This is a genomic window from Nannocystis bainbridge (assembly GCF_028368995.1).
GTDB lineage: Bacteria > Myxococcota_A > Polyangia > Nannocystales > Nannocystaceae > Nannocystis > Nannocystis bainbridge.
On sequence record NZ_JAQNDL010000003.1, the window covers coordinates 2,590,656 to 2,648,326 of the forward strand.

Below are 57,671 nucleotides of genomic sequence, written 5' to 3' on the forward strand. Positions count from 1 at the left end.
GGCCTTGCCGCCCTCGTCGTCGCGGAGGAACGGCACGTGCGCGCGGCGGACCAGCCGGTCGTTCGACAGCGCCAGCAGGTACGTCCCCGGCGGCGCCCCGTGCGGCTGGTCCGCCGGGAACACCAGCGGATTGGGCTCGCGGTGGAACACCTCGGCCACCACCTGCACCTCCCCCCGATCGCCGCGCAGCGTCCCGAGCCCGAACGCCTGGCCGATCTTGTCGCGCGCCACCGTCACCAGCTTGCCTGTCCCCGGGGACAGCCGCAGCACGCGCACGTCGTAGGCTCGCCAGCCGCCGAACGCCGCCACCAGCTCCTGGCGCCCGTCGCCGTCGAGGTCGGTCGCCAGCAGCGAAGTCACGACCGACTCGACGCTGTCGCCGACGTCGTAGACCATGCGCGTGGTGAAGCCGCCGGCCCCGTCGGGCTCGACCGCGGTGATCTGGCACGAAGAACCTGTCCCGACGTACAGCTCGCGCTCGCCGTCGCCGTCGAGGTCGGCCGCGGCCGTGGCGAGCACCTGGCTCTCGGGCCAGGTGAAGATCTTCTCGATCCCGCCGCCGCTGCGCCGCCCGTACAGCGTCAGGCCGTCCTCCTGCGCGATCACCTGCCCGCGCAGCGGATCGACCACGTCGACGCGGCCGGTCCCCGGCGGGAACGCGTGCTTCCACTTCGGCGCCAGCGCGCCGTCGGCCGTCGCCGCGTGCAGCACCGGCGGCCCCTGCCCCTGCTCGAGCAGCCACACCTCGTCGCCGACGCGGCCGTAGACGTGGTGCACGTCGGTGAACGCGGTCCGGTGCGCCAGCGCCAGCGCCTCCGCCAGCGCCCGCTTCGGCCCGGTCAGCCGGGTCGCCGCCGCCGCGAAATCGCGGCGGGCCAGCGCCACGTCGCCGCGCACCGCCGTCAACGTCAGGTCGGCCGCCGCCTCGGGGTGGCGCTGGTCGAGCAGCGCCAGCACCTGCCCCAGGCCGTCCCACGCCATCTCGGCGCGCAGCAGCCCGACCAGGCCGAGCAGCGCTTCACGGCTGTCCTTTGGGTCATGTGCCAGCGTGAACGCCCGCGCCTGGGCCGAGATCGCCGCCTTGCGCTGGCCATCGGCCTCGCGCCGGCTCGCCTCGCCAAGCCACGCGCGGGCGATCGCGCGGGTGTCCTTGTAGACAGGCTCGCCCAGGAACCCGGCCAGCAGCCGCTCCCCCGCCGCCGCGTCGCCCGCCGCCCGCGCCTCGGCGATGCGCGCCTCGAGCTCGACCACCGCCGCGGCCGCGTCCTCTTCTCGCTGCGCCCGCCGCAGGCGCTGCTGCAGCGCCTGCACCAGCAGCCCGACCGCGATCACGATCGCCGCCGTCACCAGCGCGACCCCGGCGACCCGCCGCCGCCTCCGCCGCGCCTTGCGGGGGTCGTGGTCGAGCGCGGCCAGCAGCGCGCCCATGTCGGGGAACCGCGCTTCTGGCCGAAAGGACAGGCCGCGCCGCAGCGCCGCCGCGATCGGGGCCGGGACCGCCAGCCGGCCCGGGCTCGACTCGAGCGTCGCGTGCGAGATGGCCGCCAGCATCTCGGTCGCCTGCCCGCCGGAGAACGGCCGCACCCCGTGCAGCGCCTCGTAGACCGCGACGCAGAAGCTGTACTGATCGGAGCGCGCGTCGGCCGAGCGGCCCAGCCACTGCTCGGGCGACATGTACGCCGGCGTGCCGAGGATCGCCCCCGTGCGCGTCAGCAATTGCTCCGTGCTGTCGAGCGGCGTGCCCGGCCGCCGCGGCTCCGGCTGGTCGCGCGCGGCCACCAGCCCGAAGTCGAGCACGCGCGCGCGCCCGTCGGCGCCGACCAGCACGTTGTCGGGCTTGAAGTCGCGGTGCACCAGCCCGGCCGCGTGGGCCGCCTGCAGCCCGCGCCCGGCCTGGCTCATCACCGCCATCAGCTCGGCCCAGCCCGCCCCCGCCTCGCGCCGCGCCTCGACCCACCCGCGCAGCGTCGGCCCGTCGACGTACTCCATGGCGATGAAGACCTGCCCGTCGCTCTCGCTGACATCGTGGATCTGCACGACGTTGGGGTGCGACAGCTTGGCCAGCGCCTTGGCCTCGCGCAGCACTCGCGCCAGCAGGTGGACATCGTCGCGGTCGCTGCGGACCATCTTGATGGCGACGATGCGGTCGAGCAGCTCGTCGTAGGCCGTGTAGACCACGCCCATCCCGCCGCGCCCGAGCACCCGCAGCAGCGTGAAGCGGCCGAGGCGGATGTCGGCGGGCAGCTCGTCGTGGGTCGCGTGCTCGGGCTTCGGCGCGTTCGTGCTGGTGAGCGTGTCGGCGTGGCTGATCCGCGCCGGATCTTCCGACGCCGGCCCGCTCTCCGCGGTGTCGCTCACCCGCTCGCTCACCCGGCGAGTATGCCAACCCCGCGCCACCCGCAGAAGTCGAAGCGACCGACCGGGCTCCGTGCAGGCGCCCACAACATGTCTTTCGAGACATGTTTTTAGAGACATTTGTCCGACGACCGTCCGCACGGCCTCTCTGGCGCGTTCCCGCGGACCGCGCGCAAGCAGGCGACCCGTGTTACACTGGCGCGCACATGCGGGTCTGCATCCTCGGCGCCACCGGTCTCGTCGGCCGCGAGCTGCTCCACCTCATCCCGCGCGCCTGGCCGGGCGCGCAGCTCGCCCTCCACGCCAGCCGCGACCAGGAGCTCGACCTCGACGGTCGCCGCTTCGAGGTCAAGGCGGCGCACCACCTCGACGACGTCGACGCCACCGGCGGCCAGCTCGCGTTCGTCGCGCTCGACGACGAGCACAGCGCCCGCTACGTCCCGCGGCTCCTGGCCCTCGGTTACCGCGTCATCGACAAGAGCAACGCCTACCGCGGCGACCCTGCCGTCCCGCTGGTGTCTGCGGGCGTCAACGACGGCCTCGTCGGCGAGGAGGTCCGCCTCGTCGCCAACCCCAACTGCACCACCATCCCGCTGACACTCGCGCTCGCCCCGTTGCGGCGCAGCTTCGGCGTCCGCGCGGTGGCCGTCTCCACGTACCAGGCGATCAGCGGGGCCGGCATCGCCGCGCTCGACCAGTTCTTGCTCGACGCCCAGGTCGGCTACGCCGCGCACAACCGCCTGGGCGCAGCCTTTTCGCCCTCGGGGTACGCCGGCAACACGGTCCCGCACAACGGCAAGACCGACGACACCGGCTTCTCGGCCGAGGAGCGCAAGCTCATGACCGAGAGCAGCAAGATCCTCGCCTTCCCCGACCTGCCGATCTCCGCCCAGGCCTGCCGCGTCCCCGTCGCCGTCGGCCACTACGAGCAGGTCTGGCTGACCTGCGAGCAGCCCGTCACCCTCGACGCCGTGGCCGCCGCGTGGCAGAGCGGCGCCTTCCTCCGCATCGTCCCCACCGTCGACGGCGCTGGCCTGTCGGCGCTCGCCTGCGTGCACGAACGCGACCTCGCGCTGGTCGGCCGCGTCCGCCTCGTCCCGCACGATCCGACCACCGTCTGCTTCACCGTCGCCGCCGACAACCTGCGCCTCGGCGCCGCCACCAACGCGGTGCGGATCGCCGCGCGCTGGTTCCCCGCCGTCGACCCGACCTTGCAGGCCCCTGCCAACCTGCCCTGAAAGCCAGATGACGACACCACCACGCAAGTTGGCGATCGCGACCGGCGGCGGCGACTGCCCCGGCCTCAACGCGGTCATCCGCGCCGTCGTCCTGCGGGCCCACGCCGCCGGCCTCGAGGTCCTCGGCGTCGAGGACGGCCTCAACGGCCTGCTCGAAGGGACAGGTGCCACCGTGCGCGCCTTGACCCCGCTCGAGGTCACCCCGATCCTCGGCCGCGGCGGCACCATCCTCGGCACCACCAACCGCTGCAGCCCGTTCGCCTGGCGCGACCCTGACGGCACCACCCGCGACCGCGGCGACGAGCTGCTGGGGCGGGCCCGGGCGCTCGGCATCGACGTCCTGATCAACGTCGGCGGCGACGGCTCGCAGGCCCTCTCGCTCGAGCTGACGCGCCGCGGCATGACCGTCATCGGCGTGCCGAAGACCATCGACAACGACCTCGACGCCACCGTCGAGACCTTCGGCTTCGGCACTGCTGTCCAGGTCGTCACCGACGCGCTCGACCGCCTGCGCACCACCGCCGAGTCGCATGACCGCACCATGATCCTCGAGGTCATGGGTCGTCACGCCGGGTGGATCGCCCTCCACAGCGGCATCGCCGGCGGCGCCGACGTCATCCTCATCCCCGAGCTGCCTTACGCCCCGGCCCACGTCGCCCGCGACCTCATGCGCACGCTCGGCGGCGGCCGTCACTTCGCCCTCGTCGTCGTCGCCGAGGGATGCACCTGCGTCGGCGGCGAGGTCACGCAGCGGCCGGTCTCCGGTGGCCTCGGCCCTTCGAAGATCCTCGGCGGCGCCGGTCAGCGCGTGGCCGAGGAGATCGCCGCCGTCGTGCCCGAGCTCGAGCTTCGCGTCACCGCGCTGGGTCACATCCAGCGCGGCGGCACGCCCACCGCCTACGATCGCCTGCTCGCCAGCCGGCTCGGCGTCGAGGCCGTCGAGGCCGCCCTGCGCGGCGAACGGAGCGTGCTCGTCTCGTCGCAGCCGCCCGACATCAAGACCGTCCCGCTCGAGCTCGCCGTCAAGAAGATGCGGGCCGTCGACCCGAGCGGCCAGCTCGTCGCCCACGCCCGCGGCCTTGGCATCAGTTTCGGCGACCTCTGATCGCTTGCGCGGCGATGCGCGATCTTGGTTGCGGCCCGACGCAACCCGCGCCATCCTCCCGCCTCCCATGGACGGAATCAGTCAGGCGATCCTCGAGCACGCGGACGGTGCCGGCACCCGCGGCGTGGCCATGGGGCAGCTTGTCGACGCGCTGGTCGGCCGCGGTTACACGCCCGAGGCCGTCGAGCAGGCGATCTGGTCGCTGCTCGGCGCCCGTCGCCTGACCCCGAGCGGCTTCCTCTGCCGTCAGCTGCGCCGCCGCGACACCTTCGGCGAGATGGTGCAGACCCGCTGCTACGAGCTCCTGCTGGCCCCCTGGTCGAGCGAGCTCGATCACCAGCTCGACCTCGACCTCGCCGCCGAAGCCGAGGTCGAGGCCGAGCGAGACGACCCCGCGCCATGACCCTCGGGGCCTGCGAGCGCTTCGTCGCCGACCCCGGCCAGCGCGTCGCCGAAGCTGTCCTCGAGGACATGCGCCGCGCCGGCCTCGCGACCTGGGCCGTCACCTGGTCCGAGCGTCACCGCGTCGCCGCGCGCCCTGGCGACCCCGGCCTCTACCTCGCCCTCGCGCCGATGGACGGCATCACCGACGCCGTCTATCGCCGCCTCTTGACCGACCAGTTCGGCGGGCGCAGCGGCATCAGCCTGTGCGTCTCCGAGTTCGTGCGGGTCACGCGAGACCCGGTGCCCGCCGCCGTGCTCTTGCGCGACGTCCCCGAGCTCGCCCACGGCGGCCACACCCGCGCCGGCGTCCCGGTGTACGTGCAACTGCTGGGCGGCGACCCCGAGCCGCTGGCCGAGACGGCTCGCCGCGCCGCCGAGCTCGGCGCTCCCGGCATCGACCTCAACTTCGGCTGCCCGGCCAAGACCGTCAACAACCACGACGGCGGCGCCAGCTTGCTGCGCGCCCCGCAGCGGATCCACTCCATCGTCGCCCGCGTCCGCGACCTCGTCCCCGCGCACATCCCCGTCACAGCCAAGGTCCGCGTCGGCTGGGACTCGAGCGACGGCCTCGAAGAGATCGCCGTCGCCGCGGCCAGCGGGGGCGCCGCCTGGCTCACCGTGCACGCCCGCACCCGCGCCCAGCTCTACCAGCCGCCTGTGCGCTGGCCCGACCTCGCCCGCGCCCGCGCGGCCGTCGCGATCCCCGTGGTCGCCAACGGCGACCTGCGGGCCCCGGGCGACCTGTCCCATTGTGCAGCCCAGAGCTGCTGCCACGCCTTCATGATCGGTCGGGCGGCGATGGCTCGCCCTGACCTGTTCGCCGTCATCCGCGGCGCGCGCCAGGACCGACCGCTGCCGCTCGCCGAGCTGGCCGGCATCGTCCGCGACTACCACGCCGCCATGCGCGACGACGGGCTGGAGCCGGGCCGCGCTGTCGCACGGGTCAAGCAGTGGCTGCGGCTCGCTGCCCAGCTCGACCCGCGCGTCGAGCCGCACTTCGCCGCCACCAAGACCGCCGTCGCCTGGCCGCCGATCGACGCCCACCTCGCCGGCATCGTCGACGACGATTCGTAAGATCGTCCGCGCAAAAAACCCCGCACAGGCTGATTGTCGAGTTCTGCCTGCGCGGGGGTGCTGCGTCTGCTTGATTTTGTATGGAAGCCAGCGGCGTCACCAGCCGCGCACGAACCCGAGGCCCAGCGACACGAGGGCCGCGAACAGGAACACCAGGAACAGCGCGCGCGCCATCCCGGTCGCCGTGGTCGCCGCGACCTTCGGGGCCGTGCTCACATAGCCCGAGAACCCCAGCGCTCCGGCCAGGAGCGCGAGCGTCAAGAAGCTGACCGTCCAAATGAGCATCGCTCGCCTCGCATCTGCGCAAGTTTCATGAAACGGCCCGCCGGACCTGTCAAGCGCGCTACCGACCTCGAGCAACCCACGTCGCACCTGGCGCGCCCCGCGAAACCCCTGACACGATCTTGATGCCTCGCGGCACCACGCCCGCCTCGCGACCTGGCTTCAAGCGCACGCGATCGAAACGCGCCGAGCGTCGCGCACCGCCGATCGATGCACCGCCATCGATCGCGGCCGCTGTCCGAATGGAAGACGCGGTCTCGAGCTTCACCCGCCCGATGCGCAGTCGCCTCGCAGCACCAGGTCCTCGCCGCTCGCCTCGAGCTTCGTCCCCTGCGCCTCGCTCAGCGTCGACATCCGCGCCCGGACCGTCTTGCCCATGCCCTTCGTCGCCGGCACCGGGTGCTTGCTCGGCGTCCGCTTGATGTACGCCGGATGGAACGTCAGCGTCTCGAGGCACGAATTCCCGCTGAAGCGCGCCCGCAGCACCCCCGTCAGGCGCGGGACCTCGTGCGTGTTCTCGAACAAGAAGTTGCCCAGCGAGTACGCGATCGCCTTTTTTCCGTATTGCTCGATCGCCTGCAGCACGTGCGGATGGTGCCCCACCACCAGGTCCGCCCCGCGGTCGAGCAGCGCCCGCGCCTGCCGCTGCTGATGGGCCCCCGGCGCATCCGCGTACTCCTCGCCCCAGTGCACGAACACGATGATCAAATCGTGGGACGCCCGCGCCGCGTCGATCACAGGACCCAGCGTCGCTTCAAAGTCATTCGTCGACAGGAACGGCAGCTCCGGCGTATCCGGGAACTGCGGCGCGTTGCGGCGTGAAGTCACCGCCAGCAGCCCGATCTTCCACCCGCGGCGCTCGAACGCCTCGACGCGGAAGATCGGCGGCTCGCTGCGCGACGCCCCCAGCGGCACGATGCCCAGCTCCTCGAGGATCTTGGGCGATTGCAGCAGCCCGTCCGTCCGTTGATCGAACGAGTGATTGTTGGCCAGGCTGAGCGCCGCGAACCCGCCGTCGACCAGGTGCTGCGCCATCGCCTTCGACGCCCCGAACGCGAACCTGGCCCCGATCGGGCTCTTCACCGGCAGCTCGTACACCAGCGGCGTCTCGAGGTTGCCGACCAGCAGGTCGCTCTTCATCGTCTCAAAAATGTCATCGAACGGCCGCTCACCCTCACCGACGATCGGGTCGAACGCCGACGCGCGGTAGCGGCCGAAGATGATGTCACCGACGAACGTGATCTCGAGCGGCTCGCGCGTCACCGCCGGCTCGACCTTCGCCGGCTCGGCCTCTTCCGCACTTCTGTCCTCCGGGACAGGTTCTTCGAACCGCCGCCCCGCCGCTTCGTTGCTGTCCTCCGGGACAGGCGCGGGCGCCACCGCCGGCGCCGTCGGCTGGGCCACCGTCGCGCTCTCGCGCCCTGCCCCCGAGCACCCCGGCAGTCCCGGGACGGAGACCAGAGCAGCGAGAGCGGCGATCCGAACCAGTCCTGGCAAGGCGCGCGGGAGATACGCCCAAACCCTCGCCGCGCGCAAGAGTTCGGCGCTTGCGCCGTCCTCGTGCGCGTCGCCGTGGCCCGTCCCCTGGGTCCATGCGCGCGAACTCCCCGCGCCTCGCCTCGTTCGCTACACTGCGTCCCGTGCCCCTCGACGCCACCCGACGCCGCGCCGCCGTCCTGCTCGGCCTCGTCGGCCTCGTCGCCGCCGTCGAGTGGATCGCCGCCGCTCGCGCTTATCGCTCGATCCTCGGCCCCGCCGACTGGGACGCTGCCGCTGCCGCTCTCGCTGCCCTCCCGCCCGACGAGCCCGTCCTGCTCGCCGACGACTGGCTCGGCCCCACCGCCCGCCGCCACCTCCTCCCGCTCCAGCGCTCTCTCGGCCGCCCCGACCTCCACGGCGCCCCCCGCTTCCACGTCCTCGCCCTCGGCGAAGCGCTGCCGGCCGACCTGCGCGCCGACCTCGGCGACCTCGCCCCCGAGCCGCTCGGCGTCGACCCGCTCGGTCCGCTTACCCTCCATCACTTCGCCACGCCTTCGGGACATGTCCTGTGGGACATCCTCGATCAGCCCGCCCTGCTCGCCGCCGACCGCGCCGGCCCCTGCCGCAAGGCTCAGCGGACCTGGGTCTGCAAGCACGGCCGCGCCACCGTCCGCCACGCCGAGATCGCCTACCGCCCACGCCGCTGCCTCGCCATCGACATGAGCGACGGCGCCGCCCTCGAACTGCGCGGCCGCGTCGACCTCGGCGCGCGCCTGCGCGGCCACCTCGGCTTCACCGACTTCAACGGCCGCCTCCGCAACGACGCCCCCGCCATCGTCGAGCTCGAGCTCGACGGCGTCCCGAAGGCCCGCTGGCTCGTCAGCGACAACCAGGGCTGGGCCGCCTTCGAGCTCGCCACCACCCCCGGCCCCGCCGAGCTCACCATCCGCGTCACCAACCTGCTCGCCGGCACCTTTAATCCGGGCGGCTACGACCCCGAAACGCGCCGGATCCCCTGCCTCGACCTGCGCGCCATCACGGAGCCCACGTGACGCCCAGAACGCACCCGCGCCGCACGCACGCTCAGGAGCTCCCGTGGCGCCCCGAACGCACCCGTCGCAGCCGCACGCGCGCCCAGGAGCCCACGTGACGCCCGAAAACCACTCGCGCCGCCGCACGCACGCTCAGGAGCTCCCGTGACGCCGCGCGCCACTCGACGCCTCACGATCGCCGCCGCCCTCGCGCTCGGCCTCGCCGTCGTCCTCCTGCTCGCCCGCGGCCACCGCGATGTCGGCTACGTCCGTGACGAGGGCATCTACTTCCACGCCAGCCGCGCCTACGCCGACTGGGCCGTGCGCGGCCTGCAGTCGCCCTCCGTCCTGTTCGACCGCCCCGCCCGCGACCGCGCTTTTGCCGTCAACCACGAGCACCCGGCCCTGATGAAGCTCGCCGGCGGCCTGTCCGCCCGCCTGTTCTCCGCGCCAGGTCCTGGCGGCCAGCCCCCCGAGACCCGCGCCCAGCCCGGCCTCGCGCCGATCATGCCCGAAGGCGCCGCCATGCGCCTGCCCGCCCAGCTCCTCGCCGGCCTCGGCGTCGTCCTCCTGTTCCTCGCCGGCGCCGGCCTCACCCGCAAACGGCCTGTCCTCGGGGACAGCCCGCTATCCGCCCCTCCCGCATCGCCCCGCCCCGCGACGCCCGTCACTGACCTGTCCCCCGGGACATCCTCGCCCCGCGAACCCAACCTGTCCCCCGAGACATCCTCGCCTCGCGCGACCGACCTGTCCCCCGAGACATCCTCAACGCTCGGCTCAAGCAGGGTGTTCGCGACCGGCACAGCTCCCGCCGCCGACCCGTCCCCCGGGACATCCTCGCCCCGCGAGCCCAACCTGTCCCCCGGGACATCCTCGCCCTCCGACCTGTCCCCCGAGACATCCGCCCTCTCCCCGCTGATCCCCGCCGTCCTCGCCGCCCTGTGGTTCATCGGCTTGCCGCACGTGTGGTTCCACGCCGGCCTCCACTGCTTCGACGTCCCCGTCGCCGTCCTCACTCTCGCCGTCGTCCTCTGCTATCGCCGCGCCCTCGCCTCCTGGCGCTGGTCCCTCTTGCTCGGCCCGCTCCTCGGCGTTGCCATCTCCGTCAAGCACAACGCCCTCTTCATCCCCGTCCTGCTCGGCGTCCACTACCTCGCCTGCCTCGCCCTCGCCCGCCGTCGCCCCAGCCGCGGCCAACTGCTCCCGCTGCCTTTCCTCAGCATGGCTCTGCTCGCCCCGCCGACCGTGCTCGCCCTGTGGCCGTGGTTATGGAGCGACCCGCTCGCGCGCCTCGGCGAATATCTCGAGTTTCACCGCCTCCACGCCTATTACAACACCGAATATTTCTCCATCAATTACAACCAGCCGCCGCTGCCGTGGAGCTACCCGTTCGTCCTCACCTGGGCCACCGTACCCACCGCCCTGCTCCTGCTGGCCGCGATCGGCCTCGTGCTCGCTGTCCGCAGCGACCTGTCCTCCAGGCCATCCGCCGATCTCTGTCCCGCCCGCTTCACCGCCCCTCTGCGCGGCCACCCCGCCCGCGACGGCCTATTGTGGGCCCTGTTCGGCCTGTTCCCGCTGCTCCTCATCAGCCTGCCGACCATCCCGATCTTCGGCGGCACCAAGCACTGGATCACCGCCTACCCCTTCCTCGCCCTCGCCGCCGCCTTCGCCTACGTCACCCTGTGGCGCAGCCTCGCCCTCACCGGCCGCGCCCGCCACCTGCCCGCCGCCCTGCTGCCGCTGCTGCTCGTGCCCGCGCTGTGGAGCACGCTCCACGGCCACCCCTACAACCTCTCGCAGTACGCCCCGCTGGCCGGCGGCGCCCGCGGGGCCGCCGACCTCGGCCTCATGCGCGGCTTCTGGGGCAGCGCCGTCCTCCCGCTGCTGGATGACCTGTCCGAACGACCAGGTCCGCTCCACCTCCACGACCTCCACGAGCTGGCCCGCCTGCAGTACGAACGCGAGGGCCGCTGGCCCCCCGGCACCACCTCCGCCCCGCTGACGCGCGCCCGCGCCGCCCTGCTGTTCCACGAGCGCCACATGCTCTCCAACGAGGTCGACGCCTGGAACCATTTTCAAAACTCGGCCCCGCTCGACGTCATCACCCTCGACGACGTGCCGCTGACCAGCCTCTACGCCGGCAGCAAGTGAACCGCCGCCTTTACTCGCTCCACCCCGCTCACTGTCACTCGCGCTGCACCCCGCTCCACGCCGGCAGCGAGTGAGCCGTCGCCTCTGCTCGCTCCGCCCCATTACTCGCGCTGCTCTCCGCTCCATGCAACGAGTGAGCCGTCGCCTCTGCTCGCTCCGCCCCATTACTAGCGCTGCACCTCAGTCCACGTGGCAGCAAGTGAGCCACCGCTACTCGCTCCGCCGCACGTACTCGCGCTGCAAGCCGGTCCACGGCGTCACCATCCCCGCCGCCGACATATACCCCGTCATCGGCACCACCCGCGCCTCGCCTGCGAGCTGGCGCCCCGCCGCGTAACTGCGCCGCAGCGGCCCCCGCAGCCAGCCTGGCACGTCGCCGTCGATCCACACCGCCGCAAACTCCCCACGACCCACCGCCTCTGCCAGCGTCGCCTCGATCTGCTCCCGCCTGTCCTTCGGGACATCGTGGATCCCCATCGACCCCACGTGCCCCGGCCCGCCCGCCAGCACGCTCCACCACGGCCGGTGCAGCGCCAGGATCGCCCGCGGCTCGCCCGCGAGCTCGGCCCGCAGCGCCGCGGCCCGCTCCCACAGGTCGGCCGGTGGGATCGTCCGCCATGGGTCTTGCCGCGCGTAGCTGTCCCGAAGGCCAGCCAGCCCGCGGTCCTGGATCGGCTGATACATCGGCTCGATCACCAGCGCGAACACCAGCTGCGCCGCCACCAGCCCCAGCGCCGCCGCCTCGCCGCGCCCCACCGGCAGCACCACCGCCAGCCACGCCGCCGCGAAGCACACCCCCGGCATGAACGCGTTCGGCTCGGCCCACTGCGTCGAGTACCCCAGCGCCGACACCAGCAAGCCCGCCGCCGCCATCACCCCCCAGTATACCGGCCCGCGCCAGCTGTCTTTTTCGCCCTGTCCCGAGCGCCATGTCCTCAGCGCCAGCATGCGCCCGGCGACCAACCCCGCCAGCGCCACCAGGAACGGCGCCGCGTGTAAAAACATCCCCCACGTCTTGCGCCAGAACCTCACCGCGTTGAACGCGTGCGCTTGATGCAATTCATAAATGTACGTCCAGAGTCGCCCCTCGGTCAGCCACTGCCCGAGCAGCACCCCGCCGCCGTCGATCGCCGCGATCGTCGCCGCGTACATCCACACCAGCCGCGGCGCCACGATCAGCCCGCCCACCCCGCTCGCCAGCACGAACACCGCCGCCGTCTGCTTGGCCCAGAACGCCGCGCCCACCAGCACCCCCGCCGCCACGATCTTTCGCCGACGCCCCGCGCTCTCGCGCAGCAAGATCAGCCCCCACAGCAGCAGCGCCAGGAAAAAACTGTCCGCGCGGGCCACGTCGTACCAGCGGAACGTGAACACGTACCCCGATAAAAACAGCCCGACCGCTGCCGCCGCGTGCGCGCGCGGCTTGCCCTCGAATCGCACCAGCCGCCACAGCCCCGCGCACACCGCCCCGATCGCCGCGACGCTCACCGCCCGCCCGAGCACGTACCCGAGCGGCAGCACCCACCCCAGCGCCGCCAGCACCGCCGGATACAGCGGCGTGTACAAAAACGGCACGAACTCCGCCGACGGCTCGGGATACGCGCTCAGCCCCTGCTGAATTCGCAGCGCCGTGTGCAGGCTCCCGCCCTCCATCCATTCGAGCTCGAGCGGGAAGCCGATCCGGCACGCGAACACCACGATCATCACGACCGCCCACGCGATCGCCAGCCCGCCCACCAGCGCCCGCAGGCGGGTCACCCACACGCTCACGGCGCGCCCTCGTCGACGAACGGCCCGACCGCGTGCCCGCGCCGGCGCAGGCAGCAGTAAAAACCGACCTCGAGCAGCCCGCCGGGCGCCGATGGATCACTCACCGTCCCGGGCTCGGCGCACGCCCACACCATGTCGCGCCCGAACCCGCGCTTTCGCGCCGCCGACGGCGTCGGCCGCTGCGGCCCGACGTGGCCGACGTGACACAGCAGATCGGGCTCGCGCGCCAAAATCACCGCTTGCGGCGCCATCAACTGATGCCCCGGCCGCGCCTTGACCTGCGGCTCCACCTCGACCTCGCGGGGCCAGCGATCGACCAGCCCGTAGACATCGACCGCCCGCAACCTCGAAGCATACGGCAACGCCCCCGCTGCCCCGACCGAGATCGAAGTGTCCTCCGGGACATGCTCTTTGAGCCATGTCCCTGCGGCCACCCGCTCGCGGGCGAACCGGTCCATCGCCGTCACCCCTTCCCAGCGACCGTCGAGCCACCCGCTCGCCGTCTCGCGATCTTTCACCACCCGGCCCCGCGCCAGCAGCCCCAGCGCGATCGCCAGCACCAGCCCGGCGCCGACCGCGACTGCCGGCCCGCGGCGCCTGAAGAACTTCTCGCCCGCCTCGATCAGCAGCCACCCGACCAGCCCGGCCGTCAGCGCCGTCGCCACCACCAGGAACCGCCCGTAGGCCATGAAGTCGCCGCCGACCGACCACGCGTAGCCCACCACCGCCGCGATCGGCAGCACCAGCGGCATGTGCCTCGCCCGCAGCAGCAGCGCCAGCGGCGTCAACCACACCAGCCGCAACGCGCTCGCCCACGCGGCCACGTAGGCCACCCCGAACGTGTCGCGCAGCAGCCGGCCGTGCTGCTTGATCGCCCACGTGTTCGGCAGCCACTCCCCATAATAGGCGTGTCGCCACAGCAGGTGCACCACCAGCGGCCCGCCCGCGATCACCGTCGCGATCGCCGCCTCGCGCAGCGGAGGCAACCGCTCACGCCTGCCCCCGAGGACATGACCGATCGACCAGACTATTAAAAACACCCCGATCGGCAGCACCGCGTCGGGTCGCGTCAATCCTGCCAGCGCCGTGAGCGTCCCTGCCCACCGCCAGCGCCCCTGCGCCGTCGCTGCCATCGCCGCGATCGTCAGCGCCGCGGCCCACGACGTCTCGAGCCCGCCGTGGGCCCACACCACGTACTCCGGCGCCGCCGCCAGCAGCAGCCCCGGGATCAGGTCCACCGCCGTCCACGGCCCGCTCGCCCCCCGCAGCCCCCGGATCAGCACGATCGTCGCCGCCGCTCCGGCCAGCGCCCCCAGCTGCGTCAGCCACGGCGCCAGCGCCTCGGGCAGCGCTCCGAGACATGTCCCGAGGGCCAGCACGATCACCCACAGGAAATTCGTATAGCCCTCGACCCGCTCGCCGAGGTTGTACTCGAGCGCCCCGTGCTCGGCCAGGTTCCACGCGTAGCGGAACGAGATATACGCGTCGTCGCAGATGAACTGCCAGGCGCGCGCGTGCACCAGCAGCAGCGCCGCGGTCGCGGCCGCCAGCGCCATCGCGGCCCTGCTCTGCCCGGCCGGCATCACAGCGAGCGGCGCAGCGCCTCGGGGTCCTGCGCCGCGCCCATCGCCGCCTCGAGCGACACCTTGCGCGCCCGCACCAGCGCCGCCAGCGACTGCTCGAGCGACACCATCCCGTCGGCTCGACCGGTCTGGATCGCCGTGGCGATCTGGTGCCCGCGGCCCTCGCGGATCTGGGCCGCCACCGCCGAGGTCACCAGCATCTTCTCAAAAGCCACCGCCCGCTCGTTGCGCGACACCGGCACCAGCACCTGCGTCACGATCGCCCGCAGCGTGCCTGCCAGCTGCAGCCGCACCTGCGTCTGCTGGTGGCCCGAGAACCCGTCGATGATGCGGTCGACCGCCATCGCCGCCCCGGCCGCGTGCAGCGTCGAGAGCACCAGGTGGCCCGTCTCTGCCGCCGTGAGCGCCGCCGAGATCGTCTCCGGGTCGCGCATCTCGCCGACCAAAATGATGTCGGGCGCCTCGCGCAGCGACGCCCGCAGCCCCTCGGCGAAGCTCGACACGTCCTTGCCGACCTCGCGCTGGTGGATCAGCGCCTTCTTGCTCGTGAACACGTGCTCGACCGGGTCCTCGAGCGTCACCACGTGCCGGGCCGCCGTGCGGTTGACGTGCTCGACCAGCGCCGCCAGCGTCGTCGACTTGCCCGAGCCCGTCGGCCCCGTGAACAGCACCAGCCCCGCCGGATAGCCGACCAGCGCCGTGAAGTCCTCCGGCAATCCGAGCTCCGCCAGCGTCGGCGCCTTGTCGCGCACCGGCCGGAGCGCCGCCGACAGCCCGCGCTGCTGGCGGAACACGTTGGCGCGGAAGCGCAGCCCGCCGAGGTCGAGCGCCGTGTCGACGCTGCCTGCCGCGCGCAGCCGGGCCCGCTGCTCCGGGCTCAGCACCTCGGCGAACAGCGCCGCGATCGCGGCCTCCGACGCCTGTGTCCCGATCTCGCGCAGGTCGCCGGCCGTGCGCACCCGCGGCGCCAGCCCGGCCGAGAAGATCACGTCCGCCGCCCCCTCCCAGTGGGCCCGCTGCAGCACCCCACGCAGCTCGTCGGCCGCCCGCTGCGCCTCCTCGTCGGGCTCTTCGGACATGTCCTCCGGGACATATTCGTGGACCACCGGCGCCGGCGCCGGCTGCACCGGCGCCTCGGTCCGGCGCCCAGGCGTCGGCGGTCGCACCGGCGGCGGCGGCGCGGGCGTGCGCACCGGCGGCAGGTCGGGCACCGGGTGGCTGTCCTGAGGGACAGGTCTCGAAGCACCTGTCCCTGCGGTCACCCGCGCCTTGGCCAGGCTCAGGTGGTAGCGCCCGCCGTCGATCTTGAGCTCGCCGGAGAACCGCTGGCCCTCGAACGTGTGCTCGACCTTGACCGACTTGCGCAGGTCGAGCTCCTGGCGCTGCTCCGGCGTCACCAGGTCTTCGAAGAACATCGCCACCATCTCGTGGCTGACCTTCGGCATCGACAGCGGCACGTCGGCGCCGGCGCGTTTGAGCGAGGGGACGCGTTCGGAGGCGAGGACCAGGCCGTCGGCCTTCTGGGCGTCGAGGATCTTGAGCAGCGAGTCGATCGCGGCCATGGCGCCCGGTATAGCGCGAGGGCCGGCGTCCTCGCCAGTGCTCGCCGTCCGATGCGCGCCCAGCCGGCCCGTGGCATCGTCGGGGCGCGTGCACGTGTTTTATTCCGACCAATTCGTGCTGCCGCTCCCGCCCGGCCACCGGTTCCCGATGGCCAAATACGCGGCCCTGCGCGCGCGCGTGGCCGCCAGCGGCCTGGTCGATCCCGCCGACATGCACGTGCCCGAGCGCGCCACCCCGGACCAGCTCGCCCTGGCCCACGACCCCGGCTACGTCGACCGCGTCTGCCGCGGCGAGCTCAGCGCCCGCGAGCAGCGCGAGATCGGCTTCCCCTGGTCCGAGGCCATGGTCGAGCGCTCGCTGCGGTCGACCGGCGCCACCATCGGCGCCTGCCGGGCCGCGCTGATCCACGGCGGCTTCGCGGTCAACCTCGCCGGCGGCACCCACCACGCCTTCCGCGATCGCGGCGACGGCTACTGCGTGTTCAACGACAGCGCCGTGGCGGCCCGCGTGATGCAGGCCGAACGCCGCGCCGCCCGCGTGCTCGTCGTCGACTGCGACGTCCACCAGGGCGACGGCACCGCCAGCATCCTCGCCGGCGACGACACGATCTTCACGTTCTCGATCCACGCCGCCAAGAACTACCCGTTCAAAAAACAGGAAAGCGACCTCGACATCCACCTGCCCGACCGCACCGGCGACGACGACTACCTCGCGGCGCTGGGGCGCGGCCTCACCGAGGCCCTCGGCCGCGCCAGCCCCGACCTCGCCATCTACCTGGCCGGCGCCGACCCCTACGAAGGCGACCGCCTCGGCCGCCTCGCCCTCACGAAGGAGGGCCTGGCCCAGCGCGATCACCTGGTCCTCGGGACATTGCGAAAAGCACATGTCCCGACGGCCATCTCGATGGCCGGCGGCTACGCGAAGGAGCTCGACGACGTGGTCGAGATCCATTTTAAAACGGTGAGCATCGCCGCCGAGCTCGCGCCCTGAGCTCGCGGATCTCTCCGGGCTTCACACGTTCTGGAAGATCGAGCCGTCTCGCGTTGGCCGTCAGACCCGCCGGATCTTCGCCCCGAGCTCCTGCAGCCGCTGCATCGCGCGCTCCGGCTCGAGCAGGCTCTCCGGGTGATACAACCCGGGTTCCGGCGCCTCGTGCCCCGCGAGGCCGAGCAGCCTCTCGGTGGCCAGCGCCGCCCCGTACGCGCTGAGGTTCGCGTACACGTCGTCGTCGGTGATCTCGATCCGGACTTGCTTCGCGGCGCCCTCGTGATCCTCGCCGGCGATCTCGACGATCAACTCCGTCGCAGGCCCCCGGCCGCTCACCGCCTCGCGCGTCGCGAAATCGACGCGGATCGACCTCGCCTCGGTCGCGGCCGCGAGGCTGACCACGTCGAGCAGCGCCAGCACCCCGCCCTGGCGCTTCACCCCCGTGACATCGACGATCTCGCGCGCCGCCTCCTCGCCGGCGACCCACCGCCAAAGCCCGTCCTCGCGGATCAGCGCGCTGGGGAACGCGCTCCCGAGCCGCTCGAAGTCGGCCTGCGACGCCGGCCCGCCCTGATCCTCCGGATCGACGACCCCCGCCAGCGCGATCGACTCCACTTTCTTAAACTCGCGCGCGAGGTGCAGCGCCGCGAGCGTACCGACACCGCCGAACACGTGGCCGAGGAGCAAGATCGGCGCCCTCCCGGGGTTTTGAATGAAGTGCGCCACCTCGGGGCCGATCTCGAAGGCGAAGCTGGCGAACGACAGGTACGCGAGCCCCCGTGCCTGCGCGAACTTCAATGAATTCAGCCAGGGGTCCGTCAGCAGCGTGACGACCGCGCCGAAGCTCGCTCCCTCGAGACCCAGGTCCTCGCGCGCCAGGTCGACGCGCGTCGCCGTCGTCGGCCCGCCGATCTGCGCCGCCACGGCCGTGGCCTTCGCCACGTCACGAGCGGCCAGCACGATCGGCAATTCGGGGTGCAGGCGGCGCAGCGCCCTGGCGACGCGACGGCCGACCACCCCCGAGCCCCCGAGCAACAACACCGGATTCTTCATCGATGCAGACATACGCATGAACTCCCTTCATCTCTCAAGGACAGCAACAGTCGGCCTCAAGCCCGACGGGTCTGCGTGCCGAACTCCGCCAGCCGGCGCAGCAGGTACTCCGGCTCGACGATCACGTGCGGCAGATAGAGCCCCGGCGGCACCGCCGGGCCGCCTGCGAGGCCGAGCAGCCGCTCGACGCCGACCGCGACGCCGACCGCGGTGACCGGCGCCTGCCCCTCTGGATGGACCAGCTCGATGCGCACGCGGCCGCTCGTACCATCGCTGCGCGTGCCGGCGATCTCGACCACGATCTCGGTGGAGAACGGCTCGCCGCGGCGACGGCTGGCAGACTCGCCGACGGCGACGTCGGTGCGGATCGATCTCGCCCCGGTCGCGGTGCCGAGGCTCAGGACATCGAGCATCGAGTAGGCCTGCCCGGTCATCGCGCGCCCGTCGACGGCCGTGAACACGCGCTCGGCCGCGGGCCCGCCGATCCACTGCCACTTGCCGCCCGCGAGCACCAGCGCGCTCGTCTGCGCCTTCGTCTGCCGCTCGAGGTCGGCGTAGGCCGCCGGCCCGCCGACGTCCTGCTCGTCGAGCACCGCGGCGATCTCGATCGACTCGACGCTGCGGAACTCGCGGACGCCTCGCAGCGCCGCCGCCGTGGCCGCGCCCGCCAGCCAGCTGCCGGCCATGAGGATCGGCGCGCTCCTGGGTCTCGCCACGTGCAGCCCGACCACGGGCCCGAGCTCGAACGCCACCGTCGAGATCTCGAGGTAGGGGATCTCGCGCGCCTGGGCGAACCCGACCGAGTGCAGCGTGTCGTCCTTCACGAACATCACCACCGCGCCGAACCTGCGCTCGGCCGGCTGCCCGAGGTCGGCGCGCGCGAGGTCGACGGCGACGGCATCGGCGTTGCCGAGCTCGCGGGCCACGGCGCGCGCCTTTTCGAGGTCGCGTCCGCCGATCGTGATCGGCAATTCGGGGTGGAGTCGGCGCAGGATCTGGGCGGCGCGCGAACCGACGACGCCGGAGCCGCCGATGATGAGGACGGGTGCTTGGGTGCTCGTGGACATGACAAAACCTCGCTCTCGCGCGGCGGACTGAACCGCCGCGAGTGGCCATGACGCCGGGCTGGCGCCGCAACTTACTCTTAGTAAGTTACGGATGGTAATATGGCCCGACGGTGCTACTGTCAAGGACGGCCCGCGAAGAAATCTCGAGGCGACACGACGACGATGACGGGGACCACGACCAGCCGACTGCCGAAGGCCGAGCGACGCACGCAGCTGCTCGAGACCGCCCAGCAGATCGTGCGCGAGGAAGGGACCGACGCGCTGACGCTCGGCCGCCTCGCCGAGCGCGCCGGCGTCAGCAAGCCGATCACCTACAACCACTTCGAGACGCGCTCGGGCCTGCTCGTCGCCCTCGCGCGCGAGGTCGACGACCGCAGCATCGCCACCTTGCACGAGGCCCTGAAGCGCACGCGCCCGCGCCTGCCCGACGTCGCCCGCGTGCTCGGCACCGCGTACATGCGCTGCTACTCGCAGAACGGCCCCGAGTGGCTGGCCATCCTCGCCGCGCTCAAGGGCGACAGCGCGATGGAGTCGGTGCAAGAGGAGCTGCTCGACCGCTACGTCACGATCTACCGCACCGCCCTGGCCCCGCTCACCGAGCTGACGCCGCGCGAGCTCCAGCGCCGCTGCGTCGCCATCATCGGCGCCGCCGAAGCCCTCGGCCGCGACCTGTCCCGCGGCCGCCTCGACGAACCCGCCGCCGCCGCGACCCTGACCTCGCTGATCGTCGCCTGGCTCGGCAAGCAAGGTTGAAACGACGCGCCCGCGATCGACCTCGCGATCATGAAGCGCAGCGCCCTGCTCGGCCGCTGATCCTCACCGCAGGCGATCGAGCTCGCCGGTGCAGTCGAGCTTCGCGCCGTTCTTGAGCGGCACCGAAGTCAGCCCGACCGCGTCGCGCTCGACCCCCATCGCCCGGGCGATCGACACCAGCAGGCGGTTGTGCGGCGGGCCTTGCAGCTCGTCGCCGAGCAGGCCGGGCACCACGTTCGTCTGCCGCCAGTGGATGTACCGCCCCGGCTTGTCGAAGTATCCCGTCCCGCCGGCCAGCACCACCGGCAGGCGATGGAGCTGATGCTCGGGCGTCCCCAGCTCGCTCGACCACACCACCAGCGTATCGTCGAGCAGCGTCCCGCCGGCGCTCGGGATGTCCTCGAGCACATCCAGCAGCTTCGCCACGTCGTTCGCGTGGTAGCGGCCGAAGTTGGCCATCACCTGCGCCGCGACCGGGTCGCTCGACACCGCGTGGGCGAAGTCGTTGTGGATGTCGCCGGGCGGCGCCCCGACCTGCTCGTTGCGCAGGCCCCACAGCGCCAGCAAACCGACGCGGGTCAGGTCGCACGACAGCGCCAGCGCCGTCAGCGTCGTGAACAGCTGCGTGCGCTGGTCGTACCACGCCGGGTCTTCCCACGGCGCCGCCGCCCCCGGCGGGTCCGGCACCTCACATGGCTTTTGGGACAGCGCCTCCAGCTGCAGCTCGAGCGCGCGCAGCAGGTCGCGGTGTTGCTCGACCTTGAGGCGGTCATCCGCGCCGAGCCGGGGCGCCACCGCCGAGAACTGCGCCCGCGCCAGCTCGACCACCGCGCTCTGGCGGGCCCGGATCGCCGCCGCGTCGCTCGACAGCGGCGCCTCGCCGTCGGGGAACAGCCGCGTGTAGAGCTCGGCCGGCTCGTAGATGTACGGCAGCGTCTTGCCGCCCGGATCGTACGAGTAGGGCCAGCTGCCGTGCGACACCTGCAGCGAACCGATCTGGCCCGGCTCGGCGATCGCCGCCGCCACGATCTGGTCGATCGAAGGCCCTTGCGCGTGCGCCGGCCCGTTCTCGAGCTCGACCGCCTGCGTGCCCGTCAGCGCCGTCGCGTGCCCCTCCTTGTGCTCGTTGAGCGCGGTCGTCATCCCGACCGCGTTGCCGAGCCCGTCGAGGATCGAAAGCCGCGCGCGGTGGCGGTGCAGGGGTCGCAAGATCTCGCTGAACTCCGCTTCGGCGAGCGGCGAGAGCGGCGCCTCCCAGTCCGCGTCCTCCGACGGATCGCCGGGGCGCATGCGCCAGCGCGGGTACACCGCGCCGTGCTCCGTCATCACCACCAGCAGGCGTCGCACCGGCGCCTCGGCCTGTGCTCTCGCGCCGCGCGGCAGCAGCGACGGCAGGCACAGCGCCCCCAACCCGAGTCCCAGCCCGCCGCGCAGCCACGTGCGGCGCGAGGTCGTCATCGACGCGTCTCCGTCGCGCGGGTCGACTCCGCGCCTGCGCCTGGGCGCACGATCGCGCCCGCATGTGGGCTCTCGACGGCGAGCGTGTCGCTGTTGCGGACATGCACATGCATCGCTCGCGCGGCCATCGCTGTCACCCTACGAGGCCCGTCGCGGTGGGTCAAGGCGCTCTCGCGGCGAGAGCGCGTTGACACGTTCGCGCGAGCTTCTTTAAAGTGACAGGCAGTGTCGGTCACGATCGAGGGCGAGCGCGTCGACCAGCTGCTGCGCATCATCGTGGCCGCCGCCACCGGCGACTACGAGCTGCGGGTCCCGCTGCTCGAAGAGGACGACGACGAGTTCCTCGAGGTCGAGCTCGGCGTCAACTACTTGCTCGAGGAGCTGGCGCTCGGCAAGGCCAAGAGCGACAGCCAGCGCCAGCAGCTCGAGGTGCGCGCCGAGGAGCTGGCCCACCAGCAGAGCGAGCTCGTGCAGGCGCTGTCGACCCCGGTGATCGCCGTGTGGCCGGGCGTGCTGGCGCTGCCGCTGGTCGGTCGCGTCGACGACGAGCGGGCCGCCACGATCACCGCCGTCTTGCTCGAGCGCGTCGCCGCCGAGCGTGCCACCCACGTCATCCTCGATCTCACCGGCGTCGGTGCGATCGCCGGCAACACCATGCCGGCGCTGCTCCGCATGGTCCGCGCGATCGGCCTGCTCGGCGCCAGCTGCCTGCTCACCGGCATCAGCGCGCCCGTCGCCCAGCAGATCGTCGCGCTCGGGGCCGCCGAGGGCGGCGCGCCGGTGCGTGCGCTGGCCCAGCTGAGCGACGCGCTCGCGCTCGTGCTGGCCCAGAAAGGCGCGCTGGGGCGCTGACATGCCGTTCCGCTACGAGGAGCTGGTGACGCCCATGGGCCGGCCTTACGTGCGCGTGCACGTGTCGGGCGACATCGACCTGCGCGATGCCGAGGAGTACGTGGCCAGGTTCGAGGGCGCGTACCAGCGACGGCGCGTGCTGTCGGTGGTCGCCAGCGGCACCGAGTACTCGGCCAAGGCGCGCAAGCACCTGCTGGCGATGCGCGAGAGCAGCCCGCACGCGACCGTGACGACCAGCGCGCTGGTGCGGGCGGCGATCCACCTGATGACGCGGTCCGCCGCCGGCGGCACATATCGCGTGTTCACCGACGAACCCGAGGCGCTGGCCTGGCTCGACGACCAGGAGGCATGAATGTCGCTGACGATCACCGAGGCGCGCATCAACGGGCTCCTGAACACGCTCGTCACCGCCGCCAGCGGCGACTACGACGTCCGCGTCGCGCTCGAGGAGCACGAGGATCCGTTGCTCGACGTCGAGCTCGGCATCAACTACCTGCTCGACGAGCTGATCGAGCGCCGGACCCAGAACGAGGCCCAGGAGGAGGAGTTGCTGACGCGCGCGCGCCAGCTCGCGCGCCAGCAGGACGAGCTGGTGCAGGCGCTCTCGACCCCGGTGATCGCCGTGTGGCCCGGCGTGCTGGCGCTGCCGCTGGTCGGTCGCATCGACGACGCGCGGGCCGCCGTCATCACCGCCACCCTGCTGGAGCGCATCGCCGCCGAGCGGGCAAGCCACGTCATCCTCGATCTCACCGGCGTCGCCGCGATCGCCGACGCCACCATGCCGGCGCTGCTCCGCATGATCCGCGCGATCGGCCTGCTCGGCGCCCGCTGCTTGCTCACTGGCATCCGCGCCGAAGTCGCCCCGCAGATCGTCGCGCTCGGCGGCAACGACCTCCACGTCCGCGCCCTCGCGCGACTGTCCGACGCGCTCGCCCTGGTGCTCGCCGACAAGGGCGCGCTCGACCAGCCCCACCGATAGGACCTGACCGCCCATGCCGTTCGTTTTCGCAGAGGCCACGACCCCGCAGGGCAAACCACTGCTGCGGATCCACGTCCGCGACGAGGTCACGATCACCGACGCCGAGGCGCTCGGCGCCCGCATCGAGGACGACGGGCCCAACCATCGCTGGCGGATCCTCAGCGTCGTCGAGAAGGGCACCGAATACTCGCCCGCGGCCCGCAGGTACTTCCCCAACCTGCAGCCCAAGTACGGCGCGATCGCCGTCGCCGTCACCAGCCCGATCGTGCGCGCCGCGATCAACATGATGATGCGGCTGACGGGCCAGGCGCCGAACTTGCGCCTGTTCTCCAGCGAGGCCGAGGCCCTGGCCTGGCTGGACCAGCTCGAGATCTGACGCCGGCCTCGGCCCGCGCGCCGATTCGCCCAGCGGCGCGCGGATCCGCCGCGCCGTGGTATAAGGTGCGCCGCCCGGGCCCGTGAAGCTCATCATCCAGATCCCCTGCCTCAACGAGCGGGAGCACCTGCCGGCGACCTTCGCCGACCTGCCGCGCGCGCTGCCGGGGATCGACAGCATCGAGGTGCTCGTCATCGACGACGGCAGCACCGACGGCACCGCCGCCGTGGCCGAGCAGATCGGCGTCCATCATGTGCTGCGGTTCCCCGGCCACCGCGGGCTCGCGGTCGCGTTCCAGGCCGGCGTCGACGCCTGCCTCGCGCTCGGGGCCGACATCATCGTCAACACCGACGCCGACAATCAGTACCCGGGCGCCGACATCGTCCGCCTGTGCGCGCCGATCCTCGAGGGCCGCGCGGACCTGGTGGTGGGCGACCGGCAGACCGACCAGATCCCGCACTTCGGCCCGCTCAAGCGGCTGCTGCAGCGCTGGGGCTCGCGCGTGGTCCGGCGCGCCTCGGGCACGACGGTGCGCGACTCGACCAGCGGCTTTCGGGCCATGAACCGGCGGGCCGCCGCCGCGCTGTTCGTGCACAACCGCTTCACCTACACCCTCGAGTCGATCATCCAGGCCGGCGCCGCCGGCCTCACGATCGCCGACGTCACGATCACCACCAACCCGGAGCTCCGGCGCTCGCGCCTGTTCCGCTCGATGGGCAGCTACGTCCGCCGCAACGGCGCCGTCATCGTCCGCTCGTACGGCATGTACTGGCCGGTCCAGACCTTCGGCCTGATAAGCCTGCTGCTGCTCGCGTTCGGCCTCGCGCTCGGCGGCCGCTTCACCTACTACTACCTGTCCCGTTGGCCAGACGAGAGCGGCCACACCGAGTCGCTGCTGGTCGGCGTCGGCGCGGTCGTGCTGGCCTTTTTGGTCGCGCTGATGGCGTTCCTCGGCGACCTCAGCGCCGCCAACCGACGGCTGACCGAGCAGGTGCTGACGCAGGTCCGCGGCCTGTCGGCGGCGCTCGCGGCCCAGCAGGCCGCGCCGGCCATCGCCGGCCACCGCCGCACCGCCGCCGCCCCGTGGCAGCCGGAGGCGCGCGCGTGAGGGTCGACGCCGGCAACGTCGTCGGCAACGCCGAGGCCAAGTACGACCACCCCAACCCGATCGCCCGCCGCCTGGTCGCCGGCTTCAAGCGGGCCGTCGGCGACCTGTACCTTCGGACATGTCCCGAGAGCGTGCTCGAGGTCGGCTGCGGCGAGGGCCTGCTGGCCGACAGCCTGATCCGCCTGCGCCGGCCGGCCTCGTTCGCGGCCTGCGACGTCGACCTCTCGCGGCTCGCCCCCGACCTCGATCCGCACCTGAACTTTCAGACAGCCTCGATCTATCAGCTGCCGCAGGCCGACCGCAGCGTCGACCTGGTGATCGCCTGCGAGGTGCTGGAGCACCTCGAGGACCCGGCCGCCGGCCTGCGCGAGCTGGCCCGCGTCGCTCGCCGGGCCGTGCTGATCAGCACCCCGTGGGAGCCGGTGTGGCGCCTGCTCAACCTCGCCCGCGGCCGCTACGTGCGCGCGCTCGGCAACACCCCCGGGCACATCCAGCACTTCTCGCGGCGGGGCCTGCTGCGGCTGGCCGACACGCGCCTGCGCGTGGTCGAGGTGCGACGGCCCTTGCCGTGGACGGTGATCCTCGGTGAGCCGCGATGAGCGGCGCGGGCTCTCGCGGCCGGCTGCTTCGACTGGCCGTTCGGACATGGCCCTTCGCGCTGGTCACCGCGCTCGGCCTGTGGCTGCTGTGGCCGGTGCCCGCCGGCGTGATGCCGCTGTCGGCCGATCACACGGTGCACCTCACGCGCGCCTGGCTCTACGGCCAGCAGCTCGCCGGCGGCCACCTGGTCGGCTGGAGCCCGTTCTGGTTCTTCGGCTTCCCGCTCGGCGAGCTCTACCCGCCGCTCGGTGACCTGCTGGTCCTCGCCGTCCGCGGGCTCAGCCTCGGCCTGCTCGACTGGGCCCAGGCGTACGCGCTCGCGTTCACCCTCGTGTTCCTGCTGCAGGGCTGGGCCCTGCTCCGCTGCGGCCGCGCCCTCGGCCTCGGCCCGCTCGCCGGGCTCGTCGCCGCCGCCCTGGCCCTGCTCGACGCGGGGGCCTACCGCGAGGGCGGGTGGGTCTACACCGTCACTTACGGGGTCTGGCCGCAGGCCCTGGCCACCAGCCTGGCCTACTGGGCCCTCGCCGAGCTGGCCCTCGCCGCACGTGTCCGCGAGGGCATGTCCCCGGGGACACATCACCGCCACCTCGCCCTCGCCGCCTTCGCCACCGCCGGCGCCGTGCTGGCCCACCCGATGAGCCTGCCGATGCTCGCCATGGCCGCCCCGCTGTGGCTGCTCACCGTCGGCTTGCGCGGCCCCGGGGGGCCGCAGGGCCGGAACGATTCGAGCGCGCCGGGGGTCGCAGGGAGGCCTGTCCCTGCGGCTATCTCGTCCAGCGCAGCCTCGCCTGTCCCTTCGGCCATCTCGGCCTGCGCGAACTCGCCTGTCCCTGCGGCCATCTCGGCCAGTGCAGCCTCGCCTGTCCTTTCGGCCATCTCCACCGGCTCGCGCTCACCTGTCCCTTCGGCCATCTCGGCCTGCGCGAACTCGCCTGTCCCTGCGGCCATCTCGGCCAGTGCAGGCTCGCCTGTCCTTTCGGCCATCTCCACCGGCTCGCGCTCACCTGTCCCTTCGGTCAGCCCCATCACCCGCCGCGAGCGGCTCGCCGGCGCCGCCCTCGACCTCGCGCTGGCGCTCGGCCTCGGCCTCGCGCTGGCCGCCTGGTGGCTGTGGCCGATGAGCGCCCACCGCGGCTACATGGCCAGCTACGGCTGGCTCTACGCCCCGCTCGACGCCATGGTGCGCATGCTGCGGGCGGGCCAGTGGACCCAGCTCATGGCGCCCGCGGCCGGCTTCACGGCGCTGCTCGGGCTCGGGATCGCCGCCGTGCGCGGCTCCGGCTTCCTCCGCTTCCTCGCCCTGCTCGCCCTGCTCCACTGGCTGCTCGCCAGCACCGACGTGTTCTGGACCCTGCGCCTCGATCGCCTCAGCAGCGGCTTCTCGCACATCCAGTACCAGCGGTTCCTGACGGCCGCCAAGCCGGCCCTGTTCCTGCTCGCCGGCGCCGTCGTCGGCGGTCTCGCGGTCCTGGCCCGCAGGACATGGTCCAAACGCCCTGCCCTACGAGCCATGTCTATCGGGACAGCCGTCGTCGCCGCCGCGCTCGTCGCCTGGCTCGCGCGCGACGCCTGGAACCTGGCCCGGCGCCACGGCGTCGGCGTGGTCCAGGTCGAGCGAGTGCCCGGAGATCCCGCCTTCGAGGCCGCGTACCAGCAGTTCCTCGCGTGGGCCGCGAGCGCCCGCCAGGGCCAGCCCGCGGGCGGGCGGATCGCCGTCCGCACCGACCGCAACGCCCACTGGTTCATGGACAGCCCGGTCTACACCGGCGCGCCGATCTACAAGCTCGGCTTCACCCCCGGCGACAACTTCGTCCACAAGCCCGAGGCCGGCTCTTCGCGCATCCTCGACCTCGCCCAGGCCCGCTATCTGCTCACCACCGGCGGCAGCGGGGCCTCGCAGATCGCCAGCTTCGGCCCCCTCCGCGTGTTCGAGCGCCCCGGCGCCGCCGGCATCGCCCGCGTCGACGGCCCCGGCGAGCTCCGCGTCGAGGCGGCCGACCTGCAGGCCGGCCGCGTGCGCGTGCGCCTGACCGGCACCGCGCCTGACTCGCGCCTGGTGTTCCACGTCGCCGGCTACCCGCGCTGGGACCTGTCCTTTCAGCCAGGCGACGACGCGCCCGCCGAGTCGGTCCCGTGGATCGAGGTCCCCGTGGTCGGCGACGGCCCGACCGCCACGCCGGAGCAGCGGCTGCGCGGCGAGCTGCGCGGCGGCAAGGCCCTCGGCGACGACGGCAGCGAGCCGACGCTGATCGCCGCGCCCGCGCGCGACGGCGTGTTCGAGCTCCACTACGCCCGCTGGCGCTGGTTCGACGCCGCCGGCCTGCTGGCCAGCCTCGCGGCCCTGATCGCATGTGTCTCTTTGCTCAGGTCGCCGCGCCTGGTCGATCGCCTGGGCCCGCTCGCCCGCCGCCTCGCCCACCCCGCCGTGCTCGCCGCCCTCGTCGCCGCCGCGCTGCTCGTCGCCGGCCTGCGCTGGCGCGCCGCTGCCGGGCGCGAGCGCCCGCAGGCCAGCGCCCGCCTCGCCGACGGCCGCGCGACCGCCACGCACGCGCGCAGCGGCCCGCTGAAGACCGACATGTTGATCTTCCCGGCCGTGCTCGCCGACCCGCGCCGCCCCACCGAGGTCGTCTTCGAGGGCGTCGCCCCCGGGCCCACGCTCGACGCCTGGTTCGCGCTCGACGACGACGACGCCAAGCAGCGCCGCCGCGGCTCCTACCGCGTCCAGGTCGACGCCCGCGCGCCCGGCAGCCCCGCGTGGACCCCCCTCGCCGACTTCACCGCGGCCCACCGCCCCGATCGCCAGCGCCCACGCATACCTGTCCCCGAGGACATGCAACGCGCCGCCGACCTCACCGTCCGCATCACCCCCTCGGGCGAAGCACCGCCGAGGTTCGGCTTCGACGTCGTGCTGGCAGATCCGTGATTTTTTGTCCGTTGCAGGCTGTCCTCGAGGACATGTGAAGCTTGCTCCCAGCCCCTCCGACGCAACGACGTAGCTCGCCCCGTTGCGGCCAGCCTGCAAACGAGTAGCCCTGCCCCGCGCGCCCGCGTGGGCTCCCTCAGCACCTCGACCTCCGCCTGCTCTCGCTCGCTCATGCAATCGCGTGGCGCCCACGCAATCCGGTAGACCTCGACTTCGACCTTGCCCGCTCGCGCTCGACCCACGCAATCACGAAGTGACTCGCAAGCCCCTCGACCTCGCCTGCTCTCGCTCCCGTTCACCGCAGACATCACGTAGCGCCCGCACAATCCGGCAGTTCCCTCGACCTCGACTGCTCGCGCTTGCCCCCAAGCGATCACGTAGTGCCCACACAATCCGGTAGCCCTCGACCTCGACTGCCCTCGCTCGCCGACACAATCACGTAGCGCCACTCGATCCGGAGGCCTCACCTGCTCGCGCTCGCACCACGCAATCACATAGTGCCCGCGCAATCCGGAAGACGCTCGACCTCTTGCACCGCTCGCGCTCGCCCACGCAACCGCGTAGGCGGACTCGGGCCCGCTCACGAGCCTCCCGCAAAGCGGCCCAGGAACCGGGCAGCGTCGCTCGGCCTCGCGCACCCTGCCGACTTCCGCTAAGCTGAGAACATGCAGCCCGCCGCCCACGGCGCCACGCTCGCCGACCTGCTCGCCGTCTCTGACGAGAAGCCCTACTTCGAGTTGCTCGAGGGCGAGTTGAGTCAGAAGGCCGCGCCGCTCTTCAGCCACGGGGACACACAGTTCTCGATCGGCGAACAAGTCCGTCGCCACTTCCGCGGCCCACCGGGCGGAGACAAGCTCGGTGGCTGGTGGATCGGCGGCGAAGTGCACGTCGAGCTCGCGCCGAACGAGGTCGTCGTCCCGGACGTGGTCGGCTGGCGCATCGATCGCCTCCCCGAGCCGCCCGCGGGCTTCCCGGTCAAGAGTCGCCCTGACTGGATCTGTGAGGTCGCCTCGCCCTCCAGCCCCTCGCGCGACACCGTCCGCAAGCTCCGCATGTACCACCGCGCTGGCGTCCCTCACTACTGGATCGCCGACCCCGATCAGCAGACGCTCACCGTGTTCCGCTGGCAGCCCGAGGGTTACCTCGTGGTGCTCACCACCCAGCCGCCCGAGCAGGTCCGCCCCGAGCCGTTCGAGGCTGTCGAGTACAGCGTCGCCGCGCTGCTCGGCGTCGGCGAGTAGGCCGCGCTCTTCAGCGTCGGCAAGGACGCCACGCTGCTCGCCGTCCGCAAGTAGACCGCGCTGCTTGCTGTCGGCAAGGGCGATGCGCCTCGCGGTCGACCCTCAGCTCCGTCGTCCGGGCGGGCGCCCTGTCGCGCACAGCCGAGCCCGCTGCGAATCCATGGCAGCCGCGGTGAGCTGGAGACTCTCGAGCGCCCCTCGATATCCTGTCTGAAGGGACAGGTTATTTTTAAAGAATCCCGCTTCCTCCTCCCGGCTCGCCGCCCGCGAACTCGAGCGCTGCTGTCGGGCCGCCTGGATGCTCACCGCTCGCCGGCTCGCCTCAAGGCGCGAGTGCGCCCGTGCCGGGCGACGGGCTGGCCGGCGCCTTCGCGCGAGCCGGGCTGGCCGCTGCCTTCGCGCGGACTGGGCTGGCCCCGCCCGCTGCGGGTGATAGCCTTCTCGGACCGCGATGTCGGCCTTTGCGTCGCGCCGCGGTTTGCGCGAACCTCTCGAGGCGTCCTCGCCGGAGTCCCGTGCGCCGAACCGTCGCTCTCACTGTCCTCGTCGCTCTCGCCTTGCCGGTCCACGCCGCGCGGGCCGACGACGATCATCGCCCCTTCCGCCGCGGCACCATCTTGCCCAGCCTCTCCCTCGGCGGCTCCTTCTCGCGCAACTACGGCGGCTCCTTGCTCGTCGGCGCCGGCGCCAGCTACTTCGTCGTCGGCGGTCTCGCCGTCGGCCTGCACCTGCGCAACGTCACCACCTTTTACTCGCAGTACTTCAAGGACCAGGTCGGCTCCGACATCTTCGCCAAGATCCCCACCAACGAGCTGAGCCTCACCCCCAGCCTCCTGTGGGTCGTCTATCGCGGCGAGCGATTCGCCCCCTACGTCTCCTTCGGCGTCGGCCCCGTGTTCCTCAACAAGCAGCGCGGCGTCCTCGGTCAGTGGACCGTCGGCCCTGGCGTCATGATCCGCGCTGGCGGCTCGCTTTGGCTCGACCTCGGCTTCGGCCTCGGCATGCGCTTCACCAAGGACCGCTGCCAGGACGCCTACGGTTACCTCGAACCCGTCACCGAGTACGCCTGCAGCCTCACCTGGGGCTTCCGCGGCGGCCTCGTGTTCGGCCTCGGCGGGCGCAAGCCGGCCCAGCCCTCCGCCCAGCCCTCTCCGCCGGCCAACTACCAGCCGCCGCCCGCCTCCTCCTACCCGCCGCCCCAGCCGCAACCTGTCCCGAACGCCAGCCCGCCGAGCCCTGCCCCGCCGGTCGAGGCCCCGCTCGAGGGTCCGCCGCCGCCCGCCACGCCCGCGCCGATGCCGGTCGAGACCCCCACGCCCGCGAACCCGCCCGCCCCGGCCACGCCGCCGCCCGCGATCGCCCCGACCGACACGACCCCCATCCCGCCGGGCGAGAACCTGCCGATCCCGCCTCCCGCTTGAGGCCGCGCAGCCGCTCGAGCGAGCCCTGGTGCCTCGCGCCCGTGATTCGTCGATCCTGGCCGCCTTGATCCGCCCCCTCGCGCCCCGCGTAACCTCGCCCGTGCCCGCTCGCCTCGCCGTCGCGCTCGCCGCTTCGCTCCTGTCCTTCGGGACATCTTGCAACAAGCAGCCGGCCGCCCCGCCGCCCGTCGCCCCGACCGCGCACGTCGAGCCGGCCTGGCGCGCCTGGGAGCCCGCGGCGTTCGAGGCCGCCAGGACCGGGCGCAAGATCATCCTCGTCGACGTGATCGCCAGCTGGTGTCACTGGTGCCACGTCATGGACGAGGAGACCTACGCCGACCCCGAGGTCGCCGCCCTGCTCGCCGAGCACTTCGTCGCCATCCGCGTCGACAGCGACGCCCGCCCCGACGTCGCCGAGCGCTACGCCGACTGGGGCTGGCCTGCCACCGCGATCCTCACCAGCGACGCTCGCCCCGTGCTCGAGCTGCGCGGCTACCAGGACCCGCGCGAGTTCGCCGCTCTCCTGCGCAAGCTCGTCGCCGACCAGCAGGCCGGCAACCTCACCGGCCGCGTCTCCCTGCCCGCTCCGCCGCCGCGCGGCGGTGACCTCGTCGACCTGCGCAAGCTCGCCAGCGACCAGCTCGACCGCACCTGGGATCCCGACCAGGCCGGCTGGGGCCGCAAGCAGAAGTACCCGCTGGCCGCCAACAACGAGTACAGCCTGTTGCGCGCCTACCTGTACCAAGAGACAGCCTGGCAAGAGCGCGGCCTGCTCGTCCTCGACCGCCAGCGCAACCTCATCGACCCGGTGTGGGGCGGCATGTACCAGTACAGCGTCCACGGCGTGTGGACCGACCCGCACTTCGAGAAGATCGCCCCCATCCAGGCCGGCGCGCTCGAGAGCTACGCCCTCGCCTGGCGCCGCACCCACGACCCGAAGTGGCGCGCCGCCGCCGGCGACATCGCCCGCTACCTCCTGCAGTTCTGGCGCGACCCCGACGGCGGCTTCTACACCAGCCAGGACGCCGACCTGCGCCTTCCGACAGGTCGCAAAGGACCTGTCCTTGGGGACGAATACTACGCCAAGGACGACGCCGCCCGCCGCGCTCTCGGCGTCCCCGTCATCGACACCCACGTCTACGCCGACCGCAACGGGGCCATCCTGCGCGGCCTCCTGCTGCTCGACGCCGTCGCCCCGGACGAGGCCGTGCGGGCCGCCGCGCTGCAGGCCGGCGAGCGGCTGGTCCGCACCCACCGCGACGACCGCGGCGGCTTTCGCCACGCCGCCGCCGACCGCGGGCTGTTGCATCTGAGCGACCAGGTCGAGGTCGGCCGCGGCCTGCTCGCGCTGTGGCGCACGACCGGCGACCCGAAGTGGCAGCAGCTCGCGCGCGACGTCGCCGATTTCGCCCTGCGCGAGCTCGCCGACCCCGCCGGAGGGTTTTACGCCCACACCGTCGATCCCGCGGCGACCGGCGCCTTCGCCGAGCGGCGCAAGCCGTTCGACGACAACGCTCGCATGGCTCGCTTCCTGCTCGAGCTGCACCGCGGCCTCGACCACGACGCCGACGACCTGCCCTACGCCAGAGCGGCCGAGCTGGCGATTCGCGCCATCGCCCAGCCCGAGGCCGTCAAGGCGCAGATGCGCCAGGTCGGCGACTACTTGCTCGCGCTCGCCGAGCTGACCGCCACCCCGATCGACATCACCGTGGTCGGCCGCCCCGACCAGCCGGCCGCGCAGGCGCTCCTGCGCGCCGCCCTCGCCTACGACGAGCCGCGCGCCAACATCAGCCTCAGCCCGCCCGGCGCCCGCTACCCCGACCTGAAGCAGCCGGCCGCCTACCTCTGCACCGACTCCGCCTGCTCGACCCCGATCACCGCGGTCGATCGCTTCGAAAAGTCAGCCGAGGCGTTCCTGCGCGGCGTCCCTCGCCCCTGAGCGATCGCCGACCCCTCGAATCATAGGACTTCCCGGCGACGCGAACATTCGCGCCGCCGGCGCAATGCGCATACCACGGGCCTCGCGGATCCGCGGACAATGTGCATTCCTTCCGGTGCCCAGAGTTGGACTCGAACCAACCCCTCTCCGTCTTCAGCGGAGTGCTTCCACCCGGTTAGCTTTCTGGGCGCTGATACGCACCGCTGCGACGGCCCGTCCTGCGGCTCCGCGCGCCGCAAAGGCGACGAAACGAACCGGAGAGAGGGGCCGGAGCGCACGCCAGGGCAGCTCCGGAGGCCCGGAGCCGACCTGGCTACGTAAACAGCGAACCCTGGGCGACAACCACACGCACCACCCGCGCGGCGTGGAGCCGCGCGCCGTGGTCGAGATGTCGTGCCGCCTGCATGGTGATTACGGGTATAGAAGCACCCGCCGCCATTGTCAACAGTATGACCCGACCTTTTTTCGTATCGCCGGGCCCGCGCGCTCCTGCGCTTGACGGCCCGCCGGCCGCGATGCTGTATTGCGGTGCAAATGCGCCGACTCCTCCCCCTCGCGCTGGTGACCCTGGCGACCGCCTGCACCGATCGCCCGGTCGGCGAGGACAGCGACGCCGGCTCGTCGACGACCTCCAATTCGACGACGACCTCGACCGCGACCACCGAGTCCCCGACCACCGAGGCCCCGACCACCGGCGGCACCACCGACGCGCCCGACCCTTGCCTCGAGCACCGCTACGCCAGCGGCGGCTCGCACGCGTGGATGCTGACCTGCGGGCTGCCCGAGCTGTGCGGCGGCGCCGAACCGCTGCTCTTCTCGACCACCACGCTCGAGCCGAGCGCTCCGGAAGAGATCGAGGTCGACGACCTCGACCGCGCGCGCTGCATGGCCGCGGCCCTGCGCGACCGCACGCCGGGGCAGATCGCCTGGTCGCAGGTCGTCGGCCCCGACGTCATCTTCAGCCCCCTCTCGCTGGAGATCGTCCAGGGCACCGCCCTGGTGCGCAACGTGGACGGCCTCCAAGAGTTTGTGCTCCCCGACACCTACGAGGGCATGTACCCGCTGCGCCCGCCGGAGTTCTTCGCCGCCTGCGCCGAGGGCGACGCGCTCGCCCTGTGGCAATGCCTCATGGACGCCGTCGAACCGGCGTGCCTGCCCGGCCCCATGACCTGTCCCAAGTGACATGTGATTTCGGCGCCGGCGACCCGACGCACCCGAACCGGCCGCGGCTTGTTATGCTCCTCGCGCCCGTGACCCGGCTCCGCTCCCTCGCCGTCTTCGTCGTCGCCTTCGCGGTGCTCGCGGTGCTCGCGGGCAAGGACCTGCTGCAGCCGAGCGCCAACAATCACCACGCGCACATGGCCCAGGGCTGGCTCGAAGGTCGGCTCGCGCTCCCGGGCGAGCCGCCGGGCTACCCGCGCAACTTCGACGACTGGGGCCGCGTCCACAGCCTCACCCTCAAGGACGGCACCGTCCTGCGCGGCTTCCCGTGCCGCACCCCGGCCTGCGTCGACCGGCGCCGGCGCGAGCGCATCGAGAGCTTCCGCGCCACCGACGGTCGCGTCCACGAAGTCCCGCTCGCGCAGGTCGCCGCGCGCGGCGGCACCTGGTACGTGACCTTTCCGCCAGGTCCGGCGCTGATCATGTTGCCCGGCGTCGCCCTGCTCGGCCTCGGCTTCCCCGACATCCTGCTCACCGTCGTCGTCGGCGCGCTGATCCCCGCGTTTCTGCTGCGCCTGCTCGAGCGCGTCCGCCCCGGCCGCACGCGCGAGCACCTGCTCGCCTGCGTCGCCTGGACCCTCGCCAGCCCGGCCTGCTTCGTCGCCGCCCACGGCAGCGTGTGGTTCACCGCGCAGGTCCTCGCGGCCATGTTCCTCGTGCTGCACATCGGCGCCGCGTGGGCCGCCGAGCGCCCGCTCCGCGCTGGTCTGTGGCTCGGCCTCGCCGCCGCCTGTCGCCCGCAGGTCGCGTTCGCGCTGCCGTTCTTCCTGCTCGAGTGGCGCCGCTTCGATCGCCGGCCCGCCACGCTGCTGCGCTTCTTCGCCCCGCTGGCGCTGATCGGCGCCGCGCTGGCGCTGCTCAACTGGGCCCGCTTCGACGACATCTTCGAGTTCGGCCACCGCTACCTCGAGATCCGCTGGCAGGCGCGGATCCAGGAGCACGGGATGTTCGGCCTGCACTACCTGTGGCGCAACCTCGAGTGCATGGTCTGGCTGTGGCCGCAGATCCAGCTGTCACCGCTGCACGTGCGCTGGTCGATCCACGGCATGGGCCTCTTGATCGGCTCACCGTGGCTGCTGTGCCTGCTCGCCGCCCGCGATCCGCTGCCGCAGCGGTGGGGCCTCGTGCTCGCCGCCAGCGCCGTCGCAGTGCCCGCGCTGCTGTATCAGAACAGCGGCCAGGTCCAGTTCTCATACCGCTTCGCGCTCGATTTCCTGCCGTTCGTGCTGGTCCTGCTGGTCGCCGGCGGCGGCGCGCGCAGCCGGTGGTTCATGCCGCTCGTGCTCGCCTCGGCCGCTCTGCAGCTTTACGGCGCATGGCTGTTCCAGCGCGCCCCGGGCCGGCTGTTCGTCGCCGACCCGTGGTGGCCGTTCGCGCCGGAGTGAAGCTCGCCCGGCGCTCCGTCGCCGAACCCGCAGCTCGCCGGACCGGCTCCTGGAGACCAGCCCGGCGAACTCGAGTCACAGCACGTCTCGCGTGACTCACTGCGAAGCGACCGCCGCCTCATCGGCGAGAAGAGGCGAGGATGACCTCGAGCTGGCGCGCGGCGGAGCCAGCCGTCGCCCTCGAGTCAGCGCAGCTCGACCGTCGCCCCGACCGCGTGCAGCAGCTCCTGGTGCGCCATCGCGGCCTCGCGGGCGACCGCCGCCTTGATCAGCGTCGGCGCGGCCTCGACCAGGTCCTTGGCCTCCTTGAGCCCGAGCCCGGTGATGGCGCGCACCTCCTTGATCACCGAGATCTTGTTCGGCCCGCACACCTGCAGGAACAGGTCGACCTCGGCCGCCACGCCCCGCTCCGCCTCGCGCAGCTCGACGGCCGCCCCGAGCGCGACGAGCTGCTGCGCCAGCGCGCTCGCCTCGCTGCGCGGCAGCCCCGAGCGCACCACCGCGCCGGCCGTCTCCGACATGTCCTTGGACTCCTTGAGCCCGAGCCCGGTCACCTCGCGGATCAGCTTGATCACCATGATCTTCTGCGGCCCGCAGTCGTTCAGCACCACGTCGATCGGCGTCAGGTCGTCGTCCTCGTCCTCGTCCAGCGCCTGGCCGCGGATCTCCACCCGCGCGCCCGCGGCCGTCAGCGCCTCCGCGAGCCTGCGCGCCTCGTCCCCGCGCAGGCCCTCCTTGATCATGACGTCGGTCGACTCGGACAAGTCCTTGGCGTCCTTGAGCCCGAGCCCCGTAGCCTCGCGGATCAGCTTGATCACGCTGATCTTGTTCTCGCCGTGGTGGCGCAAGATCACCCCGAAGCCGCGGCTCGGCTCGGGCAGCGCTGCCGGCGGCGGCGGGGCTGCGGCACGGAGCTCGACCTGTGCGCCCACGAGCAGCAGCGCCTGCTGGAGCACCCGCGCATCGAACTCGCCCACGCCCTGCTTGATCACCGAGTCGGCGGCCTCGGACAGGTCCTTGGCGTCCTTGAGCCCGAGCGTGGTGTGGTCGCGGATGACCTTGATGACGTTGATCTTGTTCGGCCCGTGGTGCTGCAGCACCACGTCGAAGCGCGAGCCCGACGCGAATTGCGGCGTCGCTGTCGGCGCCGCACGTGGCGCCCCGCGGACCGACACCTGCGCGCCCACGGCTGCCAGCGCCCGCTCGAGCGCCCGCGCCTCCGGCTCGTCCAGGCCTTGTCGGATCACCACGTCGATCGACTCGGACAGATCCTTGGCCTCCTTCAGCCCGAGCCCGGTGGCCTCGCGGACCAGCTTGACGACATCGATCTTGCGCGTGCCGAAGTGGTGGAGGATCACCGCGAAGCCGTCCGCAGGCGCGCTCGCCGGGGCCGCGCCGCCGGTCACCAGGGTCGGCGTTGCGCTGCTGCCCGTCGCGCCCCACGTCACCGCCGCCGACGCTCCGCTTGTCTCGCGCTCCGCCGGCGCGCTGCCGTCGTGCCCGCGGACCTCGACGATCGCCCCGGCCTCGACCAACTCGTGGCGCAGCGCCTCTGCCTCGTCCTGGGCGAGCCGCCGCTTCAGCAGGCACGGCGCGTCGTCGACCAGCTCGACCGCCTCGCGCAGCCCGAGGCCCATCATCATCTTCAGCGCGCGCACGACGTTGATCTTGTTGTCGCCGCGGTCGCGCAGGTACACGTCGAAGAACGCCGGCGCTGGCGCGGCGCCGTGGGTCCGCAGCTCGACCGTCGCGCCGACGGCCACCAGCTTGACGCGCAGCGCCTCGGCCAGCGCCGGGGCGATCCGCGTCCGGATCGCGCTCGGGGCCCGGGCCACCAGCTCGGCGGCCGCGGCCGCCTCGAGGCCCGTCATCGCCCGCACCGCCTCGGCCACCGCCGCCGGGTTCGCCCCGGCTTCGCGCAGGATCACGTCCTGCGGGACAAATTCGCCCGTCTGGCCTCCGCCCGTCATCGCTCGACCTCCGGGGCCGACGATACCCGAATCACCGCGGCACCGTCGCGTCCGCGGACACGGGCGTGTTCGCACCGAGCACCCCGTCGGTGGTCTCGCCCCCCACACCGCGTCCCGGGCGCGATCTCCCGCCAGCGCCGGGCCGTCCCGCTGCTGCGCTCGCCGGGTCGCTCGAGCAATCCCCCTCGCGCCTCGGCCGACTTCGCCCCGCACCCGGTCGTATCACCTCAGGACATGTCCTCAAGAACATATCCTCAAGGACATGCCCCTTCAGACATCCTACTCATTCGCGTCGCCCTTCAGGAATGCCTCGCGCTCGATGCCGAGCTTGCGCATCTTGCTCTGAAGCGTGCCGGGCTTGAGGCCGAGCGCCTCCGCGGCCCCGTTCGGCCCGTAGATCCGGCCCTCGCAGGCTCGCAGCGCCCCCGTGATGCAGCGGCGAATCGCCGCCTCCAGCGGTTCCACGGCCGCGGGTGCCGGGGCCGGGTCGACCGCCAGCGCCGTATCGATCGCCAGCGTCGAGCCGCGGCCGAGGATGATCGCCGCCTCGAGCACATTGCCGAGCTCGCGCACGTTTCCCGGCCAGGCGTGGCGGGCCAGGCGGACCAGCGCCTCGGCGGGCACCGCTGGCGCGGGCAGGCGCAGGCGGGCCGCGATGTCGGCCATCAGCGCGGCCGTGAGGGCCGGCAGCTCGTCGAGCCGCTCGCGCAGCGGCGGCACACGGATCGGGAACACGCACAGGCGGAAGAACAGGTCGCGGCGGAACGTCCCGGCCGCGACCATCGGCTCGAGCTCGCGGTGCGTCGCCGCGATCACCCGCACGTCGACGCGCACCCGCTCCTCGCCGCCGACCCGCTCGAACTCCTGCGATTGCAGCGCGCGCAGCAGCTTGACCTGCACCTCGAGCGGCAGCTCGCCGACCTCGTCGAGGAACAGCGTGCCGCGGTCGGCCCGCTCGAACACCCCCAGGTGGCGCCGCGTCGCCCCCGTGAACGCCCCGGCCTCGTGCCCGAACAGCGCGCTCTCGACCAGGTTGGCCGGCAGCGCCCCGCAGTTGATCGCCATCAGCGATCGGTGCCCGCGCCCCGACAGCCGGTGCAGCCGCTGCGCCAGCAGCTCCTTGCCCGTGCCCGACTCGCCGGCGAGCAGCACCGTCGTGTCGAACGGCGCCACCGCGTCGATGCGGCCCAGCACCTCCTTCATCACCGCGCTCTGGGCCACCAGCGGCCGCTCGCGCTCGCCGTGGCGCGCCTGCTCGCGCAGCTCGCGGTTCTCGACGTGGGCCCGGCGCGACAGCTCGGCCACCCGCTGCGTCACTTCTTGCCCGCGCAGCAGGTGGAACAGCACCTCACCGAGCCGCGCCGCCAGGGGCGGCGGCAAGCGGGCCCCCGGGCCGAGCGACAGCGCCACGAACATCGCCGCCCCCGCGCCTCCGAGCGGCACCACGATCCGCGAGCGCACGCTCGCGCCGCGGCGCGCCGACTCGTCGATCCGTCCCGAGCGCAGCGCGGCGATCTCCGGCTCCTGCAGCCGGCGGCGCGTCGTCGTGACCGCCCCGCCGTCGGCCCCGCTGCTCATGACCTCGACCTCGCTCGTGCCCTCGATCGGCTCGCCGAGCTCGAGCCGCACCAGCGGCAGCGCCCGCGCCAGCACCTCGGCCACCCGCCGCACCCACGTGCGCCGCGTGTGCGCCTCGCTGGCCGCGGCCACCAGCGCCGCCAGCAGCTCCACCGGCTCGAAACCCGCCTCCGTCGTCACCCAGGCCACTGTAGCGCGAAGCACTGAAATGTCAGTGCTGCATCACTGAGATTTAAGTGCGATCGACTCGGTGCGTCGCCGCACGGCCCGCAAGCCCCTGTTTTGCAAGCCCTTCTCCTCGCTGGGTCCGACGGCGCGAGGCGTGCTCAGGGCTGCCCCAGGAGACAGATTTTTCATGCCGCATGTCATCACCCGTCATTGCGTCGGCACCTGCGACACGGTTTGCGTCGAGGCCTGCCCGGTCGAGTGCATCCACGGTCCCATCCCGCACGCGACGCTGCGCGCGGTCCCTGCTGCCGAGCGCGGCGTGCGGTTCCCCGGGGTCCAGCTCTACATCGATCCGGACGAATGCATCGACTGCGGCGCGTGCCTCGGGCAGTGCCCGGTCTCGGCCATTCACATGGACTGCGACGTCCCGGGCGAGCTGCGGGACGACATCGAGGTCAATGCGCGCTTCTTCGGCCGCAAGGTGCGGTGAATTGCGCCGACGCCGCGGCCGATTGGGCGCGTGACAGTCGTCGCGCGGGGACCCTACACTCTCGGCGTGCTTCGTCGCGTCGTCGCCGCTCGCTATGTCGTTCCGTTGCGGGAGGGCGGCTCGTTACCCGGCGTCGTCGAGGCCGACGACGGCCGCTCCTACGTCGTGAAGTTCCGCGCCGCTGGCCAGGGAGCGCGCGCTCTGGTCGCCGAGATCGTGGTCGGCGAGCTGGGCCGCACGCTCGGCTTGCCGGTGCCGGAGCTGGTGATCGTCGAGCTCGACGCGGGCGTCGGCCGCAACGAGGGCGACCCCGAGATCCGCGACCTCGTGGTGGCGAGCGCCGGCGACAACGTCGGCATGACTTTCTTGGCCAGCGCGATCGGCTTCGACCCCGCGGCCCGGCCGAAGCTCGATCCGTCGCTCGCCGCCCGCACCGTCGCCTTCGACGCCTTCGCCCAGAACATGGACCGCACGGCCAAGAACACCAACCTGCTGTGGTGCGCCGGCAAGCTGTGGCTCATCGATCACGGCGCGGCGCTCTACTGGCAGCACGACTGGGACGGCGGCCTCGCCGGCGTCGACTCCAAGTTCCCGCTGATCGCCAACCACGTGCTGCTCCCGTGGGCCAGCCCCATCGCGGCCGAGGCCGAGTGGTTGACCGCGGGCCTCACCGACGCGGCGATCGACGCGGCCACCGCGGCGGTGCCCGAGGCGTGGTGGACGGCCCCGCCCGCGCTGCCGCCTGACGAGTTCCGGGCCGCCTTCACTGCCCGTCTGCGAGCCCGCCGCGACGCCGCGGCCGTCTACCTGGAGGAGGCCGACCGTGCGCGCGCCGTTTGATTACGCGATCGTCCGGGTGGTCCCGCGGGTCGAGCGGGAGGAGTTCGTCAACGTGGGCGTCATCGTCCACGCGCCGACCCTCGGCTTCCTCGGCTGCGCCCTCGCCCTCGACCGCCACCGCGTGCACGCCCTCGCCGACACCGTCGACCTCGAGGCGCTCACCCGCCACTTGGACGCCTTCCGCGCGGTCTGCTACGGCGACCAGGGCGCCGGCTCGATCGCCGCCCTGCCGATCTCCGAGCGCTTCCACTGGCTGGTCGCCCCGCGCAGCACCATCATCCAGACCTCCGCGGTCCACGGCGGCGTGTGCACCGACGCGACCTTCGCTCTGCGCGACCTGTTTAAAAAACGCGTGGTCTGAGCGGCGCGCGAGCCGGCTCGCAAGCATCGTGCGAGAGGACCGCGTGCGGCCAGCGCGGCGCATCGCATCCACGTGCGAGCAGGCGGCGCGCCGCCCCACCTCGTCGGTCGCGCGCGAGCGACTCGCCCGGCGCTGCCGGCAATGCTTCGACTCTGCGCGAGCGATCGCTGCGCCGTGCCAGAGGTTCGATGGAGGCGAGGCGTCGCGGCGCGACCGCCCTCGACGCATGGCCGCGAGTCGCGGCGACCGCAGCGAGGCGTGAATCTTCGATGCGGCCGCGCGCGAGGCATCGCCGTCCGAATCGCCTCGACCTCCTGCGAGGCGTCGCTTCCGCCGCATGCGGCCCGGCCGCGCCAGCGCTCGAGCGACTCCAACCTTATGCGAGTACGCGGGGCATGCCTTCGTCGCGCGGCCCGCTCGCCGTGGACGCGGGCTGCGGGTGCTGAACTCTACGTCTCGGCCCACCCCGTGACGAGCACCGCGCGGTCGGCAGCGACAGGCTCGCTGCGCCGACGGCGAGCCGCATGGTTATCCGCAAAGAGGATTCATCCATGCGCAAAGCATCGATCATCACCGCTTCTCTCCTCGCGCTCGTCGGCACGCTCGCCGTCGCCGCCCCGCCGATGTTCAAGGCCGCCACCACCTTCAACGACGACGGCCTCACCTTGACCGTCGCGGGCAGCCTGTCGGGCCTCCCGAGCGGCGACCTCGAGTTCAAGCTGTCGGCCACCGGCACCGAGACCGTGGTGTGCGGCGTCCCGGGCGTCGTCGACCCGCCGCCGGCCGAGGTGGTGCTGGCCGGCTCCAAGGTGGTGACGGTCCCGGCGAACGGAGGCGTGGGCGGCACGTTCGCCGACCTCGCGTCCCTGGCCCCGGCGGCCCCGGCGTGCCCGCAGGCCGACGGCGAGGCGATCGCGGCCCAGCACGACATCGCGTTCACCAAGGCGTCGATCGAGATCCGCCCGGTCCAGCTCGACCCGGCGCTGCCCCCCGCGAAGACCGTGCGGTGCATCCAGTGCACCTTCAAGGCCCCCACGATCGACGGCCCGGCCAAGCCGCAGCAGTGCTTGACCCTGTCCGCGTGCTGACGAACCGGGCGGCATCCTCTTCGGACATGTTTTACGAGACATGTCCGATCGCGCACGCTGCGATCGCCACGATGCCGCGCGGTCAGGCTACGCCTCGACCTCCGGGACCTGCTCGACGGCCGCGGTCGCGACCCGTCAGGCCTTCGTCTCGACATGTCTCTCGAGACATGCCCAATCGCGCATGCCCTTCAGGACATGCCCGTCAGAGCATGTCCGTCGGGCCATCTGCGTCCTAGCGGACCGTCGCGCGCCGGTTGCCCGGCGCGCTGCGCCCCGGCGCGGCCGCCGAGCGCTGCTGCTGCTGCTGCTGCGGGCGCTGCGACTGCGAGCGCGGCTGCTGGGCGCGCTGCTGCTGCTGCGGCCGGCCTTGCTGGCCGCGCGGCTGCTGCGAGCGCTGCTGCGGCTGCTGCGGGCGCGGCGCGGACTCGACGACCATGCCGACGAACGGGTGGTTGTGCACCACCGGCACCCGGCGCTGGATCAGCCGCTCGATGCCCTTCAGGCGGGTCTGCTCGTCGCCGCTGCAGAACGACAGCGCGACGCCCTGCGAGCCGGCGCGGGCGGTGCGACCGATCCGGTGCACGTAGGCCTCGGGGTCCATCGGCAGGTCGTAGTTGATGACGTGGGAGATCCCGCTGACGTCGATGCCGCGCGCGGCGAGGTCGGTGGCGACGAGGACGCGGACCTGGCCGTCGCGGAAGCGCGACAGGGCGCGCAGGCGGGTGCTCTGGGCCTTGTCGCCGTGGATCGCCTCGGCGTGGATCTCGCCCTGGGCGAGCTGACGGGCCACGCGGTCGGCCCCGTGCTTGGTGCGGGTGAACACGATCGCCCGCGTGACCGCGCCGTCGCCGAGCAAGTGGCGCAGCAGCTCGCGCTTGTGCTCCTGGGCGACCATGTAGACCGACTGGGAGATGGCGTCGGGCGCCGACGCGACCCGGGTGGCCTCGATGTGCAGCGGGTCGTGCAGCACCTGGGCCGCGAGCGGGGCGATCTCGGGCGGCATCGTGGCCGAGAACAGCAGCGTCTGGCGCTGCTTCGGCAGCACGCCGACGACGCGGCGGATCGACGGCAGGAAGCCCTCGTCGAGCATGCGGTCGGCCTCGTCGAGCACGAAGAACTCGACCTTCTGCAGGCGGACCAGACCCTGGGACATGAGGTCGACCAGGCGGCCGGGCGTGGCCACCAGCAGGTCGACGCCGGCGCGCAGCGCCTGGACCTGGTTCTGCATGCCGACGCCGCCGTAGATGACCGCGTGGCGCAGGCCGGTGAAGCGGGCGTAGACGCCGATCCGCTCGCCGATCTGGGCCGCCAGCTCGCGCGTCGGCGTCAGGATCAAGGCACGCACGTGGGAATCACGGGCGACCGGGCGCAGCAGCATCTGGTGGACGATCGGCAGCACGAACGCCGCCGTCTTGCCGGTGCCCGTCTGGGCGCAGCCGAACAGGTCACGACCCTTCAGCGCATGAGGGATGGCCGCGACCTGGATCGGCGTCGGCGTGGTGTGACCCTCCTGGCGCAGCGCGCGGAGCAGGGTCTCGGACAGGCCCAGCGCGGCAAAATCCGACGACTGGGCAGGAGGAACGACAGGAAGGTTTTCTTGCACGGAGAGGTTCTCAGCGGCCCGCTGAGGGCCATGTCTTCGCCCGGGCGGTGCGATGCGACCGCGAGTCCAGGCCCGGAGGCCGATATGCTCGGCTCGCCAGACTCGCGGGGGTCGGCGCCAATCAAGGCGCAGGCCGAGGCGCAGGCGACCTCGCGCCGCGGACGAAAGACGCGCGGACGGGTACCATGCCTCGGCGGCCGACGCAACGACGCGGCCAGACGGTCGCGTCGAGCTCAGCGACGCTCGGTGGCGATGTTGACCACGATCGAGGAGCCCTTGAGGTCGGCGCCGTTCAGCGCCTCGATGACCCGGGGGGCGTCCTTGCGATTGCCCATGGTGACAAAGCCGAACCCGCGCGAAGCGCCGGTCTCTCGCTCGGTCATGACGACCGCGTCGGCGACCGGGCCGTAGTTGGCGAATGCATTGCGGAGGTCGCTCGCGGTGGTGCTGCTGCTCAAGCTGCCGACGAACAGGCGCACCGGGATCGTCGCGGCCGAGCGCTCCTGGCCCGGATTCTCGATCGCCCGCATCGCATCCTCGATCGAGGGGAGCGAGCCCGTGAGGTCCTCGGCGGTAGCGACAGGGATCTCCCGCGGACCGCGCTCGCGGCGGGCCTCGCGGGCCTGCGCCTTCTCTTGCTGCTTCTTGGCTTTATTGGCCTCGCGGGATCGCTTCCCGGAAGAGTAGTAGTTGCTCACGTCTGGTCTCCCTGGTGAAGGTCGCGCGCGTGACAGCGGGAAGTGTGATATTTGTTCAAATGCGTCTCGAGGGTTGTCGGCGAACGATCGCCCGGGTCCGTGCAGCTTACGGCAAAAACCGCCGCGGCGCCGCACCCTTCTCGCCGGCACAGGCGCCGGTCCGCATACCACGGCCGCCCTGCCCTTGTGACGGGCGTTTGCGGCGCCTGCGTTCGCTTGCGCACACGCCGGCCTTGCGCTCACGCGGGGCCGCGGTCCAGCGGGAACACGGCCACGGTGCACAGCCGGTTGCCGAGGCGGTCGCCGATCGCCACGGACCGCTGCTCACGAGGCATCAGCCGCAGCCCGCGCAGGCTGGCGGCGGACGACCATACGCCGAGATCGTGCACGGCGACCTCGGCGTCGCCGGTGAACAGCACCAGCACGGCGGCGCCGTGGCGGATGTGCGGGTCGGCGGCCAGCTTGTCGATGTCCTTCCAGACAGGTCGCTGGAGGGCGCTGGCGTAGGCGCGGTTGGGCCCGCGCTCGTTGTGCTGGGCGACGACCTTGACCTCGAGCCAGGCGGCGTCGACCAGCTCGACCGCGTCGGTCGGGGCGAACAGCCCGACCTGCGCCGCGGGGTCGACCAGCGGCCTGCCACCTGGCGTGACGACCATGTCGCAACGGACACCCTCGGAGCGGCGCCGCAGGATCCGGTCGCGCGGGAACCTGACCTCGGCCGTCACGCCGTAGCCGGCCCCCCGCAGGCCCTCGCGCAGGACCGGGTGCAGCTCGAGCTCGCTGCGGGCGTCGAGGCCCCGGACCGCCTGCTCGAGCTCGACCTCGGCCGACGCGGCCCCGAGCCCCGCCACCAGGGCGTCGGCGAGGTCGTCCCAGCGCCAGTCGATCGCGGTCGTGTTCACGGCGGGCGAGCTTAGCGCTCGCCCTCCGCCGCGCCCGCACCCGCCCGCAGCGCCGCGACGGACGCGAAGATTCGCCGCCCTCGCCCCGCCGCCGAGGTCTGACTCACACGCCGCGGCGCTCGCGTCGCAGGGCCGCGCGGCGCCTCGCCATCAACCTGTCTCTTCAGACATCTCACCGCCTCGCTGCGGTCGTCGGCTCGTTCGTCGTCAGCGACGGCTGTGCGGAGCGCGCGCTTGCGGCTCGCGACGGCCCTCGGCTATGCCTCGCGCTCCCCGACAGGAAGGTCCCCCCATGTCTCTGCTCTCCCCGGGCGCCCTGCTCCGCTACGAGATGGCCGACTTCGACGCCTCCGACAATTACGAATTCCAGATCCTCGAGACCGACGATCAACTCGTGCTGTCGAGCGCCTTCGAAGAAGGCGAGCCGGAGGCCGTGATCGCCTTCTCGAACGAGAGCCTGACGGACAGCCGCACCATCGCCGTGCTGTCGCAAGGGTCGTGGCTGTCCGCCGCGCTCGAAGAGCCGACCCGCGACGACGAGTGTGACCGCCTCGACGCCGACCTGCCGCCGTTCCTGCTCAGCCGCACGCAGCTGATGGAGCTGCGGGCCGGGGCCACGCGGCTGCGGCGGGAGTGGGCGCCCCCCGGCAGCCAGCCGGGGCAGCTGACGCTGAAGGAGCGGGTGGTCGTCGAGGTCGAGATCGACGACGAGCCGCAGGAGTTCACGGCGCTGGTGGCCGCCGGCGACGGGGTCGAGGTGACCGTGATCGACGACGAGGCGTGGCCGCTGGTGGTCGAGCGCATCGAGGGCGACAACTTCTGGCGCCTGCTCGCGCTCGACCACGGCGAGCTCGGCGACGGCGAGAACGACGACGACGACGACCTGCCGCCGCCCGAGCCCGCCGGCCCGCTCGCGGCCACCGGCCAGATCGGCAGCGACGCGTTCGTGGCCCTGTGCCAGCGCCTCGGCGTCAGCGGCATGGACATGGACTACCAGGGCTCGCGCTTCTCGCTGCTCGACGCCGAGCGCAAGATCGTCATCTCCGCCGAGTACAAGATCGTCCTGGTCGCCATGCCCGGCGGGGTGCTTCGCCGCGCTCACGTGTTCGATCGCTACATCCCCGACCAGGTGCTGGGCCCGCTCACCAGTGACGACCCCGTCGAACAACCCGGCACCCTGAAGGACGGCCTCGCCGCCGCCGAGAAGCTGGCCGAACGCGCCGGCGCCGACGTGCTCTACCCCGACGCCCTCGGCCCGATGTACATCGCCCTCTTCAACGTCCGCGCCCTCGCGGACTGATCCGACCTGCCTCGCGCTCGGCGTCCTCGCAACGCGAGGCGCCGGCGCAGCCTGCGTCTTCGCGGCCTGTGTCTTCGCTGCCGAGGCATCGACGCTCGCGGCCTGCGTCTCCGCTGCCCGAGGCGTCGATGCTCGCGGCCCGCGTCTTCGCTGCCCGAGGCGTCGACGCTCGCGGCCTGCGTCTTCGCTGCCCGAGGCGTCGACGCTCGCGGCGACCTCGAGGTCGTCCTCGCAGCGCGAGGTCCCGACCTCCGCGGCGCGTCTCGGGCGACGCAGCAGGACCGGCCGCTGCGCCGCCGCTGACCGGCCGCGGCGGCCGCGTGTATAGTCGCCGCCTTCGTGGCCGACGCGCGACCTCTGAGCCCCGCCGCCGCGGTCGTCTTCGCCTGGGCCGGGCTCGCGCTCGTCAACGCCGGCTGCATCGCCGCCCGCGCTTTGCCCAATGGCGGCCCGCGGGTGCGCGCGCTGAACCATTTGTTCGACGCCGGCCAGCTGCTGTTCCTCGGCCTCGTCGGCGGCCTCGCTACCCTGCTGTGGCAGCGCTTCGCCCCGCCGCGCCGATGGCTCGCCCCGCTGGTCCTGGGCCTCGCCACCGGGCTCCTCGGTTGGGCGATGCTCGCCCCCGACCTCGACAACTTCACCTTGCGCCTCGCCGGTCGCGAGCGCGCCGCGGCCCTCGCCGTCCTCCTGGCCGTCGTACTCGCCCAGGCCGTGCCCGTCGCCTACCTCGCGGGCCGGCGAATGGCCCGACCTCGCATTCGCTGGTTCGCCGTCGCGGTCGCGGCCATCGCCGCGATTCTAAACACCCGCATCCTGCCGCTCGACTATCCGGGCGTGCACGTTTTCCTAGCGATGGCCGCGAGCACCCTCGCCGCCGCCGCGCTCACCGGCATGCTCCCGCGCTGGCGGCTCCGCCCCGCGTCACGCCGGGTCGCCCTCGCCGTCGTCACCACCCTCGCCGTCGTCACGGTGGTCACCGATCCAGGCAACGCGGCCCGCGTCGAGCTGACGCGCCTCGACTCCGCCCCCCTCGCCGCGCACGTGCCCCCGTGGCGCGTGACGATCGATGATTCGCAGTACAAGCACATAACGATCCCGCCCGAGCTCGCCCCGTCGTTCGCCTCGCGCCAGGACGCCCCGCCGATCGCCGCGACCGAGCCGCCGCTCCTGCCGCCCGACGCGATCGTGCTGTTCTTCACCCTCGACTCGATGCGCGCCGAGGTGCTGCAAAACCCGACCAACCGCGAGCTGCTGCCGACGCTGCACCGCTGGCGCGACGCCGGCTTCTCCGTCCCGCGGGCCATCAGCCCCTCGACGGTCACGCGCTTCACCCTCGCCAGCCTGTTCACCGGCGTCGATGTCCCGCAGCTGCGGTGGGCCCGCGACAGCGCCACCCAGGGCTCGCTCGTCAAGGAGGATCGGCCGCGCATCGCCGATCTGCTGACCGCGCGCGGGGTCACCACGGTGCACGTCCTCAGTCAGTTCGAGCTGGTCAATCATATCAATAAAATCGGTCGCGGCTTCTCGGAGGAGATCGAAGCGACGATCCACGCCGGCGACAAATTGGCCTACGCGCCCGCGGTGATGGACGCGATCGTCACGCGCCTGCGGCAGCACGGCGACGGCCCGCTGTTCCTGTTCGCGCACTTCATGGACGCGCACCACCCGTTCGACTCGGGCGACCGCAAGGGCCGGGCCTACGCGCGCCACGTGTCCGAGCTCGCCAACATCGACCGCGAGCTGGCCCGCCTCGACGCCTGGCTCGGCGAGGCCGGGCTGTGGCCGCGCACGCTGGTGATCGTCAGCGCCGACCACGGGCAGGCGTTCGGCCAGCACGGGGTGCAGCACCACGGCGGACCGCCCTACGAGGAGCAGTGCCGGGTGCCGCTCGTCATCACCGGCCCGGCCGTGCCCGCGCACGAGAGCCCGTGCGACCTGCCGCTGCTCGACCTGTCGCCGACCTTGCTCGACCTGTTCGGCGTCGAGACCCCGGGCCCGTTCGTCGGCCGCACGCTGGTGCCGGCCCTCCGCGGCGAATCCCCGCAGTGCGAGAGGCCGGTCCTCAGCGCCACGTGGGACGTGTTCGCCCTGCTCCTGCCCGACGGCCTCAAGGTGATCGACAACCGCCGCAAGCGGACGCTCGAGGTCTACGACCTGAAGGCCGACCCGCGCGAGACGAAGAACCTGTGCGACACGGACCCCGCCGGCTGCGACGCCCGCGTCGGCCTGCTGCGCCGCTACCTCGAGCTGCAAGGCGCGATCGCGGCGCCGCGCTGAGTCGCCGCTTGCACATGTCCGATGGGACATGTCATCGCGGCTCTCCACGCGCGATGACGCCTGTCCTCGGGGACATGCCATTCGCCGGCGAGCCCAGGCACCCCGGCCCGACGGGCCATGTCATCGCGGCTCTCCAAGTTCGATGACGCCGATCCTCGGGGACATGTCACTCGCCAGCGATCCCCGGCGCCCCGGCCGAGCCCGCCGCTTCGTCCTTACGAAATCGCGCCGACCCGTCGCAAGACCCTTGACAGGCGGCTCTACGCCTTTTATTTAACCAAAAGGTTCGGTAACCGAACGGTTCACCACTAACATGCCGGCCAACGACCTCGACGCCACCTTCGCCGCCCTCGCCGACCCCACCCGGCGGGCGATCCTCGCTCGACTCGCGCACGGGGAGGCCTCCGTGTCGGAGCTGGCGGCCCCGTTCGCCATGAGCCTGCCTGCCATCTCGAAGCATCTGCGCGTGCTGCAGCGCGCGGGGCTCATCAGCCGCGGGCGCAACGCCCAGCAGCGGCCGTGCCGGCTCGAGGGCGCCCCGCTACGCGCGGTGGCAGCCTTCACCGAGCACTACCGCCAATTCTGGGACGAGAGCTTCGACCGCCTCGACGATTACCTGCGCGAGCTCCAGGGCGACGACGAGAAGCCGCGACGCAAGCACTGACCGTCGACCTCTCCTGCGCGCGCCCCCGGGCGCGCGAGCACCCGTACCGCACCGGTCGCGTGGCTTCGCCGCGCCCACGGCTCGGACGAGCACGCCACGCCCGCGCCCATTCCCCATATGACCGTCTGACGATTGTCCCCCCATTGCACGGATCGCACCGACCAGGAGAACGCATGACCGCAACGACCTCCCATCCCTTCGAGACTGCCGGCGACCGCGAGCTGGTGATCACCCGCGTGTACGCAGCCCCGCGCGAGCTGGTGTTCAAGACCTGGACCGAGCCCCAGCACGTCGTGCGCTGGTGGGGCCCGCGCGGCTGCACCACCACGATCCAGGAGATGGACGTGCGCCCCGGCGGCGTGTGGCGCTACGTGATGCGCACGGCCGACGGCACCGACTGGACCAACCGGATCCGCTACCGCGAGGTCGTCGTGCCCGAGCGCCTCGTCTACGACCACGGCTCCGACGTCGAAGACGACCCGAACGGATTCCACGTGATCACCGAGTTCCACGACCGCGGCCAGCAGACCGAGGTCGTGATGCGCATGCAGTTCGCCTCGGTCGAGGCGCGCGACCGGGCCGCCGGGTACGCCGGCGCCAATTCGACGTTCGACCGCCTGCACGAGCTGCTGGACGACCTCGCGGTCGAGTTCGTCGTGCGCCGCGAATTCGCGGCCCCGCGCGAGCTGGTCTACCGCGCCTTCACCGAGGCCGACCGGCTGGCGCGCTGGTGGGGCCCGAAGGGCTTCACGATGCAGACGCGCCGCCACGACCCCCGCCCCGGGGGGATCTACCACTACTCGATGCGCGCCGCCGACGGCCACGAGATGTGGGGCAAGATGAAGTACGTGGAGCTGACTCCGCCCGAGCGCCTGGTGTTCGTCAATTCGTTCGCCGACGGCGAGGGCAACATCATCGCGCCGCCGTTCGCCGACGACTGGCCGCAGGAGATCTTGCACACGATCACGCTGACGGAACAGGACGGCAAGACGCTCGTGACGCTCCGCGGCCTGCCGATCCACGCGACGCCAGCCCAGCGCGCGACGTTCCTCGCGGGCCACGCTTCAATGCAAGGCGGCTACGGGTCGAGCCTCGACCAGCTCACCGAGCTGCTCGCGACCGAGTGAGTAATCTTCTTGTAAGGACATGTTTTGAAAGACATGTCCTTACAATCATATTACCGGAATTGCGCCGGATGATAGCCTGAAGACCGACATGTCCCTTGGAGCATGTTCATGAGAGCACCCTCGCAACCGGCGCTCTTGCCCTCACTCGCGGTGCGTCGCTCGCCAGGCCTCGATCGCGCGCAGCAGCTCCGCCTCGCCCGGTGAGTCTCGCAGCGCCTCCGCGGCCACGGCTGCCTCGCCGCGGGCGCGGATCGGGCTCTCCGGCCACAGCGCGCGGGCCATGTCGAAGTGGGCGCGCGCCACCCGTTCGGGCGCCAGCGGGCGCGGGGCCGGGGGCAGCGTCGTCGCCCGCCCCAACGCCGCCGCGGCGGCCGCACGCTCCCCGCGGGCCAGCTGCACGTGTCCGAGCGCGCGCAGGATCGGCGCCAGCTTCGGGTCCTCCGCGCCGAGGCGCTGCTGCGTCAGCTCGAGCGCGCGGGTGTAGTGATTCGCCGCCGCCTCGAGCTGCCCGCGCGCCTCGGCCAGCTGCCCGCGATCGAGCTGCAGCGTCGCCACCTTCGGGTGGTCCGCCGGCAGGTGCGCGCTCCAGATCGCCTCGGCGCGGCCCAGCTCGCGCTCTGCCGTCACCAGATCGCCGGCCTCGCGGGCCGCGTCGGCGAGGTTGCGGTGGGCGCTGGCGACGATGTCGTGATCGTCCCCGTAGGCTGCCTGGCGGATCCGCAGCACCTCCGTCAGCAGCCGGCGGGCCTCCGCGTGATGGCGTTGTTCGGTCGCCAGGTTGCCGAGGCCCGTCAGCGTCTCCGCCACGTCCGGGTGGTCGGGTCCGAGGATCCGCAGCCTGATCGCCAGCGCCTCGCGCAGCGCCGCCTCGGCCTCCGCGTGGCAGTGCAGGTCGGTCAGCGCCTCGCCGACCTGCGACAGCGAGAACGCCGTGCGCGGGTGGTCGCGGCCGTACGCGCGCAGCCGGATCGCCAGCCCGCGGCGGAACAGCTCCAGCGCCTCGTCCGCGCGCCCCAGATCGAGCAGCGCCGCCCCCCGATTGTTCAGCGGCACCACCATGCTCGGGTGTGACTCCCCGAACGCTGCGCGCAAGATCTCCTCGTCGCGCGCGAACGCCTGCAGCGCCTCGTCGACGCGGCCCAGGTCGCGCAGCGCGATCCCGCGGAGCAAGTGCACGCGCGCCAGCTCGAACGCGTCGGGGCCGAGCGCTCGCTGCAGCGTCGTCGAAGCCCGGCCGAGGGCCACCAGCGCCTCTGCCGGGCGGCCCGCGTCGCTCAGCGCCTCGCCGCGGCGCAGCTCGAGCTGGGCCAGCGGGCCCTCGCCGAGCTGCCCGCGCTGCAGCGCGTCCTCGGCGTGATCGAGCCACTCCTCCGCGATCGCGAATTGGGCCCGCCGCGACGCCACCTCCGCCAGCGCGATCGCGGCGCGGAAGCCCAGCTCGTCGTCGCCGCGGCGGATCGCCCCGTGGAACGCCGGGTGCAGATCGGCCTCGGCCCGCTCGAGCTGCAGGCTCGCCAGCGCCGCGCGGCCGCGCCAGTAGTGGGCTTCATCCTTCAGGACAGGGTCCAAGAGACCTGTCTGTTCGGACATGACCGATTGTGCGAGCGCCAGCGCCCGCGCGTCGTCGCCGGCCGCCAGCTGGGCGCTCACCGCCGCCAGGCGGGCTTGCAGCGGCGCCGCCTCGCGCGCGGTGACACGGACCTCGCTTTCACGCGGCTGCAAGCAGCGCTCGGGCGCCGGCAGCTCGCGCACCGCCTGCAGCGCGCGCTCGGCCGCCGCCGGGTCGGCCAGCACCGCGAGCAAGGCTTCGAGCTCGCCGAGGCGCTCGCGCAGGCAGGCGCCGCGGCGGTCGAGCAGCTCGCTCGAGGCCTCGTGGCGGATATGCGTGGCCACGCACGCCTGCTCGGCGGTGCGGGCCCAGCGGGCCGCGTAGCCCGCGAGCTCGTCGACCAGCGCCCGCGCCGACGCCCGCGCGTACGGCAACGGGCTGCGGGCGAAGCTCAGCAGCAGCGCGTCGTGACGACCGGGGTTGTAGACCTCGCCGACCGCCGCCGCCGCCGCGCGACAGTCGATCGCCGCCGGCTGGACCAGCGCCGACCCGGCGCCGATCGTCACCACCAGCGCCGTCAGCCCGGCGACCCATTTGTGCGTGCGATGCGGGTCGCGCGACAACGCCGCGAGCAGGGCCGCGAAGTCGGCATGGCGCGCGCCCGGATCGATCTGCAGCCCGCGCTCCACGGCGCGGCGGATCGCCGTCGGCACCCGGTCGTGCGCCGGCGCGGCCGCTCGCCCGCGCAGCAGCGCCCCGCGGATCTGCTCCACCGTGGCCCCCGGGAACGGCCGCTCGCCGTAGAGCGCCTCCCACAGCGTCGTGCAGTAGCTGAACTGATCGCTGCGCGCGTCGGTCGGCGTGCCGAGGAATTGCTCGGGCGACATGTACGCCGGCGTGCCGACGAAGCCGCCGTCCTGGGTGATGAGCACGTTGCTGGCGCGCATGTTGCCGAGCGCATCGAGCTCGGCCTGGCGATCGATCGGCGCCGCCAGGCTGAAGTCGAGGATCCGCGGCCGCCCGTCCTCGCCGACGAGGATGTTGTCGGGCTTGATGTCGCGGTGGATCACCCCGCTCGCGTGGGCCGCCTGCAGGCCCGCGCCGACCTGCAAGAACACCGTCAGCACCGCCCGCCAGTCGCGCGGCGTCTCGCGCAACCACTCGCGCAGCGTGCGGCCGTGGACCAGCTCCATCGCGATGAAGATGCCGCCCTCGACCGGGCCCACCTCGTAGACCTGGACCACGTTCGGGTGCGACAGGCGGGCCAGCGCCTGCGCCTCGCGCTCGAGCCGCGACGTGCCGAGCTCGTGCGCCCCCGGGTAGTTGTCGCGCAGCACCTTGATCGCCACGCGCCGGTCGAGCTTGGCGTCGTACGCGGCGTACACGACCCCCATCGCGCCTGCGCCGAGCTCACGCAGGACGACGAAGCGGCCGATCCGCGACGGCGCGAGCAAAGCCTCGCCAGTGTCGCCCTCGCGGCCGTTCGCGACAAGGTCCGCGCGTGCGTTCCGCGACCTCGGGCGTTCTCCTGCGAGGAACGCTGTGTCGCAGCGGACGGGCCCGCGAAGTCCGGGGCGAGGGCCCGGCGACCTACGCGGACCCTGTTACACTGCTCGCGTGAATCCCCCTTCGGTCTTGACGGCGGACCTCCGTGGACGCCAGGTGAGGCGGCGCGCGCTCGCCGTCCTCCTGTTTATCCTGCTCGGCCTCGGCCTCGCGCTCGGTGACACGGTCGAGCCCGCTGGTCACGTGCTCGACGAGTCGGCGCTCATGCACGCGACCACCGCCTCGCCACCGCTCGAGGTCGCGGCCCCGCCGACGCTCGAGCAGCTGCAGGCCCGCATCGCCGCCGTGCTGAAGCGCGAGGGCGTGCCCGGCGTCGGCCTCGCCCTGGTCGACCGCGACGGCGTGCAGTGGGCCGGCGGCGTCGGCCTCGCCGACCGCGACCTCGGCGTCCCCGTCGGCCCCGACACCCAGTTTCGCGTCGCCTCGATCACCAAGAGCTTCGTCGCGCTCGGCGTCATGCGCCTGGTCGAGCAGGACCGCCTCGACCTCGACCAGCCGCTGCGCGAGCGCATGCCCGACATCGCGCTGACAAACGACTGGGACGCCTCCTCGCCGATCACCCTCGCGCACGCGCTCGAGCACACCGCCGGCTTCGACGAGATGCGCTTCAACGAGTACTGGAGCCCCGACGACGGCCCCGCCCCGCGCGACGCCCTCGCCATCAACCCGCACTCGCGCGTCGCTCGCTGGCGGCCGGGCAGCCGCGCGTCGTACTCGAACCCCGGCTACACGCTCGCCGGTCACGCCATCGAGCTCGCCACCGGCGAATCGTACGAGTCGTTCCTCGAGCGCGAGGTGCTGCGCCCGCTCGGCATGCCGACGGCCCGCTTTCGTCGCACCCGCGAATACGCCGACCGCCTCGCCACCGGCTATCACGGCATCGAGCGCGCCGCCACCTTCCAGCCGATCTACCACGCCCCGGCCGGCGCGCTGCTGGCCTCCCCGCGCGAGCTCGGGCAGCTGGTCCACTTCTGGCTGCGCCGCGGCGACCTCGGCGGCCCGGCGATCGTCGGCCCCGAGTCGCTCGCGCGCATCGAGCGGACCGGCACCCTGGCGTACCTCGGCACCGACACCAATTACGGCCTCGGCAATTACGGCGACGTGCTGCACGCGTCGCGCGGCCGCGGCCACGACGGCGGCCTGCCGGGCTTCCTCTCGAGCTACCGCTATTTCCCCGAGCTCGGGGTCGGCTACGTCATGCTGCTGAACAGCACGCATTCGCTGCCGGCATACCTCGAGATCCGCGCGCTGCTGTTCGCCTACCTCACCGGCGGTCGCGCCGTCCCGCCGCCGCCGCCGCCGCTCGCGCCCGACCCGAAGGCGATCGCGGCGCTCACCGGCTATTACGGGTACGCCAACCCGCGCGTGCAGCTGTTCGGCTTCCTCGAGCGGGCGATGATCGGCATCTCCGTGCGCCCCGACCCCGCCGGCGTCGACCTCGAGATGCTGACCGGCGGCCGCGTGCAGATGGTCCCGACCGGTGACGGCGGCTTCCGTCACTGGCGCGAGGGCGGCACCAGCATCCGCCTCACCCGCGGCGACGACGACCGGAAGATCCTCTTCGGCGGCCTCGCCTACTTCGAGGAGGGCTCGTACGCGTGGGCCCGCGCGCGCCTGCTGGCGCTCGCAGCGGCCAACTTCCTGACCCAGCTCGCCCCGCTGTGGGCGCTCGGGTGGGCGCTGTGGGCCGCGTTCCGCCGCCTGCGCGGCCGCGCGATCGCCAGCGGCGAGTTCGCGCTGCACGCCTGGCCCGCCGCGGCCGGGCTGACGTGGGTCGCGCTGCCGCTGCTGTTCATGCACATGGCCCGCGCCGAGGCCTACACCACCGCCAACCCGCTGAGCGTCGGGCTCTGCCTCGGCACCCTGGTGTTCGCCGCCTGCTCGGCCGCCGCTGTGGCCGAGGTCGTGCGCGCCGGGGTGGCGCGCACGGTGCCGCTGTCCGTGCGGCTGGTCCCGAGCGCCGCCGCGCTCGCCAGCTTCGGCATGACCCTCTACTTGATGTTCCACGGCATCATCGGCGTGCGCCTGTGGGCGTGGTGACCGCGAACGGCGGCGCGGGCCTGCTCGAGCGAGCAAGCGCCGCGCCGCCGCGGTGGTGACAGTCGGCTGTCGCTCAGTTGCAGAGCTGATTGCGGGGGATGCAGCCCTCTTCCTCGCCGCAATGGCAATCGTAGTTGCCCTGGCACGGGCCGCAGGTGGGCTCCTCGGGCGGGGCGCAGTAGCCCTTGATGTCGTTGATCTTCCAGGTCGAGTAGTAGTTGCTGGCCGCGTACGCGTACGACTGGCAGGCCGACGACGCGCTGGAGAGGGTCGAGGTCGAGCCGCAGCCGACCGAGAGGCCGGTCTTCGGGCCGCAGCTATGGGTCGTGGTGATCACGCCGCAGGTCGCGTAAGTGTACGTATTGATCGTCTCGGTGATCGCGTTGCAGGCGTTGTTGTACGTCACGCCCGCGTTGGCCTGGACCGCGTTGCAGGTGCTCGGGCCGGCCAGGGCCGTGTGCGTCAGCTGGGCCTGACAGCGGAACGACTCGGCGCTGGGCGCCGCGATCTCCTTGTTCTCGATCTCGACGATGAGGGCGCGGATCTCCGCCAGCTGCCCCGGCGAGGTCTCGCTGCCCGGGACCTCCGCCGCGATCGCCAGGTGCTCCTCCGCCGCGTACAGGCTGGCCAGCCCGTGCAGCTTGCCCGGCTCGCCGACGCCGACGAACTCCTCCTGGCCGTCGGCGCCGATCCGGCTCCACAGGCCTTTGTCTTGCTCGACCCAGCCGTCGCCGAGGCCCAGCTCCGCGGGCGTGAGCAGCGTCGGCTGCGACTCCGGGGTGGCGCCGTCGTCACCGGGGGCGTCGCAGGCGGACAGCGTGAGCGCCGAGGCGGCGGCGCAGAGGAACGAGAGGGCGAAGAAGTTACGGATGTGCTTGTGCATGGTGACCTCGATACAAAAACGTGGGCTGTGAATGCGCTGGTTCGGGCGCACGAGGGCCCGACGTCCGACCGCAAGGGTCGGGCGGGAGCGACGGACGCCATGCGTCGTCGCGGGCCTCGTGCGTGCCGGGCGGAGAGCGTCCGGCTTCATGAAGGGGTTGCTCGGGCGCGCCGGTTCCTGACACCCGCCTCGCGAATATTTTCAGGTCCGCCGCGACGGCGCGGATTCGGGCCGGGCGCCCCCGGCCCTTCGGCGAGTCCGACGGCGGTGGGATGGCCAGGCCTGTCCGGGCGCCCATGCACGAGATGTCCCTTCGGACATTTTACATGGCCTTCAGGACATCTCGCTGGATCATCCACGAGCCCCGAATGTTAAAACGAAGCGCGGCGCCGACGGTTCACCCGTCGCCGCCGCGCCTCGTCGAGCTCAGCTCACTGCGGGATGACGCCGCAGCTGTCGACCTCGTTCGGCACGCAGCCGGCGCAGTCCCAGCGGAACTTGTCGATCACGCCGACCGTGTCCCACACCGTGTCGCCGAGGTCGAACACCGAGATGGCGAGCGTGAAGCTCTCGCCCGGCTTGGCGGAGCCCTTGGCGGTGTACCAGCCGGTCGCGGCGCCCTCGCCGTCGCCGGGGAAGCCGGTGCCGGCGAGCAGCGGGTCGCCGGGCAGGATCGTCATGTACGGGTCGAGCGCGGTGACCGTCAGCGGCTGCTCGTCGATGAAGGTGACGTTGCCGGTGAAGGTCTCGCTGGTCGACCACACGATCAGCATGTCGTTGACCGACGCGCCGACGAAGTTCGGCCACTCCTCGGTGAAGTAGACGAAGTCGAGCAGGTAGCCGTGGGTGCCCTGCGGGACCTGGAGGTCGAACGACATGTAGAACACGTCGTGAGCGACGCCAGCGCCGATCCCGTTCCACTGGTTGGCGATCGTGTCGGAGCAGTCGTGGACGCCGTCGCAGTTCATGAACGGGGTCCCGCCGGCGCCGTTGTTGCTGCCCACCTCGTGGTGCATGACGCCCGGGAGCTGCATCAGGTTGTCGGGGTTGCCGTTCCCCTGGCTGTCCTGGTTGTTCTGCTCGACCAGGCCGCCGTCGGCCTCGAGGTTCGGGAACGTGCCCGAGC

The 57,671-nt window shown here is 72.5% G+C and carries 46 protein-coding genes, 1 tRNA gene and 1 pseudogene (2 of these 48 cut by a window edge); 29 read left to right on the forward strand and 19 right to left on the reverse strand.

Going from position 1 to position 57,671, the window contains the following annotated elements; genetic code table 11:
* On the reverse strand, nucleotides 1-2,370 hold the 5' portion of the coding sequence (locus POL25_RS35530; protein ID WP_272090792.1) for a serine/threonine-protein kinase. It extends 2,091 nt beyond the left edge of the window; 2,370 of the gene's 4,461 nt are visible here — the first part of the coding sequence; its start codon is at nucleotides 2,368-2,370; its stop codon lies off the left edge, out of view.
* A gap of 191 nt (nucleotides 2,371-2,561) precedes the next feature.
* Here POL25_RS35530 and POL25_RS35535 point away from each other — a divergent pair, with 191 nt between their 5' ends.
* From POL25_RS35535 to POL25_RS35550, 4 genes are all read left to right on the forward strand, one after another.
* On the forward strand, nucleotides 2,562-3,593 hold the full coding sequence (locus tag POL25_RS35535) for an aspartate-semialdehyde dehydrogenase (RefSeq protein WP_272090793.1): 1,032 nt from the start codon (nucleotides 2,562-2,564) through the stop codon (nucleotides 3,591-3,593).
* 7 nt (nucleotides 3,594-3,600) lie between these two features.
* The gene (locus tag POL25_RS35540) at nucleotides 3,601-4,698 is read left to right on the forward strand and encodes a 6-phosphofructokinase (protein ID WP_272090794.1); all 1,098 of its coding nucleotides are present in this window, start codon (nucleotides 3,601-3,603) and stop codon (nucleotides 4,696-4,698) included.
* A gap of 67 nt (nucleotides 4,699-4,765) precedes the next feature.
* The gene (locus POL25_RS35545) at nucleotides 4,766-5,101 is read left to right on the forward strand and encodes a hypothetical protein (protein ID WP_272090795.1); all 336 of its coding nucleotides are present in this window, start codon (nucleotides 4,766-4,768) and stop codon (nucleotides 5,099-5,101) included.
* Nucleotides 5,098-6,216 carry a tRNA dihydrouridine synthase gene (locus POL25_RS35550; protein ID WP_272090796.1) on the forward strand — a complete coding sequence of 373 codons (1,119 nt, stop codon included), beginning with the start codon at nucleotides 5,098-5,100 and terminating at the stop codon, nucleotides 6,214-6,216. The genes POL25_RS35545 and POL25_RS35550 overlap by 4 nt, the downstream gene beginning before the upstream one ends.
* A 96-nt stretch (nucleotides 6,217-6,312) precedes the next feature.
* On the opposite strand, the gene POL25_RS35555 is transcribed toward POL25_RS35550, so the two are convergent.
* Both POL25_RS35555 and POL25_RS35560 read right to left on the reverse strand, forming a co-directional pair.
* A complete protein-coding gene (locus tag POL25_RS35555; RefSeq protein ID WP_272090797.1) occupies nucleotides 6,313-6,501 on the reverse strand; it encodes a DUF1328 domain-containing protein in 189 nt (62 codons plus the stop codon).
* 261 nt (nucleotides 6,502-6,762) lie between these two features.
* The gene (locus POL25_RS35560; RefSeq protein ID WP_272090798.1) at nucleotides 6,763-7,902 is read right to left on the reverse strand and encodes a CapA family protein; all 1,140 of its coding nucleotides are present in this window, start codon (nucleotides 7,900-7,902) and stop codon (nucleotides 6,763-6,765) included.
* 236 nt (nucleotides 7,903-8,138) lie between these two features.
* Here POL25_RS35560 and POL25_RS35565 point away from each other — a divergent pair, with 236 nt between their 5' ends.
* Both POL25_RS35565 and POL25_RS35570 read left to right on the forward strand, forming a co-directional pair.
* On the forward strand, nucleotides 8,139-9,029 hold the full coding sequence (locus POL25_RS35565) for a hypothetical protein (protein WP_272090799.1): 891 nt from the start codon (nucleotides 8,139-8,141) through the stop codon (nucleotides 9,027-9,029).
* 144 nt (nucleotides 9,030-9,173) lie between these two features.
* Nucleotides 9,174-11,162 (forward strand): ArnT family glycosyltransferase, encoded by a 1,989-nt coding sequence (locus POL25_RS35570; protein ID WP_272090800.1) that lies wholly within the window; start codon nucleotides 9,174-9,176, stop codon nucleotides 11,160-11,162.
* Nucleotides 11,163-11,372: 210 nt separating this feature from the next.
* On the opposite strand, the gene POL25_RS35575 is transcribed toward POL25_RS35570, so the two are convergent.
* The 3 genes from POL25_RS35575 to POL25_RS35585 are packed head-to-tail and all read right to left on the reverse strand — an operon-like array spanning nucleotide 11,373 to nucleotide 16,077.
* Nucleotides 11,373-12,932, reverse strand: a complete 1,560-nt coding sequence (locus POL25_RS35575; protein ID WP_272090801.1) for a hypothetical protein — start codon at nucleotides 12,930-12,932, stop codon at nucleotides 11,373-11,375.
* Nucleotides 12,929-14,515, reverse strand: a complete 1,587-nt coding sequence (locus POL25_RS35580; protein WP_272090802.1) for a DUF8728 domain-containing protein — start codon at nucleotides 14,513-14,515, stop codon at nucleotides 12,929-12,931. The genes POL25_RS35575 and POL25_RS35580 overlap by 4 nt, the downstream gene beginning before the upstream one ends.
* Nucleotides 14,515-16,077 carry a type IV pilus twitching motility protein PilT gene (locus tag POL25_RS35585; protein WP_272090803.1) on the reverse strand — a complete coding sequence of 521 codons (1,563 nt, stop codon included), beginning with the start codon at nucleotides 16,075-16,077 and terminating at the stop codon, nucleotides 14,515-14,517. Before POL25_RS35585 ends, POL25_RS35580 begins: the two co-directional genes overlap by 1 nt.
* A gap of 88 nt (nucleotides 16,078-16,165) precedes the next feature.
* On the opposite strand from POL25_RS35585, the gene POL25_RS35590 reads away from it, so the two are divergent.
* The gene (locus POL25_RS35590) at nucleotides 16,166-17,068 is read left to right on the forward strand and encodes a histone deacetylase family protein (protein WP_272090804.1); all 903 of its coding nucleotides are present in this window, start codon (nucleotides 16,166-16,168) and stop codon (nucleotides 17,066-17,068) included.
* A gap of 60 nt (nucleotides 17,069-17,128) precedes the next feature.
* Here the strand turns inward: POL25_RS35590 and POL25_RS35595 are convergent, their stop codons facing one another.
* Both POL25_RS35595 and POL25_RS35600 read right to left on the reverse strand, forming a co-directional pair.
* Complete coding sequence (locus POL25_RS35595) at nucleotides 17,129-18,136, reverse strand: hypothetical protein (RefSeq protein ID WP_272090805.1); 1,008 nt, start codon at nucleotides 18,134-18,136, stop codon at nucleotides 17,129-17,131.
* 38 nt (nucleotides 18,137-18,174) lie between these two features.
* Nucleotides 18,175-19,185 carry a Rossmann-fold NAD(P)-binding domain-containing protein gene (locus POL25_RS35600; protein WP_272090806.1) on the reverse strand — a complete coding sequence of 337 codons (1,011 nt, stop codon included), beginning with the start codon at nucleotides 19,183-19,185 and terminating at the stop codon, nucleotides 18,175-18,177.
* A 162-nt stretch (nucleotides 19,186-19,347) separates the two neighbouring features.
* Between POL25_RS35600 and POL25_RS35605 the strand changes: the two genes are divergently transcribed.
* Nucleotides 19,348-19,938 carry a TetR/AcrR family transcriptional regulator gene (locus POL25_RS35605; protein ID WP_272090807.1) on the forward strand — a complete coding sequence of 197 codons (591 nt, stop codon included), beginning with the start codon at nucleotides 19,348-19,350 and terminating at the stop codon, nucleotides 19,936-19,938.
* A gap of 63 nt (nucleotides 19,939-20,001) precedes the next feature.
* Here POL25_RS35605 and POL25_RS35610 read toward each other — a convergent pair whose 3' ends face one another.
* Nucleotides 20,002-21,396, reverse strand: a complete 1,395-nt coding sequence (locus POL25_RS35610) for a DUF1552 domain-containing protein (protein ID WP_272090808.1) — start codon at nucleotides 21,394-21,396, stop codon at nucleotides 20,002-20,004.
* A gap of 225 nt (nucleotides 21,397-21,621) precedes the next feature.
* Here POL25_RS35610 and POL25_RS35615 point away from each other — a divergent pair, with 225 nt between their 5' ends.
* The 10 genes from POL25_RS35615 (at nucleotide 21,622) to POL25_RS35660 (ending at nucleotide 32,835) form a co-directional block, all read left to right on the forward strand.
* Entirely contained in the window at nucleotides 21,622-22,248 is a 627-nt protein-coding gene (locus POL25_RS35615) for an STAS domain-containing protein (RefSeq protein WP_272090809.1), read from the forward strand.
* A gap of 1 nt (nucleotide 22,249) precedes the next feature.
* Nucleotides 22,250-22,600, forward strand: coding sequence for a SpoIIAA family protein (locus POL25_RS35620; RefSeq protein WP_272090810.1), 351 nt, complete (start codon nucleotides 22,250-22,252; stop codon nucleotides 22,598-22,600).
* A complete protein-coding gene (locus tag POL25_RS35625; RefSeq protein WP_272090811.1) occupies nucleotides 22,601-23,227 on the forward strand; it encodes an STAS domain-containing protein in 627 nt (208 codons plus the stop codon). It begins immediately after the preceding gene.
* 13 nt (nucleotides 23,228-23,240) lie between these two features.
* Nucleotides 23,241-23,603 (forward strand): SpoIIAA family protein, encoded by a 363-nt coding sequence (locus POL25_RS35630; RefSeq protein ID WP_272090812.1) that lies wholly within the window; start codon nucleotides 23,241-23,243, stop codon nucleotides 23,601-23,603.
* An 82-nt stretch (nucleotides 23,604-23,685) separates the two neighbouring features.
* Nucleotides 23,686-24,711, forward strand: coding sequence for a glycosyltransferase family 2 protein (locus POL25_RS35635; protein ID WP_272090813.1), 1,026 nt, complete (start codon nucleotides 23,686-23,688; stop codon nucleotides 24,709-24,711).
* Complete coding sequence (locus tag POL25_RS35640) at nucleotides 24,708-25,310, forward strand: class I SAM-dependent methyltransferase (protein ID WP_272090814.1); 603 nt, start codon at nucleotides 24,708-24,710, stop codon at nucleotides 25,308-25,310. Before POL25_RS35635 ends, POL25_RS35640 begins: the two co-directional genes overlap by 4 nt.
* A complete protein-coding gene (locus POL25_RS35645) occupies nucleotides 25,307-28,234 on the forward strand; it encodes a hypothetical protein (protein WP_272090815.1) in 2,928 nt (975 codons plus the stop codon). Before POL25_RS35640 ends, POL25_RS35645 begins: the two co-directional genes overlap by 4 nt.
* A 665-nt stretch (nucleotides 28,235-28,899) precedes the next feature.
* Nucleotides 28,900-29,475, forward strand: a complete 576-nt coding sequence (locus POL25_RS35650; protein ID WP_272090816.1) for a Uma2 family endonuclease — start codon at nucleotides 28,900-28,902, stop codon at nucleotides 29,473-29,475.
* A gap of 515 nt (nucleotides 29,476-29,990) precedes the next feature.
* Nucleotides 29,991-30,896: a hypothetical protein gene (locus POL25_RS35655; RefSeq protein WP_272090817.1), complete on the forward strand. Its 906-nt coding sequence runs from the start codon at nucleotides 29,991-29,993 to the stop codon at nucleotides 30,894-30,896.
* Between the two features lie 100 nt (nucleotides 30,897-30,996).
* A complete protein-coding gene (locus POL25_RS35660; protein ID WP_272090818.1) occupies nucleotides 30,997-32,835 on the forward strand; it encodes a thioredoxin domain-containing protein in 1,839 nt (612 codons plus the stop codon).
* Between the two features lie 116 nt (nucleotides 32,836-32,951).
* Here the strand turns inward: POL25_RS35660 and POL25_RS35665 are convergent.
* Nucleotides 32,952-33,024 (reverse strand) — tRNA-Phe (locus POL25_RS35665).
* A 345-nt stretch (nucleotides 33,025-33,369) separates the two neighbouring features.
* Here POL25_RS35665 and POL25_RS35670 point away from each other — a divergent pair.
* Both POL25_RS35670 and POL25_RS35675 read left to right on the forward strand, forming a co-directional pair.
* Nucleotides 33,370-34,017, forward strand: a complete 648-nt coding sequence (locus POL25_RS35670) for a hypothetical protein (RefSeq protein WP_272090819.1) — start codon at nucleotides 33,370-33,372, stop codon at nucleotides 34,015-34,017.
* Between the two features lie 68 nt (nucleotides 34,018-34,085).
* Entirely contained in the window at nucleotides 34,086-35,441 is a 1,356-nt protein-coding gene (locus POL25_RS35675) for a putative hexosyltransferase (RefSeq protein ID WP_272090820.1), read from the forward strand.
* A gap of 185 nt (nucleotides 35,442-35,626) precedes the next feature.
* Here the strand turns inward: POL25_RS35675 and POL25_RS45080 are convergent, their stop codons facing one another.
* The 3 genes and pseudogenes from POL25_RS45080 to POL25_RS35690 form a co-directional block, all read right to left on the reverse strand.
* The gene (locus tag POL25_RS45080) at nucleotides 35,627-36,112 is read right to left on the reverse strand and encodes a ribosomal protein bL12 (protein WP_272091154.1); all 486 of its coding nucleotides are present in this window, start codon (nucleotides 36,110-36,112) and stop codon (nucleotides 35,627-35,629) included.
* 3 nt (nucleotides 36,113-36,115) lie between these two features.
* Nucleotides 36,116-37,411: pseudogene (locus POL25_RS35685) on the reverse strand (ribosomal protein L7/L12); the annotation flags it as partial.
* A gap of 279 nt (nucleotides 37,412-37,690) precedes the next feature.
* Complete coding sequence (locus POL25_RS35690) at nucleotides 37,691-39,169, reverse strand: sigma-54 interaction domain-containing protein (RefSeq protein WP_272090821.1); 1,479 nt, start codon at nucleotides 39,167-39,169, stop codon at nucleotides 37,691-37,693.
* Nucleotides 39,170-39,344: 175 nt separating this feature from the next.
* Here POL25_RS35690 and POL25_RS35695 point away from each other — a divergent pair, with 175 nt between their 5' ends.
* From POL25_RS35695 to POL25_RS35710, 4 genes are all read left to right on the forward strand, one after another.
* Entirely contained in the window at nucleotides 39,345-39,647 is a 303-nt protein-coding gene (locus POL25_RS35695) for a 4Fe-4S dicluster domain-containing protein (protein WP_272090822.1), read from the forward strand.
* 66 nt (nucleotides 39,648-39,713) lie between these two features.
* Nucleotides 39,714-40,487 carry a HipA family kinase gene (locus POL25_RS35700; protein ID WP_272090823.1) on the forward strand — a complete coding sequence of 258 codons (774 nt, stop codon included), beginning with the start codon at nucleotides 39,714-39,716 and terminating at the stop codon, nucleotides 40,485-40,487.
* Nucleotides 40,471-40,848, forward strand: coding sequence for a DUF3037 domain-containing protein (locus POL25_RS35705; RefSeq protein ID WP_272090824.1), 378 nt, complete (start codon nucleotides 40,471-40,473; stop codon nucleotides 40,846-40,848). Before POL25_RS35700 ends, POL25_RS35705 begins: the two co-directional genes overlap by 17 nt.
* A 551-nt stretch (nucleotides 40,849-41,399) precedes the next feature.
* Nucleotides 41,400-41,936, forward strand: coding sequence for a hypothetical protein (locus POL25_RS35710; protein WP_272090825.1), 537 nt, complete (start codon nucleotides 41,400-41,402; stop codon nucleotides 41,934-41,936).
* A 232-nt stretch (nucleotides 41,937-42,168) separates the two neighbouring features.
* On the opposite strand, the gene POL25_RS35715 is transcribed toward POL25_RS35710, so the two are convergent.
* The 3 genes from POL25_RS35715 to POL25_RS35725 form a co-directional block, all read right to left on the reverse strand.
* Nucleotides 42,169-43,539 (reverse strand): DEAD/DEAH box helicase, encoded by a 1,371-nt coding sequence (locus POL25_RS35715; protein ID WP_272090826.1) that lies wholly within the window; start codon nucleotides 43,537-43,539, stop codon nucleotides 42,169-42,171.
* A gap of 233 nt (nucleotides 43,540-43,772) precedes the next feature.
* On the reverse strand, nucleotides 43,773-44,237 hold the full coding sequence (locus tag POL25_RS44685; RefSeq protein ID WP_272090827.1) for a hypothetical protein: 465 nt from the start codon (nucleotides 44,235-44,237) through the stop codon (nucleotides 43,773-43,775).
* A 239-nt stretch (nucleotides 44,238-44,476) separates the two neighbouring features.
* A complete protein-coding gene (locus tag POL25_RS35725) occupies nucleotides 44,477-45,139 on the reverse strand; it encodes a hypothetical protein (protein ID WP_272090828.1) in 663 nt (220 codons plus the stop codon).
* Between the two features lie 292 nt (nucleotides 45,140-45,431).
* Between POL25_RS35725 and POL25_RS35730 the strand changes: the two genes are divergently transcribed.
* From POL25_RS35730 to POL25_RS35745, 4 genes are all read left to right on the forward strand, one after another.
* Complete coding sequence (locus tag POL25_RS35730; protein ID WP_272090829.1) at nucleotides 45,432-46,439, forward strand: hypothetical protein; 1,008 nt, start codon at nucleotides 45,432-45,434, stop codon at nucleotides 46,437-46,439.
* A 339-nt stretch (nucleotides 46,440-46,778) separates the two neighbouring features.
* Entirely contained in the window at nucleotides 46,779-48,716 is a 1,938-nt protein-coding gene (locus POL25_RS35735; protein ID WP_272090830.1) for a sulfatase-like hydrolase/transferase, read from the forward strand.
* Between the two features lie 313 nt (nucleotides 48,717-49,029).
* The gene (locus tag POL25_RS35740) at nucleotides 49,030-49,380 is read left to right on the forward strand and encodes an ArsR/SmtB family transcription factor (RefSeq protein ID WP_272090831.1); all 351 of its coding nucleotides are present in this window, start codon (nucleotides 49,030-49,032) and stop codon (nucleotides 49,378-49,380) included.
* 173 nt (nucleotides 49,381-49,553) lie between these two features.
* A complete protein-coding gene (locus POL25_RS35745) occupies nucleotides 49,554-50,507 on the forward strand; it encodes an SRPBCC domain-containing protein (protein WP_272090832.1) in 954 nt (317 codons plus the stop codon).
* A 141-nt stretch (nucleotides 50,508-50,648) separates the two neighbouring features.
* On the opposite strand, the gene POL25_RS35750 is transcribed toward POL25_RS35745, so the two are convergent.
* Nucleotides 50,649-53,510: a serine/threonine-protein kinase gene (locus tag POL25_RS35750; RefSeq protein WP_272090833.1), complete on the reverse strand. Its 2,862-nt coding sequence runs from the start codon at nucleotides 53,508-53,510 to the stop codon at nucleotides 50,649-50,651.
* Nucleotides 53,511-53,673: 163 nt separating this feature from the next.
* Here POL25_RS35750 and POL25_RS35755 point away from each other — a divergent pair, with 163 nt between their 5' ends.
* On the forward strand, nucleotides 53,674-55,662 hold the full coding sequence (locus POL25_RS35755; protein WP_272090834.1) for a serine hydrolase domain-containing protein: 1,989 nt from the start codon (nucleotides 53,674-53,676) through the stop codon (nucleotides 55,660-55,662).
* A gap of 73 nt (nucleotides 55,663-55,735) precedes the next feature.
* Here the strand turns inward: POL25_RS35755 and POL25_RS35760 are convergent, their stop codons facing one another.
* A complete protein-coding gene (locus POL25_RS35760; RefSeq protein ID WP_272090835.1) occupies nucleotides 55,736-56,545 on the reverse strand; it encodes a hypothetical protein in 810 nt (269 codons plus the stop codon).
* Between the two features lie 431 nt (nucleotides 56,546-56,976).
* Nucleotides 56,977-57,671 carry the 3' portion of a hypothetical protein gene (locus tag POL25_RS35765; RefSeq protein WP_272090836.1) on the reverse strand. It continues 628 nt past the right edge of the window, so 695 of the gene's 1,323 nt are visible here — the last part of the coding sequence; its start codon lies beyond the right edge, outside the window; the stop codon is at nucleotides 56,977-56,979.

What these genes read in the sequence shown, in the direction of transcription:
- POL25_RS35535 (WP_272090793.1), top strand. Translation starts at nt 2,562, where the DNA reads ATGCGGGTCTGCATCCTCGGCGCCACCGGTCTCGTCGGCCGCGAGCTG.
- POL25_RS35540 (WP_272090794.1), top strand. Translation starts at nt 3,601, where the DNA reads ATGACGACACCACCACGCAAGTTGGCGATCGCGACCGGCGGCGGCGAC.
- POL25_RS35545 (WP_272090795.1), top strand. Translation starts at nt 4,766, where the DNA reads ATGGACGGAATCAGTCAGGCGATCCTCGAGCACGCGGACGGTGCCGGC.
- POL25_RS35550 (WP_272090796.1), top strand. Translation starts at nt 5,098, where the DNA reads ATGACCCTCGGGGCCTGCGAGCGCTTCGTCGCCGACCCCGGCCAGCGC.
- POL25_RS35555 (WP_272090797.1), bottom strand. Translation starts at nt 6,501, where the DNA reads ATGCTCATTTGGACGGTCAGCTTCTTGACGCTCGCGCTCCTGGCCGGA.
- POL25_RS35580 (WP_272090802.1), bottom strand. Translation starts at nt 14,515, where the DNA reads ATGCCGGCCGGGCAGAGCAGGGCCGCGATGGCGCTGGCGGCCGCGACC.
- POL25_RS35585 (WP_272090803.1), bottom strand. Translation starts at nt 16,077, where the DNA reads ATGGCCGCGATCGACTCGCTGCTCAAGATCCTCGACGCCCAGAAGGCC.
- POL25_RS35595 (WP_272090805.1), bottom strand. Translation starts at nt 18,136, where the DNA reads ATGCGTATGTCTGCATCGATGAAGAATCCGGTGTTGTTGCTCGGGGGC.
- POL25_RS35600 (WP_272090806.1), bottom strand. Translation starts at nt 19,185, where the DNA reads ATGTCCACGAGCACCCAAGCACCCGTCCTCATCATCGGCGGCTCCGGC.
- POL25_RS35605 (WP_272090807.1), top strand. Translation starts at nt 19,348, where the DNA reads ATGACGGGGACCACGACCAGCCGACTGCCGAAGGCCGAGCGACGCACG.
- POL25_RS35610 (WP_272090808.1), bottom strand. Translation starts at nt 21,396, where the DNA reads ATGACGACCTCGCGCCGCACGTGGCTGCGCGGCGGGCTGGGACTCGGG.
- POL25_RS35620 (WP_272090810.1), top strand. Translation starts at nt 22,250, where the DNA reads ATGCCGTTCCGCTACGAGGAGCTGGTGACGCCCATGGGCCGGCCTTAC.
- POL25_RS35625 (WP_272090811.1), top strand. Translation starts at nt 22,601, where the DNA reads ATGTCGCTGACGATCACCGAGGCGCGCATCAACGGGCTCCTGAACACG.
- POL25_RS35630 (WP_272090812.1), top strand. Translation starts at nt 23,241, where the DNA reads ATGCCGTTCGTTTTCGCAGAGGCCACGACCCCGCAGGGCAAACCACTG.
- POL25_RS35645 (WP_272090815.1), top strand. Translation starts at nt 25,307, where the DNA reads ATGAGCGGCGCGGGCTCTCGCGGCCGGCTGCTTCGACTGGCCGTTCGG.
- POL25_RS35650 (WP_272090816.1), top strand. Translation starts at nt 28,900, where the DNA reads ATGCAGCCCGCCGCCCACGGCGCCACGCTCGCCGACCTGCTCGCCGTC.
- POL25_RS35670 (WP_272090819.1), top strand. Translation starts at nt 33,370, where the DNA reads ATGCGCCGACTCCTCCCCCTCGCGCTGGTGACCCTGGCGACCGCCTGC.
- POL25_RS35695 (WP_272090822.1), top strand. Translation starts at nt 39,345, where the DNA reads ATGCCGCATGTCATCACCCGTCATTGCGTCGGCACCTGCGACACGGTT.
- POL25_RS35710 (WP_272090825.1), top strand. Translation starts at nt 41,400, where the DNA reads ATGCGCAAAGCATCGATCATCACCGCTTCTCTCCTCGCGCTCGTCGGC.
- POL25_RS35730 (WP_272090829.1), top strand. Translation starts at nt 45,432, where the DNA reads ATGTCTCTGCTCTCCCCGGGCGCCCTGCTCCGCTACGAGATGGCCGAC.
- POL25_RS35740 (WP_272090831.1), top strand. Translation starts at nt 49,030, where the DNA reads ATGCCGGCCAACGACCTCGACGCCACCTTCGCCGCCCTCGCCGACCCC.
- POL25_RS35745 (WP_272090832.1), top strand. Translation starts at nt 49,554, where the DNA reads ATGACCGCAACGACCTCCCATCCCTTCGAGACTGCCGGCGACCGCGAG.
- POL25_RS35760 (WP_272090835.1), bottom strand. Translation starts at nt 56,545, where the DNA reads ATGCACAAGCACATCCGTAACTTCTTCGCCCTCTCGTTCCTCTGCGCC.